Raw genomic sequence first — 57,671 nt, 5'->3', positions numbered from 1 at the left:
AAGACCCAATCCCCGATAGGCCTCAGGGACGACCAACAGCTTTACAAAACTCCATCCGTGATCCGTCAGACCATATAAACCGCCAATAACATCCCCGCTCTCCGGGTGCCGCAAAACAATCGCGAATTCGACATAGACAGTGTGCCGAGCCATCGCATTATTGTAGGTCAGCAAAGCATCGAGAATTGACGCCTTCTGCTGCGACGTAACGTTATCCTCGACGATTTCAATCCGGGGCATCTGCATGATGACGTCACGTCCTTGCGCGTATCAAGCTTTGTAAAAACTGAGTTCCGGAACCGCGTCTCAATCCACCGCCGGATACAGCAAATCAATCAAATACCGGCTGTCGAATCGCGCATCGAGCACACCGTAAGTATTGCGCCACCCGCCTGTCAGGCGCGTCTCAAGAAAGGCGTCAGCAATCTTGCCTGCCCCCATGCGGTAAAGCTCGGCGGCGGCGGCGGCGAGTGCCATTTGCTCGACCAGCAGGCGGGCGGCACCTTCGTCGCGTTCGCAGAGCGCCATGGCGGCGCGCAGCACTTCGACGGTCTTGCGGCCGGATGGGCCGAGATCGCGTTCCAGCTCGGCAAATACCATTTCGAACAGGTCCTTGCCACGTGCCAGCACGCGCAACACGTCCAGCGCCATCACGTTGCCGGAACCTTCCCAGATGGCATTGACCGGGGCCTCGCGGTAATGGCGGGCAATGGCGCGTTCTTCCACGTAGCCGCTGCCGCCGATGCATTCCATCGCTTCATAGATCAGCGGCGGCGCCATTTTGCAGACCCAGTATTTCACCACCGGCGTCATCACCCGTGCGTAAGCCGCATCCGCAGGATTATCACGGGCGCGGTCGAAGGCCTCGGCCAGCCGGAAGGACAGCGCCGTTGCCGCCGCCACATCCAGCGCCATATCGGCCAGAACGCGGGTCATGATCGGCTGATCGACCAGCTTCTTGCCAAACACCGATCGGCCCCGCACATGGTGGACAGCTTCCGCCATCGAGGCGCGCATGATGCCCGCAGAGGCCAGCGCGCAATCCAGCCGAGTCAGCGTCACCATTTCCAGGATCGTGCGGATGCCGCCGCCTTGCTCGCCCAGCAGGAAGCCAAAGGCATCGGTAAATTCGACCTCGGAGGAGGCATTAGAGCGATTGCCGATCTTGTCCTTCAGCCGTTGGAACTGCAAGCCATTGGCCGAACCGTCTTCCAGCAGGCGGGGCACCAGAAAACAGCCGACGCCTTCAGGCATTTGCGCCAGCATGACGAAACCATCGCTCATCGGTGCCGACATGAACCATTTGTGGCCGGACAGCCGGTAGATCCCCTCGCCCACCCGTGTGGCGGTGGAGATATTGGCGCGCACATCGGTGCCGCCCTGTTTCTCCGTCATGCCCATGCCAATGGTAATGGCGGATTTCTGCATGGCGGGACGGTTAGAGCTGTCATATTTGCGCGACAGAATCTTCGGCGCCCATTCCTTCTGCACCCGGGGCGAGCCCATCAGGGCGGCAACCGAGGCGCTGGTCATGGTCAGCGGGCAGAGATGGCCGCATTCCAACTGGGCGGTGAGATAGAATCGCACGGCGCGGGCCTTGTGATCCTGGCCGCGTGCATCAGCTAAATTTTCCCAGACGGAGGAATGCAGGCCGGTGGCCATGGAGCGGCGCATCAGCGCATGCCAGGCCGGATGAAACTCCACCACGTCCAGCCGCTCGCCGCGCGGCCCATGGGTGCGCAGTTCCGGCGGATTGTGGTTGGCCATGCGGGCCAGTTCCTGCGCCTCATGCGAGGTCACATAACGGCCAAGCGTATCATATTCATCGCGCAGGTTGCGGCTGAGGCCATTGGTAATATCGACCACCAGCGGATCGGTGCGAAAGGCGTTCACGCCGGACCAGGGCCTTGGCTGATTGAGTTCCAGCAATTTGTCTTCCGTACGGCTCATCCGCGTTCCAATTTTTATCTTTTCTTACAGCAATGCCGCAAATCGATCTTTGTCGATGGTCTTTAACACGTTTGCGCGTATTTGCGACAGCATGGGTCAGGTCAACCGTCCAAAACGGGGGACAACGGCTTGCACGCCTCAAGCAGGCTTGCTCCTGATCATCGCAGTCTTTATAGACCGCGCGATCCCTTCGGAGTCCCTGGTTTCGCCATGAAACCGAAAATTCTGAAGTCTTTTATTATCGTTTGTCTTTCGGAAAACCGGTTTCCATTTTTCCCTGACAAACTCTAGGAGAACATGCGCATGGTCTTCTTTCCCCATCGCCATTTGATTGGCATCAAGGGCCTTACCGAAACCGATATTACCTATCTGCTCGATAAAGCTGACGAAGCGGTAAAAATCAGCCGCCAGCGCGAAAAAAAGACCTCAACCCTGCGCGGTCTGACCCAGATCAACCTGTTTTTCGAGGCCTCCACCCGCACCCAGTCATCCTTTGAGCTGGCGGGCAAGCGGCTCGGTGCCGATGTGATGAACATGTCGGTCGGCAATTCGTCGGTCAAGAAAGGCGAAACGCTGATCGATACGGCGATGACGCTGAATGCCATGCACCCGGACGTGCTGGTCGTGCGCCATGCCTCGGCCGGTGCCGCAGCGCTTCTGTCGCAAAAGGTCGCCTGCGCGGTGATCAATGCCGGCGATGGCCAACATGAACATCCAACCCAGGCGCTGCTCGACGCGCTGACCATCCGGCGCGCCAAGGGTAAGCTGTCGCGGATCATCGTCGCAATCTGTGGCGACGTGCTGCATTCCCGCGTGGCCCGTTCCAATATTCTCCTGCTCAATGCCATGGGCGCGCGCGTCAGGGTCGTGGCCCCCGCCACGCTGCTGCCATCAGGCATTGCCGATATGAGCGTCGAAGTCTTCCACGATATGAAGGAAGGCCTGAAGGGCGCAGATGTGGTGATGATGCTGCGCTTGCAGCGCGAGCGCATGGCAGGGTCGTTTGTCCCATCGATCCGCGAATATTTCCACTTCTACGGGCTTGATGCTGAAAAGCTGAAAGCCGCCAAGGAAGACGCCCTGGTCATGCATCCCGGGCCGATGAACCGAGGAGTGGAAATCGCCTCCGATGTGGCCGATGGGCCGCAAAGCGTCATCGAAAGCCAGGTCGAGATGGGCGTCGCCGTGCGCATGGCCGTGATGGAATCGCTGCTGATCTCTGACAATAACGGCCCGCGTAGCGAAGGAGTTGGCGCATGAACAAGCCGCTTGTCTTCAACAATGCCCGCATTATCGACCCATCCCGTTCGCTGGATGAGGTTGGCAGCATTATCGTCGGTGCTGACGGCCACATTCTGGCCGCCGGTGCCGATGCCCGCAATCAGGGCGCACCAGAGGGTGCCGAGATCAGGGACTGCAAAGGACTGGTAGCGGCACCGGGTCTGGTGGATGCGCAGGTGTTTGTCGGCGAACCCGGTGGTGAGCACCGCGAAACACTGGCCTCCGCCGGCAAGGCCGCAGCGGCTGGCGGCGTCACCTCCTTCGTGATGATGCCGGATACCGATCCTGTCATCGATGACATCGCCCTGGTGGAATTCATCAAGAACGCGGCGCGGGAAAAATCGCCGGTCAATATCTATCCGGCAGCGGCCCTGACCCGTCGGCTGCGCGGCGAGGAAATGACCGAATTCGGCCTGTTGCAACAGGCGGGTGCCGTCTGCTTCACCAATGGCCGCCATGGGCTGGACGATACGCTGGTGCTGCGCCGGGCGATGACCTATGCGCGGGAATTCGGCGCGGTGATTTCGCTGGAACTGCACGAAAAATATCTCGGCAATGGCGTGATGAACGAGGGCCTGTTTGCCAGCTGGTTGGGCTTGTCTGGCGTGCCGAGAGAGGCCGAAATCATTCCGCTGGAACGCGATCTGCGCATCGCCGGACTGACGCGGGCAAAATATCATGCCGCCAAGATTTCGGTTCCAGGCTCGGTGGAGGCCATCAAGCTTGCCCGCTCACGCGGCGCAAACGTTACCTGCGGCATTTCCATCAACAATCTGTCGCTGAACGAAAACGATATCGGCGAATACCGCACCTTCTTCAAGCTGGCGCCGCCGCTGCGGACCGAGGATGATCGGGTGGCGATGGTCGAGGCCCTAGCGAGCGGCGATATCGACATCATCGTGTCGGCCCATGATCCGCAGGATGTCGATACCAAGCGCCTGCCGTTCGGCGATGCTGCCGATGGCGCGGTCGGCCTGGAAACCTTGCTGGCAGCGGCTCTCAGGCTGCATCATGCCGGTCAGGTGCCGCTGATGCGGCTGATCGATGCGATGTCCACCCGGCCTGCCGAAATTTTCGGGCTGGATGCTGGCACGTTGAAGCCGGGCGCAAAGGCCGATATCGTGCTCATCGATCTGGACGAGCCCTGGCTGGTGTCCAAGGAAGCGCTGCTGTCTCGCTCCAAGAATACACCCTTTGAAGACGCCCGCTTTTCCGGTCGCGCCGTCGCCACCTATGTGGCTGGCCGTCCGGTGTTTTCTCTGTCTTGAACCTATAGGAACCGATCATGCCCAGCCTCGATTACAGCCAGGTGACGATCACTGCCCTTATCGCCTCGCTGGCGATCGGCTATCTGCTCGGCTCCATCCCCTTCGGACTGCTGCTGACCCGGATGGCGGGCCTGGGCGACGTGCGCAATATCGGTTCCGGCAATATTGGTGCCACCAATGTTCTGCGCACTGGCAATAAGAAGCTGGCCGCAGCCACCCTGCTGCTCGACGCCCTGAAGGCAACGGCTGCGGCGCTGATCGCCCAGAAATTGTTCGGATCCGATGCGGTGCATCTGCCGGGTCTGCTTGGCGGCTTTGCCGCCTTTATCGGCCACCTGTTCCCGGTCTGGCTGGGCTTCAAGGGCGGCAAGGGCGTGGCTACCTATATCGGCACATTGCTCGGGATTTTTCCGTTGATGGTGCTGGTGTTTGCCATCGTCTGGCTGTCGATTGCTTTTCTCAGCCGCTATTCCTCGCTATCAGCATTGGTTGCAACTCTTGTCATTCCGGTTGCATTGTGGATACTCGGTCAGCCGGAAGCTGCCATGATCACGTCTGCAATGACCGTGATCACCTGGGGCAAGCACAAGGCGAATATTGAAAGACTTATTTCAGGCACCGAGAGCAAGATCGGTAAAAAAGGATAGCACACCATGTCGGCTGGCGGTTCGGGACGCTCGGGGATCGCCCTGACGGAAAAACAAAGAACCGCCTGGCTGAGGCTGATCCGCTCCGACAACGTCGGCCCAGCCACCTTTCGCGACCTTATCAACAATTTCGGCACCGCCGAACGCGCCCTGGACATGCTGCCGGAATTGTCGCAGCGCGGCGGGGCCACCCGCTCCATCCGCATTGCCACAGTGGCCGAGGCTGAACGCGAGCTCGACTTTGCCCGCAAATTCGGTGCGCGATTCGTCGGGATCGGCGAGCCGGACTATCCACCGGCGCTGCGCCAGATCGACGCGGCACCGCCGCTTCTGGCGATGAAAGGCCAGGGCAGTACCGCCATCCGCCCATCCATCGGCATTGTCGGATCGCGAAATGCCTCGATCAGCGGCGTGAAAATGGCAGCCCTGCTGGCACGCGATTGCGGCATAACCGGCTACACCATCACCTCAGGTCTGGCGCGCGGCATCGACGCGGGCGCGCATCGGGCAAGCCTGGAAACAGGCACGATGGCCGCCCTGGCCGGTGGACTCGACCGGCCCTACCCGCCTGAGAATGTCGACCTGCTGAAAGACATCTGGGATGGCAAGGGTGTGGCGATCAGCGAAATGCCGTTTGGCTGGGAGCCCCGCGCCCGTGATTTTCCAAGACGCAACCGATTGATTGCCGGAACCTCACTTGGGGTTGTGGTCATCGAAGCCGCCAGCCGCTCCGGCTCACTGATTACCGCACGGCTGGCCGCCGATTTCGGACGGCTGGTGTTTGCCGTACCGGGCTCGCCGCTCGATCCGCGCTGTCACGGTACCAATGGATTGTTGAAAAACGGCGCAACGATCACCACCGAGGCCAGGGATATTCTCGAGGCGCTATCGCCGCTCAGCAGTATTGACTTGTTTTCCCAGCCGCAGGTGGAAGAGCCTGTCTATGAAGAAAGCGAGACCTTCAACCAGCCACCCGGTGAACAGGATCGCAGTCGGATCATCGATGCACTTGGCATAACGCCGGTCGAAGTCGATGATATCATTCGCCACACGCAATTGCCACCATCTGCCGTCTATCTGGTGATGCTGGAACTGGATATTGCCGGTCGCCTGCACCGTCATCCCGGTGGCCTGGTTTCGATTGCGCCGCTGGATTAGAGCTGGCTTTCGCGCATTCGCGTATTGAAAGATTTCAAACCGATCGTTTGGCGTTTGAGATCATTCTTGGCACTTTATGGCGGCGTTGAAGATCACCAGCCTCTTCAAAGGCCATCTCGATCAGGTAGCACAGCATTTGTGCGCCTTCCTTTTCAGCGACCAGCCTCAATTCGCCCAGCATCTGGCGCACATAGGCTATGCTTTCCCGGCTATGAAGTTCCGCTGCGCCACTGCCCGTCATTACGTGTTCCCGTCGTGGAAATACAACCTGAATATGTATTATTGCTACCTATGCAACATAGGATACAGAAATGATTTATGATTGCAATACCATTTTCATAAACTTTCGGTTGTGTAAACGTGTAATGGATAAAATGCATGAGGGGACTTGACCCCGGCGCAATCCCTGTCCATGTCGAACCATCGATGCTTGAACCCTCGCCAGAATCGACGCCATATGCAACAAACGGGGCCATGTTCAGAGAAACAGAATGAATGTAGTCGTTGTCGAATCCCCAGCCAAAGCCAAGACGATCAACAAGTATCTCGGACCGGGATATAAGGTGCTCGCCTCCTTCGGCCATGTCCGCGACCTGCCTGCCAAGGACGGTTCGGTCCTGCCGGATCAGGATTTCGAAATGCTATGGGAAGTGGACACCGCCTCTGCCAAACGCATGAAGGACATTGCCGATGCGATGAAGGGGGCCGATGCTCTGTTTCTCGCAACCGACCCGGATCGTGAGGGTGAAGCGATTTCCTGGCATGTGCTGGATCTCCTCAAAAAGAAGAAGGTGATTGGCGACAAGCCGGTGAAGCGCGTGGTTTTCAACGCCATCACCAAGAAGGCCGTGCTCGACGCCATGGCTGCCCCGCGCGACATCGATGGCGATCTGGTCGATGCCTATCTGGCACGCCGTGCCATGGACTATCTGGTCGGCTTCAACCTGTCGCCCGTCCTGTGGCGCAAGCTGCCCGGTGCCCGTTCGGCAGGCCGCGTCCAATCTGTGGCCCTGCGGCTGGTTTGCGACCGGGAAAACGAGATCGAACGCTTCGTCTCGGAAGAATACTGGAACCTGTCCGCACTTCTGAAGACTCCGCGTGGCGATGAGTTCCTGGCTCGCCTGGTTTCGGCCGATGGCAAGCGCTTGCAAGCGCGCAGCGTCGGCAATGGCGACATGGCCAACCGGCTGAAAGACCTGCTCGACGGCGCGAACTATGTGGTGGAATCGATTGAGGCCAAGCCCGTCAAGCGCAACCCATCGCCGCCGTTTACAACCTCTACGTTGCAACAGGCCGCCTCCTCCAAGCTCGGCTTTTCCGCCTCGCGCACCATGCAGGTGGCCCAGAAGCTTTATGAAGGTGTCGATATTGGCGGCGAGACCGTCGGTCTGATCACCTATATGCGTACCGATGGTGTACAAATGGCACCGGAAGCCATTGAGGCTGCCCGCTCCGCGATTACCCAGCAATTCGGCCCGCGCTACATGCCGGAAAAGCCGCGCTTCTATTCCACCAAGGCGAAAAATGCCCAGGAAGCGCATGAAGCCATCCGCCCGACCGATTTTACCAGGACGCCGGATCAGGTGCGCCGCTATCTCGACGCCGACCAGCTGCGTCTTTACGATCTGGTCTGGAAGCGCGGCATTGCCAGCCAGATGGCCTCTGCCGAAATCGAGCGGACCACCGCTGAAATCCTTGCCGACAAGGCGGGCGAAAAAGCCGGTCTGCGTGCCGTTGGTTCCGTCATCCGTTTCGACGGCTTTATCGCTGCCTACACTGATCACCGCGAAGAAGGTGAAAAGAGCGAGGACGACGATGAAGATGGCCGCCTGCCGGAGATCAACGCCCGCGAGGCGCTGGCCAAGCAAAAGGTCAACGCCACCCAGCACTTCACCGAACCGCCACCGCGCTATTCGGAAGCAACCCTGATCAAGAAGATGGAAGAGCTTGGCATTGGCCGGCCCTCCACCTATGCCGCAACGCTGAAGACGCTCAGCGACCGTGAATATGTTGTTATCGACAAGCGCAAGCTGATTCCCGAAGCCAAGGGCCGTTTGGTGACGGCATTCCTGGAAAGCTTTTTCACCCGCTATGTCGAATATGATTTCACCGCCGATCTTGAAGAAAAGCTCGACAAGATTTCTGCTGGCGAGTTGAACTGGAAGGACGTGCTGCGCGAATTCTGGCAGAATTTCTTTGCCCAGATCGAGGGCACCAAGGAATTGCGTGTCACCAACGTGCTCGACGCGCTGAACGAAGCCTTGGCCCCGCTGGTCTTCCCGAAGCGCGAGGATGGCTCGGACCCCCGCATCTGCCAGGTCTGCGGCACCGGCAATCTTTCGCTGAAGCTTGGTAAATACGGCGCTTTTGTCGGCTGCTCCAACTATCCAGAATGCAACTTTACCCGCCAATTGTCCGCCGATGGCAGCACTGAAGCGGAAGCCGTCGGCAACGAGCCGAAGGCGCTGGGTGAAGATCCCGCAACCGGCGAACAGATCACGCTTCGCAGCGGCCGTTTTGGCCCCTATGTCCAGCGTGGCGATGGCAAGGAAGCCAAGCGCTCGTCGCTCCCCAAGGGCTGGTCGCCGACCGATGTGGATTTCGATAAGGCGCTGTCACTGCTGTCGCTGCCACGCGAAGTCGGCCTTCACCCTGAAACCGGCAAGATGATGACCGCAGGGCTTGGCCGCTACGGACCTTTCGTGCTGCATGATGGCACCTATGCCAATCTCGACGGTATCGAGGATGTGCTGACCATCGGCCTAAACCGTGCCGTCACCGTTCTGGCTGAAAAGCAGGCCAACCCCGGTGGCCGTGGCCGCGCAGCACCTGCCGCCCTGAAAGAAATCGGCGATCACCCCGATGGCGGTGCGATTACCGTACGCGATGGCCGCTATGGTCCCTACGTGAATTGGGGTAAGATCAACGCGACCATTCCCAAAGGCATGGACCCGCAGGCCGTAACCATGGAAGAGGCAATTGCCCTGATCGTCGAGCGCGCTGCCAAGGAAGGCAGCGGCAAGACCAAGGCGAAACCTGCTGCCAAATCCGCCAGCGCAAAGAAGGCGCCTGCGAAAAAACCGGCTGCGAAAGCCGCCAAGGCCGATGCGGATGATGACGCCGCCGACGCCAAACCAAAGAAAGCAGCTGCCAAACCGAAGGCGACGAAGCCCAAGGCAAAGCCCGCCGCGAAAACAGAGAAAGCCTGACCTTGAGCAAATCCCCGCGACCCGACACCCGCAGCCTCACCAACAGAACGCGGAAGGCGGAGCTTGCGGCGAAAAAGGCAGCGGACAAGAATGAAACGGTGATCATCCACGGGGCGGTGCCGCCCCGCGAGATCCTGATGCAGTTCATCACCGACAATCCCGACCGGGCCTCCAAGCGCGAAATTGCCAAGGCTTTCGGCCTGAAAGGCGAAGCTCGGATCGAGTTGAAGGAAGCCCTGCGGGCGCTGGAAGAAGACGGACTGGTCAACAAGAATCGCAAGTCGCTGAGCCGCCCTGGGGCATTGCCGCCAGTTACGGTTCTGGACATTACCACCCGCGACAAGGATGGCGACCTGATCGGGCGTCCCGCCGAATGGCCGGATGAATTGGGCGCTGCCCCTGCGGTCTCCATCCGCCAGTCGAGCGCTGACCGTGCCAAGGGCAAGACGCCGGTTGGCGGACTTGGCGACCGGGTTCTGGCGAAGATTTTCCCATCCAAGGACCGCGCCGGTCCAGCCTATACCGCCCGGATCATCAAAGTGATCGACAAGCGGCGCGGCGCACTGCTGGGCGTCTACCGCGAAATGGCCGGTGATACCGGTGGCAGGCTGATGCCGATCGAGCGGCGCGGCGAGGAAATGGTCATCGAGGCCGCCGATGTCGGCGACGCCCGCGACGGCGATCTGGTCGAGGTGGAAGTCGGGCGGCTCTCCAGCCGTCTGGGCCTTGCCCGCGCCAAGGTGCTGTCGGTGATCGGCTCGGTGGCCTCGGAAAAAGCGATCTCGATGATCGCCATCCACGCCCATGGCATTCCGCATATCTTCCCGCAATCGGTGCTGGACGAGGCGGATGCCGCCAAACCGGCCAGCATGGCGCATCGGGAAGATTGGCGCAGCTTGCCGCTGGTCACCATCGACCCGCATGATGCCAAGGACCATGACGACGCTGTTCATGCCGAGCCGGACCCCTCACCCGATAATCCGGGTGGCGTGATCGTCACCGTGGCGATTGCCGATGTCTCCTATTATATCCGCAGCAAATCGGCGCTGGACCGCGAGGCGCTGAAGCGTGGCAATTCGGTCTATTTTCCCGATCGGGTCGTGCCGATGCTGCCGGAGCGGATTTCCAACGATCTCTGCTCGCTGCGCGAGGGCGTTGACCGGCCAGCACTGGCCGTGCGCATGGTGTTTTCCCATGAAGGCCGTAAGGCAGGCCATACCTTCCACCGGATCATGATGAAGAGTGCGGCCAAATTATCCTACCAACAGGCGCAGGCCGCCATTGACGGCAAGCCTGACGACAAGGCCGGACCTTTGCTGGAGCCGATCCTGAAGCCACTCTGGGCCGCCTATGCGATCCTGAAGCGTGGCCGTGACCGGCGCCAGCCATTGGAACTGGACATGCCGGAGCGCAAGATCATCCTTAAAGCCGATGGCACAGTGGATCGGGTCTTCGTACCTGAACGGCTGGACGCCCATAAGCTGATCGAGGAAATGATGATCCAGGCCAATGTGGCCGCCGCCGAGACGCTGGAGAAGAAAAAACAGCCGCTGGTCTACCGCATCCACGATACGCCGACATTGGCCAAGCAGGAAGTGCTGCGCGAGTTCCTGGCCACCATCGGATTTTCGCTGGCCAAGGGCGGCAACCTGCGCTCCAATTCGTTCAATGGCATTCTCGCCAAGGCGCAGGACACGCCGCACCAGACCATCGTCAACGAAATGGTGCTGCGCTCCCAGAGCCAGGCGGTCTATAGCCCTGAAAATATCGGCCATTTCGGCTTGAACCTGCTGAAATACGCGCACTTCACCTCCCCCATCCGCCGCTACGCCGACCTGATCGTGCATCGGGCGCTGGTCGGCACGCTGGGGCTGGGCGAAGGTGGCATTACATCCGATGAAGAAGCGACGCTGGCCGATGTCGCCGCCGAAATCTCAACCTTCGAGCGCCGCGCCATGGCAGCCGAGCGCGACACGATCAACCGGCTGATTGCCCATCACCTGGCAACCCGGATCGGCGACGAATTCGATGGGCAGGTCTCCGGCGTCACCAAATCCGGTCTGTTCATCTCTCTGCCGCAATATGGCGCTGATGGCTTCATTCCGGTCTCGACGCTTGGCCGCGACTATTTCATCTATGACGAAGCACATCAGGCTTTGACCGGTGAAAAGACCGGGCTTGGCTATCAATTGGGCGACAGCGTCAGCGTCAAGCTGGTGGAAGCTGTGCCGCTTGCCGGTGCCTTGCGGTTTGAAATCCTCAGCGAAGGCAAGAAAATGCCGACTGGCATCCGTTCCTTCCACAAGGCGACGCGACGCGGTCGTCCCGGCCCCGGCAAGACACCGGGAACCAGACCACCGCGCGGCAGGCGTTGAAACCGCCCGCCGAGTTCGTATATCTGGGCTTGGTATATGAAGCCCAGATATACGAACTCGGCGCGCTTGTGCGCAAATGCCGCGATGAAATATCAACTTTCATGCCCCATCTTTGATCAAAGCCTATAGGATTTGATAGAAGTTCAGGAGGAACCGCATGTCTGTCAGCCAGTCTCCCCCCGTTATCCGCTTCGGCGGCGGCAAGGATGCGGTTCGCCCGCTTGGACGCTCCATTCTGCGCGGCCTGATGTGTACTTGTCCGGCCTGCGGCTCCGGCCGCCTGTTCAAGGCCTTCCTGAAACCGGTCGATACCTGCGCGGCCTGCGGCGAGGATCTTTCCCACCAGAGAGCCGACGATCTGCCGCCCTATATCGTCATCATGATTGTCGGCCATGTGCTGCTGGGCGGCTATATGATGACCGATCTGGTCTTCGTACTGTCGACCTGGGCGCATCTGGCGATCTGGACGCCGATTGCCGTCATCGTCTCTCTGTTGATCATCCAGCCCATCAAGGGCGGCGTGGTGGGGCTGCAATGGGCGCTGCGCATGCATGGCTTCGGAGACGAACCTGACGTGATCGAGGACTATGACGAGCGCTATCCGCCAAAGTAGCACCTCAAGCAAAACCATCAGAAACCAGTGACGTCCGACGACGATCTGACTGCGGCGGTCCGTTTTTGCCTTAAACTGGTTTCGATTTTCACCATTATGGAGTAAAGGCCGGGGACCATTGGCAGATTATGAAATTCAATAGGCCTTTGTTGGCTTGGCATGATGCCTTGCGCTGTTGTCTGTCCCCGCGCATCGCGTGCAATTTCGTCTGAGGAACTTCCATGTCTGACACCAGAGACCCTGTTACCGGACATCGGGAAGAGATCCATTGGCCTTCGCTGATTGCAGCGGTCTCATCGATTTCCGCTGTCGGCATCGCCATCGGGCTGGGATTGCCGCTGCTCAGCATCATTCTCGAAAAACGCGGCATTCCCTCCACCCTGATCGGGCTGAATTCAGCCATGGCAGGGGTTGCGGCAATGATTGCCGCGCCGATCACCACCAGGCTTGCGCACCGTTTCGGGGTAGCGCAGACGATGATCTGGGCGGTGCTGCTGGCAGCGCTAAGCTCGCTTGGCTTCTATTACGCCGAAGCCTTCTGGATGTGGTTTCCCCTGCGGCTGGTGTTTCACGGCGCCACGACGACATTGTTCATCCTGTCGGAGTTCTGGATCAATGCCGCCGCCCCGCCATCGCGGCGCGGGCTGGTGCTCGGCATTTATGCCACGGTCCTATCGGTGGGTTTTGCAGCAGGCCCCTTGCTGTTTTCGATTGTCGGCAGTGAAGGTGTCTTGCCCTTTGCCATCGGTGCGGTTGCCATCCTGATGGCAGCGGTGCCGATCTTCGTTGCCCGCAACGAAAGCCCGGCGCTGGATGAAAAGCCAGAGATGCATTTCTTCCGCTACATCTTCCTGGTGCCGACCGCCACAGCCGCCGTCTTCGTGTTCGGTGCGGTGGAAGTCGGCGGGTTGTCACTGATGCCCGTCTATGCCACCCGTATCGGCTTCACAGAGGCTCAGTCAGCCCTGCTGCTCACTGTGATGGGGGTTGGTAACATGGTGTTCCAGATCCCACTTGGCATGCTCTCCGACAAGCTTAGGGATCGCCGCTTGCTGCTCGGCGCCCTGGCGACGGTCGGGCTGATCGGATCGCTGCTGCTGCCGCTGATTTCCCATAGCTGGATGGCGATGGCCGTCATCCTCCTATTCTGGGGCGGCTGCGTCTCCGGCCTCTACACGATCGGTCTTAGTCATCTCGGTTCCCGACTCACAGGCTCAGACCTTGCCGCCGCCAATGCCGCCTTCGTTTTCTGTTATGCGGTTGGCACGGTAGCCGGACCACAAGTCGTGGGTGCAGCCATCGATATGGGCGGAAATGCCGGTTTTGCCTGGTCGATTGCCGGATTCTTTGCGTTATATGTGGTTCTTTCCGTCGCACGATTGTTTTTCAAGGGTGCGCGGGGTTGACTTTTCGGTGGCGATTTGTAGTTTCTGCCCAGATTTGCCGTGGGCCCTGAAGGTCGTCACGGCTTTGTGTTATTCATGTAAGGCAGGACGACCATGGCCAAGGCTACAACCATCAAGATCAAGCTGCTGTCGACAGCCGATACGGGTTTCTTCTACGTCACCACCAAGAACAGCCGTACGATGACGGACAAGATGACGAAGACGAAATACGACCCGATCGCTCGCAAGCATGTCGAGTTCAAGGAAACCAAGATCAAGTGATCCTGGTTCTTCGTGAGAAGCTTGAAAAGCGCGCCTCATCCGGCGCGCTTTTTTTATGTAGTTCTGAGGATGGGCCAGCGCACCACGCAGACCGACTCTGAAGGCCGAGCCAGATATTCTCCTGTGGAATAGGTGTAAGGACGCTTTAGGCGCGAGGACAGCGACCCCACGCATAGGGGCGCGGGATAGAGTGCATCGGAAACCATCCTGACCGCGAAACGCAAAACGCCGCCTCCACATAAGGAAGCGGCGTTGGAATGGGGGTCGGCGGGCATGCAATAACGGCACGAGGAACCGCTTGATAATCGCACACCTGCCGACCAACCCCACGACCCAGGAGATGCGGCGGACCTGAGCATCATGGGGTATTGGTTAAACCTGTTATTCGTCAATTTTTACTGCGTAATTCCTCAGATCCGAAGGGATCGATGGATATCTTTAAGCAGCTTATAAAAACGGCATTTATGAAGAACCATAGCGCTCGTGAAAACACAGCTTGCTATGGATGCATCGCAGTTGTCCCAACTATGCGCATATGAAAGAAAAAATCAACATTTTCTTAACCGTTGCATCTTTTCGATGTCGGCATGGTTAAATTCTGTTCATTTTCCCTTCTCGAAGAGAAATAGAATTAACACTCCAGAGAGGCAAGTATTTTCTCTGGAAAACTCTCGATATCGACGAAAAATCGTTGTTATCAACAATTCGAAAAACATAATTTTCTATTGAACCGATCTTTCTATCCAGATCAGAGTAAAAAAATCAAACTATACCCTTATTTATTTATGGTATATTTTTTCTTTTTTTAAAAGAATATAGTCATATATCGAACGCATCGACAAGCTTTTGGAAAAATCCAGACAAGCAGGGCTTTCCCTGTCAGGAGCAAATTTCTGCCAACCCGGATCCTTGAACGCGCGCATGGATATAACGGAAAATCACGGCAGATGAATTTTTTGAAGACGCGGGAGAACGGGCTCCACGTGAACCAAAACACAAAGGCGCACCGGTGCTGAAATTAGTTTAAGCCGCCGCCGACACGACCCTGTTACGGCCTTCGGTCTTGGCCTGATAGAGCGCGCGGTCAGCCTGTCTCAGCAAATGTTCCGGATTGGCAATCTCATCTCCCGTCGTGGAGATGCCAAGCGATGCTGTCACACTCAGCTCGCCGCCAGACTGCAACCGAAATGGCTTTTTCTCCACCATTTCGCGCAGGCGCTCGGCGACCGTACTGGCCATCTCCTGCGACGTATCGGGCATCACGACCACGAATTCCTCACCGCCATAGCGGCAGGCAAGATCGGCGCCGCGCACGGTGGCGCGAATACGAGCGGCAAACTCCCGCAGGACGTCATCGCCCGCCTCATGGCCGTAGGTGTCATTGACCAGCTTGAACCGATCGATATCCACCAGGCATACCGATAGCGGCTTCTTGCGCAGACTGGAGCGCTCGAACAACACTTTGATATGGGTATCGAGATAGCGCCGATTGTGAAGCCCGGTGAGATCGTCCGTCACCGCCAGTTCGATGCTTTGCTGCACGCTGTTGCGCAGCCTGTCATTATACCGCTTACGGCGTAGCTGGGTCAGCGTGCGCGCCAGCAGCTCATTGGTGTCGACGGGTCGGACGATGTAATCGTTGACGCCCAGATCCAACGCCCGCACGATCAAGTATTCCTCTCCCGGTTCGGCAATCAGCAAAATCGGAATGAAGCGGGTGCGGTCCAGCGACCGCAGCTGCGAACACAGGCGCAACGGATCGTAATCCTCCAGCGTGCCATTGACGATAACCAGGTCGAAATTACTTTCCGCCGCCTCAAACAGCGCGGCCTGGGCGTCGGACATCGCCACGACATCAGCCACAGGCTTCAACGCCTTGATGATACGCTCCTGCGAACTAGCACGGCTATCGACCAGCAAGACCTGGCCGACCTCGTCCATACGTCCATCCCCAAGATGAACGTTGCTGTCTATGCCGACTTTCTGCGCCGTCTCGGCGCGGATGCGCAGTTCATCGGAGAGCGTTTTCAGCCGCACTAGACTTTTAACCCGAGAGATCAGCTGCAGATCATTGACCGGCTTGGTCAGAAAATCGTCAGCGCCAGCCTTCAATCCCCTCACCCGGTCCGAGGGCTGGTCCAGCGCCGTGACCATGACCACGGGAATATGGGCGGTGCGCGGGCTGGATTTCAGCCGCTCACACACTTCAAAGCCATCAATGCCTGGCATCATGACATCGAGAAGAACGACGTCCACCTGGGTGCGGTCGCAGATGTCCAGCGCCTTCAATCCGTCTTCGGCTGTCAATACCTCGAAATATTCCGCCAGCAGCCGCGCTTCCAACAGCTTCACATTGGCAGGAACATCATCAACAACCAGAATACGGGCTGTCATCAGCCATCACCCCTTGAAGCAAGCCTGGCGCACATGCGCTACCGGCTCTGCATGGACATTGCGCCAACCCGACAGACTGGCGTTTCATATAGAATTCAGAACACCGAGGTCCTTCAAGCATCTGCCCAGGTCTCAACGGCGATCGCCTACTGGTTTAAGACACCCGCCCTGCTGCGCCTCAGGCGTCTCCCAGATAGGTCTTGATCGTTTCCAGGAACTTTGGCACGGAAATCGGTTTCGACACATAGGCCTCGCACCCACCTTGGCGAATACGCTCTTCATCGCCCTTCATGGCAAAGGCAGTCACCGCAATCACCGGAATGACGTGCAACTCGCTATCCTGCTTCAACCATTTGGTCACTTCCAGGCCGGAAACCTCCGGTAACTGTATGTCCATCAGGATCAGGTCGGGATGATGTTTGCGTGCCAATTCCAGCGCTTCCATGCCGTTACGGGTCTGAATGGTCGCGTAGCCCGACGCTTCGATCAGATCACGAAACAGTTTCATGTTCAGCTCGTTATCTTCAACGATCATCACCTTTTTCGGCATTTTCAATCCTTGCTTTCCCGCCCTCCATGGTGGATGACAGGCGTAACAGACATAAAGATTCATTCTTTTGTGAAATAGAATTTAGCGCGATTTGGTTGAGAAATAGGTAATTCCACGGCACATTGCGACACAAGTCAGTCAAGACAATTTAACCGTGATAAACCGGAAATAACAACCGGTTTAAGCGAGTTGGCCGGATAGAACGAGCTGCCGGACGAAACAAACGGGAATGGGCATAGACTGTGCGAGACAAAGTGACGATCAAGACGGTTTCAGCAGAGCACGCAGAACAAACGGCGGTTGCCGTGCTGGGTTGGCTGGCGAGTGAGCCGGACATGCTGGGACGGTTTTTGTCCCTGACCGGCCTGGAGCCTCAACAATTGCGCCTGGCCGTCAATGACCCGGAATTTCTGGCCGGACTTCTGGAGTTTCTCATGCAGCATGAACCGACCTTGCTGGAATTCTGCTCCGCCACACAGACCCGCCCGGAAGATGTAATTGCAGCCTATCACGTCTATGTTCGGCCTGCACTTGATTCCGGTGAAATCTGATGGGTGAGATTGTCGACTTCAACCATGTTCGCCTATCCGACCGGCCATTGCTGATCAGCGATGTCGATGACGTCGTGTTGGAATTCCTGGTGCCCTTCGAGGCCTATCTCGACAGCCTGGGCCATCGGCTCTTGCCGAAATCCTTCCGACTGCATGGCAATATCGTGTCAACCAAGGATCAGCTTGCGCTGGAAGATCAGATCGTCACGGATCTCCTGCTGACGTTTTTCGAAAAGCAGGAAGAATGGCAGACCCCGTTTGGCGATGCCGTGGCCGTGCTGCAACGGATTGGTAAGATTGCAGATATTGTCTTTCTGACCGCCATGCCGCCCGCCTTTACCGCCCAGCGGCGCCGTCTGCTGGATCGGCTGGGTCTGGATTTCCCCCTCCTGGCCACTGAAAGCCCAAAGGGGCCAGTTGTCAAAGCCCTGCATGGTGACCGGCCCCTGCCCTTCGCCTTTATGGATGACATGGCCCATAATCTCCATTCCGTCGGAGAGCATGCACCGGACTGTCTACTGGTGCAGATCGGGCCGCAGTCTGAAATTCATCGGCACGCACCGCCACCTGGCCCCCATGTATTGCGCGCCGACGATTGGCACGATGCCAGCGAGCGTGTTCTCCGCCATTTCCAGGCGCGGATCTGATCCGCTTCCGTCTTTTACTTTTTCAGGTCATGGGGATTAGCAAGGGCTCCCCTTGCAGGCACTGAAAACCCGGCTTATGGTGGCGATGTTCAACTTATGTTCTCGCCCATGTCTGCTGCGCCGTCCCTCCGTTCCGGCTTCTGTCGTGATTGCCTTTCCCTACAGGCGGAAGGCAAGCGGAGATGCACGGCTTGCGGCAGCCCTCGCCTCGTCTACCACCCGGAACTGTTCAAGCTGACATTGGCCCATATCGATTGCGACGCTTTTTATGCTTCGGTTGAAAAGCGCGACAATCCAGACCTGATCGACAAGCCATTGATCATTGGCGGTGGTAAGCGCGGTGTGGTTTCCACAGCCTGTTACGTGGCCCGCATCCATGGTGTGCGCTCGGCCATGCCGATGTTCAAGGCGTTGGAAGCCTGCCCTGACGCCGTAGTCATTCCGCCGAATATGGAAAAATACGCCCGTGTCGGTCGGCAAGTGCGAGCAATGATGGAGGAGTTGACCCCTTTGGTGCAACCCTTGTCCATCGATGAGGCCTTTCTGGAACTGAAGGGGACTGAGGCCCTGCACCACGCACCACCCGCCCTTGTGCTGGCACGGCTTGCCCGGCGTATTGAAAGCGAGATCGGCATCACCGTTTCCGTTGGCCTGTCCTATTGTAAATTCCTGGCCAAAGTAGCGTCCGACCTGCAAAAACCCCGGGGATTTTCAGTTGTCGGCGAGGCCGAAGCGCTGGAGTTTCTGGCGCCCCGCCCTGTCACCACGATCTGGGGCGTCGGCAAGGCCTTTGCCAGCACCTTGGAGAAAGACGGCATTCGTACCATCGGGCAATTGCAAACCATGGAGGAAAGCGACCTGATCCGGCGCTATGGCAGCATGGGCCAACGACTGGCACGGCTATCGAAAGGCATCGACGACCGAGATGTCCATACCAATGACCCGGCCAAAAGCGTCTCGGCTGAAACCACGTTCTTTGACGATATTTCCCGCCGGGAAGATCTTGTCCCCTATCTGCGCAAGCTCTCGGAGAAAGTCGCCTGGCGATTGAAAAAGCAGGAACTGGCTGGACACACCGTTATCTTGAAGCTGAAAAGCGCTGACTTCAAATTACGCACCCGCAATCGTCGCTTGGACGACCCCACCCAGCTCGCCGACCGGATCTTTCGCACCGGCCTGCAAATGCTGGAGAAGGAAGCCGATGGCACAAAATTTCGGCTGATCGGTATCGGCGTCAGCGATTTTGCCGATCCGAGCTTGGCCGACCCCCCGGATCTGGTCGATCCGGACGCCGCCCGACGCGCCAAGGCGGAAGCCGCCATGGACCAATTGCGGATGAAATTCGGCAAGGGCATGGTCGAAACCGGCGTCACCTTCGGCAGCAATAAAAAATAGCCACTATCAAAGCATTGCCCGTCAACTTTGTGTGAGCGGCCATGCCGGGTAAGCAATCGTTAAAGATCGACGTTTATTTTATGATTCAGGCAGCACGCGGCTGCATTCTTTGGGCGTTTTATAAAACGCACAGCGGTATAGGCGTTTACCAACTGATTTCTCGGCACATCGTTGCTCACATGATCAGGCGACCTTTTGAAGGCCCAGTTTTCCCGGTTTACATATGAGGGCACCATGATGGTCCGCACCATGTTTCGTTCAATGTTCCTATCCGCTTCCATGCTCGCGCTGAGCGCAGGCCTGTCGCAGGCCTCAGCCAGAGACGGCAGCGCATTGCAAATTATCGTGTCGAAACAGACGCAGTCTCTCACCGTTTATGATGGAGACCGGATCGTCGCCTCTTCGAAGGTTTCGACCGGTAAGGAAGGTCATACGACGCCATCAGGAATCTTCTCGATCATCCAAAAGACGAAATATCACGAATCAAACCTCTATTCGAATGCGCCCATGCCCTGGATGCAACGCATCACCTGGTCCGGCGTTGCCTTGCATGAATCGAACAGCGTACCAAACCGGCCAGCTTCGCACGGCTGCGTGCGCCTGCCCGGCCAATTTGCCCGTGAGCTCTACGGCATGACCCGGCTGGGTGCGCATGTGCTGATCAGCGATGCGCCGGTCGCGCCTGCTCCCATTGAGCATCCGTTTCTGTTCAGCCCTGCGCAACAACAGCAAGGCCCCCAGATCCTGTCCGACGCCCGCCTGCGCGGCGCGGATGGCATCAGCGGCACAGAGCCGGTAGAAGTGGCGATGGCCGATCTGCCCCGCCCCAACCCCCAGGCCGCAATTGCCAGCCAACCACCTTTGAGCCTGTTGATCACGTTCCGGGGTAAAACCGAAACCATCCATGACGCCCAACTTCTGTTGCAGGACATGGGATTTGAGACGGGCGGCCATGACGGTCATGCCGGCCCCCTGACCCGCACGGCCATCCAGGGCTTCAAACGGTGGAAAGGCCTGCCCCTGAAGGGACCGCTTATTACACCGACGTTTCTAAGCGCTCTCTATCAAAGCGCTGGCAAGCCGATGCCACCCGTTGGCCAAATCTATGTGCGGCAGGCCTTCAAGCCAGTCTTCGATGCACCTATTGTCATCGACCAGCCTGAAAAACCACTCGGCACCCATTTTTTCGCAGCCAATCTGGAAGGTGCCAATGGGACGGCCCATTGGCACGTGACCAGCCTTGAGCCGGCTCCGGCGGTCTCAAATGCGTCGATTGTCACCATTGGCAAGGCGCAGCCAACCGCCTCCTATGGATTGGATACGGTTCTTAATCGTATTCACATCCCGAACGAAATTCGCGAGCGTATCGAGACGACCATGACGACAGGCACCGTGATGACGATTACCGACCATGGGCTAAGCCCGGATACGGTCGACGGCACAGACTTCATCACCAACCTGCCGGGATAACGGCAATACCGGAAATAATCCACGTGGCTTTAGCCCGTGCAGCCGTTTTGCGACTGCACGGGCTAAAACAAATTTAAAGCATCATCATGAGCGGCGCTACAAAGAGTACCTATACCAATTCAACATCCACCACACCCGGCGCGGACCGCATCGCAGCGGCGATTTCGGGGGTGATTCGAAAACGTTGATTGAGTTCGACCTCGATTTCGCGGCGGCCATCCTCCTTGATCACCACGAAGGAGACCAGTCCGTCACCCTTGGTATTGAGATGGGCGGCGAGCGCCCGCAAGGGACTGGAATCGCGCAGATAGACACGCAACGTCTTTTGCATCTGCAAGGATTTTTCTTCGAGAGATTGCGCCGTCTGGATACGAAGACCAATGCCTTCCGGCCGTTCTTCTGCGGCAACCGTGATCACCAGTGACTTGCCCGATTCGAGCAGGTCGCGATACTGGTTCAAGCCTTCCGAAAACAACACCGCCTCGAACTGGCCAGTGGCATCCGAGAAGGTCACAATGCCCATTTTATTTCCGGTTCGTGTCTTGCGCTCCTGCTTTGAAATCACCGTCCCGGCCAGCCGACCCGCCGTCGCGCCCTGGCGCACAGCGCCGGAGAAGTCAGCGAAATTCTGCACGCGCATCTTTTCCAGCAGCGGTTTATAAGTGTCGAGCGGATGGGCCGAGAGATAGAAGCCCAGAACCTGAAACTCCCGCATCAGCTTTTCGGATGGCAGCCAGGGCGTATAGGTCGGAAACGAAATCCGCTCAGGCCCTGTGGCACCGCCAGAGCCGAACATGTCCGACTGGCCGCTGACGGCATTTTCCTGGGCGCGTTGCGCATAGCCGATAATCCGATCCATGCCAGCCAACAGTTCGGGACGGTCGCGGCCAAAACAATCGAAGGCACCGGCAAAAATCAGGCTTTCAAACACCCGGCGATTGATCTGCTTCGGGTCGATCCGCAGACAAAAATCCTCGAGATCGGCAAATGGCGTATCGGCGCGGACCGTCACGATATGCTCGACGGCTGCATCGCCGACGCCCTTCAGGGCGGCGAGCGAATAGTAAATCCTGTTCGGGCCCGTCTGGAAGTGCCGGAAAGAGGTCTGAACCGACGGTGGCACGACCTCAATACCGAGACGCCCGGCATCCTGGCGGAAATCCACCAGTTTTTCGGTATTGGCCATATCGAGCGTCATCGACGCTGCCAGAAACTCCACCGGATAATGCGCCTTCATATAGGCGGTCTGGTAGGAGACAATGGCATAGGCGGCGGCGTGGGATTTGTTGAAGCCGTAATTGGCAAACTTCGCCAGCAAGTCGAAAATGTTGTCAGCCTGGGGCTTTGAGACGCCATTTTTCACCGCGCCATCGACGAAACGGGCGCGCTGCTTGTCCATTTCCTCCTTGATCTTCTTACCCATGGCACGGCGCAGAAGATCCGCTTCACCGAGCGAATAGCCTGACAGAACCTGGGCCACCTGCATGACCTGCTCCTGATAAACGATAACCCCCTGGGTTTCCTTCAGCAGGTAATCGATGGTCGGATGGATCGATTCGATCTCCTCCTCGCCATGCTTACGGGCATTGTAGACCGGAATATTCTCCATCGGCCCCGGACGATAGAGCGCCACCAGCGCGATAATATCCTCGATACAGTCGGGGCGCATACCGATCAGCGCCTTGCGCATGCCGGCACTTTCCACCTGGAACACACCGACGGTCTCACCGCGTGACAGCATTTGATAGGTTTTTTCATCGTCCAGCGGAATGGTCGCCAGATCGATCTCGATATCGCGCAGCCGGCAGAAATCCACGGCGGTTTTCAAAACCGTCAGCGTCTTCAATCCGAGAAAGTCGAACTTGACCAGCCCGGCCTGTTCCACCCATTTCATGTTGAACTGGGTAACCGGCATATCCGAGCGCGGATCGCGGTACATCGGCACCAGCTTGGACAGCGGGCGGTCACCGATCACAATACCGGCGGCATGGGTGGAGGCATGGCGATAAAGTCCCTCGATCTTCTGGGCGATATCCAACAGACGGGCGACGACAGGCTCCTTCTCCGCCTCCTCCTGAAACTTTGGCTCTTCTTCAATGGCCTTGGACAAAGGGGTTGGATTGGCCGGATTGTTCGGCACCAGCTTACAGATTCTGTCGACCTGCCCATAGGGCATTTCCAGCACACGGCCAACGTCGCGCAAGGCTGCACGGGCCTGGAGCGATCCGAAGGTAATGATCTGCGCCACCTGCTCGCGCCCATATTTGCGCTGCACATAACGGATCACCTCTTCACGGCGATCCTGGCAGAAGTCGATGTCGAAGTCAGGCATCGAGACGCGCTCAGGATTGAGGAAGCGTTCGAACAGCAGAGAGAACCGCAGGGGATCGACATCGGTAATGGTCAAGGCATAGGCAACCAGCGAACCCGCGCCGGAACCACGGCCAGGACCCACTGGAATGTCCTGGTTTTTGGCCCATTTGATGAAGTCGGCAACGATCAGGAAGTAGCCGGGAAATTTCATACGCTCAATAACGCCGAGCTCGAAATCCAGCCGGTCTCGATATTCCTTTTCCTCATAGCCTGGAGCCATGCCGAGTTTCGCCAGACGGTCATCCAATCCCTCGATGGCCTGGCGGCGCAATTCCCCGGCTTCGGCGCGCTCAGCCTCTTCCGGATCGTCGCTCCCACCGGTAAAGCGCGGCAGTATCGGGTTACGGGTGTCGAGAACGAAAGAACAGCGGCTGGCAATCTCCACCGTGTTTTCAAGCGCTTCCGGCAGATCCTTAAACAGCGCCTGCATTTCCTTGCGGCTTTTCAGATAATGATCTGGCGTGAGACGAAACCGCCGGTCATCGGAGACGATGGCATTATGGGCAACGGCCATCAGCGCGTCATGGGCATCATAATCGTCACGGCTGGGAAAGAAGGCCTCATTGGTCGCAACCAATGGAATATCATGATCATAGGCCAGCGCGATCATTCGGCTTTCATGCACACGGTCATACCCTTGGTGGCGCTGCAATTCGAGATAAAGCCGATCACCGAACAGGGATTTCAGCGTCTGAAGCCGCGCCAGAGCCTGGGCTTGATGGCCATCCTTCACCGGCAGATCGACTGGACCACCTGCTGCACCCGTCAGGGCGATCAGGCCATCCGTGCCGATCTCTTCCAGCCAGGATGCGGTGATATGCACGGATTGATTATTGTCGCCTTGAAGATAGGCACGACTGACGAGGTCCACCAACCGCTCGTAACCCGCCGGATCGGCAGCCAGAAGAACGATGGCGGGATATTTGGCAAGAGAGCTATTGCCCCGCTTTTCCTCATTGGCGTCTTCCATGTCGATGGACAATTGGCAGCCAATGATCGGCTGCAAGCCATCGCCGAGCGCCTTCTGAGAAAACTCAAGCGCTATGAACAGGTTATTGGTATCGGTAATGGCAATGGCCGGTTGCTGGTCAGACGCAACCTTGCTCAGAATTTTCTTCAGCGGCAGCGCACCTTCCAGCAGCGAATAGGCCGAATGCACTCTCAAATGGACGAAACCTGGACCCGCATTCACTACAGCCTGTCCGCTTGCGCCCATATCACTCATTGCATCCATCCTGCTTGCTTGTCGCCGCTGTGCACTGAAGTCCGCCGGCCTAAAACTTCTCGTTAAACCGAAATCGACCCAAGGAAAAAGCAATGCAGCAGATGAAAGTGTTACCGCGTCCGATGTGCATTTGACAAAACGCACCGCGCTGTATGGAGGTTATTGTCCTAGGTTTGGCCCGCCATGTCCAGAAGACATGCAGCCTCGCCGTGACCTATCCCCTTAAAGCGACGGGTGCCTTTGGCAGACCCATCCCGGACAGGCGCACCAAGACAATACCCAGCATTTCAAAAAGCCATCGCCAGAACAGACAAGCTGGCGATAAAAACAGCCAGTGATGCGAATGCGGCGATGTCATGCAGAATGTCACTCATAGCTCACTCCTGTCTGGTTATGTATCCATTTTGTTCTCCTTTTGTTTGTTCGTCAACAGATATTTTTCCAATCATTTGTCTACCGAAATCGGTTTCCAATTTCCCCTGACAAACTCTAAGCGCCATACGAAAAACCCGCCGATCAGCTGATCGACGGGCTTTGATATCTCTGATGCAGAGGTTCTTTCCAAACCTGCGGGCAATTTTACAAATCGAAATCGACGATTCTACCATCCTGGAGGGTGACGCAGCGGTCCATCCGCCGGGCCAGTTCATGATTATGGGTCGCAATCAACGCCGCAAGTCCAGACTGGCGCACCAGCGCTTCCAGCGCGGAAAATACGTAAGCGGCAGTTTCCGGATCGAGATTACCCGTTGGCTCATCCGCCAACAGCAACAGCGGCGCATTGGCGACAGCGCGGGCAATGGCCACGCGCTGCTGTTCGCCGCCGGAAAGCTCGGCGGGCCGGTGATCACCGCGATGACCGATGCGCATATAATCAAGCAAAGCCTTGGCGCGCTTGCTGGCTTCCGGAATGCTCAGGCCCGCGATCATCTGCGGCATCATGATGTTTTCGAGTGCCGAGAACTCCGGCAACAGGTGATGGAACTGATAGACGAAGCCAATGCTGGTGCGGCGCATGGCCGTGCGGCCTTCCTCGGACAATTCATTGCAGCGGGTGCCGCCAATCAGCACGTCGCCATCGGTCGGATGTTCCAGCAGCCCGGCAATATGCAGCAGGGTGGACTTGCCCGTACCCGAAGGAGCAACGAGAGCGACAGTTTCACCTTCGTATAATTTTAGCCCGGCGCCTTTCAGAATGGAAAGCTTGGTCTCGCCCTCGCCATAGGTGCGCGAGACATCTGAAATTTCAAGAACAGGGTTGTTCGCCATGGATCCGCTGTTCCTTATTCGTAACGCAGGGCTTGCACGGGATCGAGCCGGGCCGCCCGCCATGCCGGAAAGATGGTGGCGATAAAGGATAGGGTCAGCGACATGATAATCACCGAAACCGTTTCACCGAAGCTCATATCCGCTGGCAATTTGCTGAGGAAGTAGAGTTGCGGATCAAACAACACGGTACCGGAGACCCAGGAGAAGAAATTCCTGATCGATTCGATGTTCAGACAGACCAGCACGCCCAGTCCAACGCCGGCGAACGTGCCAGCGATGCCGATGGCCGCACCTGTCATGAAGAAGATCCGAAGGATCGAGCTTGAGCTGGCGCCCATGGTTTTCAGAATGGCGATATCGCTGCTCTTGTCCTTCACCAGCATGATCAGGCCGGAGATGATGTTCAGCGCCGCGACAATAACGATCAATGTCAGGATCATGAACATCACATTGCGCTCCACCTGCAAGGCGGAGAAGAAGGTCTGGTTGCGCTGACGCCAATCGCTGATGAACACCTGCCGGCCCGCGGCGGCCTCAACCTTGGGGCGCAGCTCATCGATGTCGTCAGGATTGGTGACGAACAATTCGATGGATTGCACCACGCCTTCCGCGTTGAAATAGAGCTGAGATTCTTCAAGCGGCATGTAGATGATCGAGGAATCATATTCCGACATGCCGATCTCAAATGTACCGGAAATCTTGTAGGATTTGACCCGCGGGTTGACGCCCATTGGGGTTACATCGCCCTCTGGTGAGACCAGAGTGATGGAATCGCCCGCCTGCAAGCCGAGATCATTGGCCATGCGCGACCCGATCAGCACGCCCTGGCCGGATGTGAAGCCAACCATGTCGCCGGTCTTGATATTTGCCGCCACTTCCTTGAGCTTCAACAGGTCATCGGGGCGGATGCCGCGCACCAGCGCACCCGTGCCAGCCCCGCCCTTGCCGGAAGCCAGCGTCTGCCCCTCGACCAGCGGTAGCGCCATGGTGACGCCGGGTACCGCGGAGAATTTCTTGGCAAGATCGGCAAAGTCGGTAAAGGGACTGTCGACCGGCTGAACAATCATATGCCCGTTTATGCCGAGGATACGGGAAATCAACTCGGTCCGAAAACCGTTCATGACAGCCATGACGATGATCAGGGTCGCAACCCCCAGCATAATGCCGACAAAGGAAAAGCCGGCAATGACCGAAATCACCGCCTCTTTGCGCCGGGCGCGCAGGTAGCGCCAAGCCACCATGCGCTCGAATGCGGAAAACGGCTTTGCGGATGACGGCACTGCGGTATCGCCTGCCGCAGAGCTTCCGGTTTCACTGCTCAATCTTGCCTCCTGGCGTCGCTCAACCGGCCAGACGGTTGATGGCGGCCTCGATGGTCATGGTTTCACGCTCGCCGGTTTTACGGTTCTTCAGCTCGACTTCGCCATTGGCGACCGACCTCGGACCGACGATCACCTGGTAGGGAACGCCGATCAGATCCGCGAGCGCGAATTTCGCACCGGCGCGATCATCGGTATCGTCGAGAAGAACATCCTTGCCGGCCTTGGTCAGCGCCCCGTACACGGTGTCGCAAGCGCCATCGCAACCGGCATCCCCAGCCTTCATGTTGATGATGATGGCATCGAACGGCGCGACGGAAGCCGGCCAGATAATGCCATTTTCATCATGGGAAGCTTCGATAATGGCCGGAACAAGGCGGGTCGGCCCAATACCGTATGATCCCATGTGGACAAGATGTTCCTTACCGTCAGGTCCCTGTACCTTGGCGCCCATCGGCTCGGAATATTTGGTGCCGAAATAGAAGATATGACCGACCTCGATACCACGCGCGGAAATCTTCGCGTCATCCGGCATGGCACCGTAAGCTGCCTCATCATGCATTTCAGAGGTAGCGGCATAGTGCGACGTCCAGTCGTCGAAAATCGCCTGGAGGCCAGCAACATCATCGAAATCAGTATCGGCAGCCGGAATGGCGCGATCCAGGAAGCTCTTATGACAAAACACTTCCGATTCACCGGTATCGGCGAGAATGATGAATTCATGGCTGTGATTGCCGCCGATCGGGCCGGTATCGGCGCGCATTGGAATGGCGCGCAGACCAAGCCGGTCAAACGTCCGGAGATAGGCGGTAAACATCTTGTTATAGGAGTGAATGGCGGCTTCCTTCGTCAGATCGAAGGAATAGGCGTCTTTCATCAGAAATTCACGCGACCGCATGGTGCCGAAGCGCGGCCTGATCTCATCACGGAATTTCAATTGTATGTGATAGAGGTTCAGCGGCAGGCTCTTGTAGGATTTCACGTAGGACCGGAAGATGTCCGTGATCATTTCCTCATTGGTGGGACCGTACAGCATGGGCCGGTCCTGCCGATCCTTGATCCGCAGCATTTCCTTGCCATAGTCGTCGTAGCGACCGCTTTCCTGCCAAAGCTCCGCCGATTGCAGCGTCGGCATCAGCAACTCAACCGCCCCTGCCCGGTTCTGCTCCTGACGAATGATCGCATTGACCTTGTCCAGCACGCGCTTACCCAGCGGCAGCCAGGAATAGATGCCCTGCGACTGCTGCCGGATCATGCCGGTGCGCAGCATCAGCCGATGAGAAACGATTTCCGCTTCCTTGGGATTTTCCTTCAGGATGGGCAAAAAATAACGGGAGAGACGCATACCGACTTCCATTGGTGAGGCGAGCCGCATTTCGTGCGGAATCAGCCATATATCTGGTTTTTCTTGAAGCCTTCTAACCGTTTCGTACGCGGAAGAAAACCCGCTCCGTCCTTTTGTTCACGGCGGCGAAGGATAACAAGGCCCGTGGCCAAATCTGCCTCATGCAGAGACATCTTGAAGATAGGCGCGTTCTGGCTGGTTCATGACTGGACACCTGGTAAAAGAACCGAGATACACTTCGAAAACCGGGGCAAATCACTCACGCCTGAGCATTCGCTCATGGTCCAACCATGTCAAAATATTGACAAATCAGCAAAAATTTCCAGTTCAATTTCTTTTTTTAGAAAGCTGTAACAAAAATGCAAAAAGTTGATGACAAGTCTGCCTTGTTGAGCTAGTTTACGCTCACAAAACAGGCAGAAAGCTTAAATTTCTGCCGATTTCGCGGTTAAAGTCTTGGGAGGATCAGATCTTAGGCGCGGTCATTCGCAGCCCCTTAATTGGTGAAAGGTCACGCGACATTTCAATAACAAGGTCTTCGGGCCTTGTTTTTTTTTGCCCATACGGTGTGTCCGCTTACAGGACACACCCATTGCTTAGCGAATATCTGGGCTTAACGAATATCGAGGCTCAGCGAATATCAGGCATGACGTGCGGCAGATCGGAAAAGCTGAAGCCGAAATAGCCAGACACAAAATTCCAGCCAAAAAAGATGACGGCGGCAACAATCGTCGTTGTGCCCATCACCCGCCAGAAGCGGAAGCCTGCTGGGGCGCTGGCCACAGTGCCAGGAACGATGTCGCTTTCTTCGTCCTGCGTCCGCACTCCAAAGGGCAGGACAGCAAACAGCGTGACCCACCAGAGAATGAAATAGATCGCTCCACCGGTAACCCAGGACATCACTCTTCCTCCCCGAAATGCACCCCGAACGCAGTCTTAAGAGCGCAACCTACAGCATCGGGCCGAAAAGTGGAAACCGGTTTTCGGGAAACCCCGAGCTTATCGGCAGTGCTTTTCACACCGTGATTATTCAATCCGGCAGTGTGGGCAAACCAATCAAAGAGGGTTGCGAAGCAGGCCTTCAGCCATGGCGCGGAAAGCCTCGACCGCCTTTGGCAAGACATTTTCCGGATCGTCGCTGGCCGCAATCCAAAGTGCCGCATCAAGGGCAGCCCCGCTCAGAAGCCGTGCGGCGGCTTCCGCATCAACCGGCTTTAGAACCCCCTGAGCAATAAGGCTCTCCAAGGCCCGCCGGGTTATCTGAAGACAAGTGTTCTGGCTTGGCCATTTGGAGGGGTCACCCAACACTGCGGGCCCGTCAAGCAACACGATGCGCTGCACCTCCGGTTCCATTGCCATTTCGATATAGGCCACGCCCTCAGCCAGCAGACGCTGCCAGTCCGTCGCGGCATGAGAACCGATTTGCTGGGCGCGCGCAGCCATTTCCGAATCGATCTGGTCGACAACCGCCGCCAGCAGGCCGCGTTTGTCGCCAAAATTATGATAAAGCGCACCGCGCGTCAGCCCCGCATCGGCGGTCAACTCGTCCATGGACGCCGCCGCATATCCCTTTTCAGCAAAGGCTTTCCGTCCAGCCGCGATCAACTTGACGCGGTTTTCCTCCATGGTTTCTCGTCGGGACTTTGCCATTCAGACCTCACTTCATATACGAGATGTATGCGAATTTGACATGCAGTTCGTATATGGTTACTTTATATACGTTGCGTATACGAAATACCAACTGCAGTGTGAAGCCACGCGCAGACCCACTCACATTGTCATCCGGCAACCCAGAGAAGAGAAAAAAATGGCTGAACGCGAAGCAATCTTTCCTGCCAACCGGCATGCTCTTTACGAAAAACAGGGATATTCCGCCGCCATACGTTCCGGTGACCTTTTGTTCGTGTCAGGTGAGGTCGGCAGCCGTGACGATGGAACACCTGAGCCTGATTTCAAGCGTCAAGTCCAACTGGCTTTTGAAAATCTTAGGGCTGTCTTGGGTGCTGCGGGATGCGGTGTCGAGGATATCGTTGATGTAACGACGTTTCACACGGACCCCGAACAGCAGTTTCCAATCATAATGCCTGTCAAGCAGGAAATCTTTCACAGCGCACCCTATCCGAACTGGACGGCCGTTGGGGTCACCTGGCTTGCCGGTTTCGATTTTGAAATAAAGGTCATTGCCCGTATTCCACATATTCATTGAAACCGAACCATCAAAGGAATCAGGGATGACCTAGAGTTGCTCGAGTTCGATCAATGTCCCAGTAAAATCCTTGGGGTGCAGGAAAAGTACCGGCTTGCCATGCGCCCCGATTTTCGGTTCACCATCTCCCAAAACGCGGGCACCTTTGGAGATCAGGCGGTCTCGCGCGGCGTAAATATCATCCACCTCATAGCAGATATGGTGCATGCCACCATTGGGCGACTTTTCCAGAAAGGCTTTGATCGGGGAGTGATCGCCCAGGGGCTCCAGAAGTTCGACCTTGGTATTTGGCAGTTCGACAAAAACTACCGTCACACCATGCTCCGGCAAGGCTTGAGCAGCGGAAACCGTCGCGCCAAGCGTGTCAGCGTAAGTCTCCACCGCAGAGCCAAGATCTGGCACGGCGATGGCGATATGGTTGACCCGGCCCAGCATACGCTTCTCCCATGTCTGCGCAGATAGAGCGCCATTATCCCGAGATGAATGGCGCTCCATGTCTGTTGATAGCTGACCTATTCCGGCTCCAGAAATATCCCTTGCCAGCGGCTCCGGCAATCAGACCTTGGTCACAAAAACCGTAACCACCGGCTTCTTGCCCCAGCACTCATTGGCCGTAGAGCGCACAGCGCGACGGATGCTTTCACGCAAGGCGCCAAGATCCTTGCGCCGTGTGCGCGGAATGCTCTCGACGGCGCTCAGCACGGCGTCATAGAGAATGTCCTCCATGTCATCACCTTCCAGATCTTCCGCTGGCAGGCCATGGGCAACCACTTCCGGATCGTCGCGGAACTCGAAGCGTTCGTCCAGGAGGACGCTGACCGAGACATGGCCTGCAAAAGACAGCTTACGCCGCTCACCAATGCCCATCTGCTCGAAATCGCCCAGCAGTTTGCCATCCTTGAAGACCCGGCCATACGGCGCTTCACCGATGACTTCGGCAGGACCAGGCGCCAGCCGCAGAATGTCGCCGTTGCGCACTTTCGGCACCTGCGCAATCCCGGCTTCCAGAGCCAGTTTCTGCTGCGCCGTCAGGTGGGCCGCCTCGCCATGAACAGGGACGAGAATTTGCGGGCGCGTCCATTGGTACATCTGCAAAAGTTCGTTGCGACGTGGATGACCAGAGACATGAACCAGCGCGTCGCTATCGGTCACGATGGTTACGCCCTGCTCGATCAAACCATTCTTGATATCGTTGATCGGCTTTTCATTGCCAGGAATAGCACGAGACGAGAAAACGACCGTATCGCCTTTGGTCAGCGCCACATTGCGCATTTCATCGCGTGACAGCTTGGCAAGTGCCGCGCGCGATTCGCCCTGGCTGCCGGTCAGGATCACGACGACCTTGTCACGGGGAATGTACCCATATTCGTCCTCGGCGATAAAAGGCTGCACGCCTTCCATCAGTCCGACATCGCGCGCCACACCCACAACCCTTTTCAAGGAACTGCCCAGCAACAACACTTCACGCCCTGCTGCCTCAGCCGCCTTGGCAATCGAACGGATACGTCCGACATTGGAGGAAAACGTGGTGATCGCCACCCGTCCTTCCGCTGTCTGGATGATCTTGCGCAATCCTTCCGAGACTTCCTGTTCGGAGGGCGAAACCCCCTCGCGCATCGCGTTGGTGCTATCGCACATCACGGCCAGCACGCCCTCGTCGCCAAGAGCGCGGAACCGCGCCTCATCGGTCAACGGGCCAAGTGATGGTGCATGGTCGATCTTCCAGTCACCGGTATGGATGACATTGCCAAGTGGGGTGCGAATAATCAACGACATCGGTTCGGGAATCGAATGATTGACATCCGAAGCCTCGACAACGAAGGGACCGACATGGACCTTGTCGCCTGGCTTGAAAGGCGTTACCGGAATTTCAGCCCGGGTTCCCTCATAATTGCGCTTGGCCTCTAGCATGCCTGCGGTAAAACCCGAGGCATAGACCGGAACATTCAGGCCCGGCCAGATATCGTTCAATCCGCCATAATGATCTTCATGCGCGTGGGTGATGAAGATCGCCTTAAGCCTGTTTTTCTGCGAGAGAACGAAGCGGATATCAGGCAGCACCAGATCCACGCCTGGCAGATCGGGACCAGGGAAGGTCACGCCGCAATCCACCATGATCCATTCCCGGTTCTTCGGCGGGCCAAAGCCGTAAAGCGCCAGGTTCATGCCGATTTCACCTACGCCGCCCAGCGGCAGAAATACCAGTTCGTCTGTCTTTGTCATTCTTTCCTTGGCCCATTCGGCTCGAAAAACACATCTCCCGCCGCAACTGGCGTGATGCCTAGCGAACCCCGGTCGAGCAATAATATCCCTTTATCATCGATTCCTGAAAACACACCGGAAATCGACCGATCCGGAAGATTGACGGTTATTTTCTCGCCGATCCCACACGCGACATGCCGCCAGCGCTGCATTACGGCCTTGACGCCACGGCCCCGATCCCAGAGCGCCAAGGCATCCGCCATGGCAGCGAAAAGATGCGTGAAAAGCTCATCAGGTGTAACGGTTGCGCCATGTTCGGCGAGCGAGGCCGTAGGATACGGCGTTTCAGTGGGTTTAAAAAGAAGATTGATGCCAATGCCGATAACCAGGGCATTGCGACCATCCGGGGTCCGCTCCGCTTCCAGCAGAATGCCGGAGGTTTTGGCACGACCAATCAGCACATCATTCGGCCATTTGATTTCCAGAGGCGGCGCACCCGACGGCAATACAACGCCAATCGCATCATGCACGGCCACGGCCACGGCCAGCGGCAGCGAGGCCAAATCGGCCAAAGGCGCCGGATCGATCAATAAAAGAGAGCTATAGAGATTGCCAGGCTCCGAGGCCCAAGGCCTGCCACGACGCCCCCGGCCACCTGTCTGACGGTTGGCCGTGATCCAGAGATTTCCCGGATCACCGTCACGGGCCCTGATCAGGCATTGCTGGTTGGTGGAATCCACCTCGTCCAGCGCAATATGTCGGAAGGCGTCGAGCGCCTTCCGACGATGGGTGGAATAGTCGCTCAACGGAACAAGGTCGCTGCCGCTGCCGACGCCGCACTGCCGATCGGTCCACCGATCAACACATAGGCAATGACGAACAGACCGGACAGGCCAAAGACCACCCGCAACGTGCCAGACGTCGCGGCAAACTCGATCTTGGCATCATCGAACCACATGACCTTGACGAGGCGCAGGTAGTAGTAGGCGCCGATAACCGAGGCCAGAACGCCGATAATCGCCAGGGCATAGAGATGTGCCTCGATAGCGGCCAGGAAGACGAAATACTTCCCGAAGAAGCCAGCGAGCGGCGGAATGCCGGCCAGCGAGAACATCAGTGCCGTCAGAACGAAGGCCATGAACGGACGGGTCTGCGACAGACCAGCCAGATCATCCACTGTTTCGAGCGCCTCCCCCTCCTTGGTCCGCATCGCCATGATGCAGGCGAAGGTACCGAGGTTCATGATCAGGTAGATCAGCATATAGAGCAGAACGCCCTCGATGCCCTGCTTGGAACCAGCGGCCAGGCCGACCAGAGCGTACCCCATATGACCAATGGAGGAATAGGCCATCAGGCGCTTGATATTGCGTTGACCGATGGCGGCAACCGAACCCAAAACCATGGAGGCGATCGCAATGAACACGACGATCTGCTGCCATTCAGCGGTGATCGGCTGGAAGGCGTCGATGACGATGCGCACCAGGATCGCCATGGCGCCAACTTTTGGGGCGGCAGCAAGAAAGGCCGTGACGGGGGTCGGCGCGCCTTCGTAAACATCCGGTGTCCACATATGAAAGGGAACGGCGGAAATCTTGAAGGCGAGACCGGCGAGCACGAAGACCAGACCGAAAATAAGTCCGAGATTGGTGTGACCAGCAGCCAGGACGGCAGCGATTTTGTCGAACTCCACATTGCCGGTAAAGCCGTAGACCAGAGACATGCCGTAGAGCAACATGCCTGACGACAGGGCACCAAGCACGAAATATTTCAGGCCAGCTTCCGAAGACCGCGCGCTGTCGCGGTTCATGGCGGCGATGACGTAGAGCGCCAGAGACTGGAGTTCCAGCGACATATAAAGAGAGATCAGGCTATTGGCCGAGATCATCAACAGAATGCCCAGCGTCGCCAGCACCAACAAGACCGGAAACTCGAACTTGTCGAGATCGTTGGAGCGTGCCTGACCGACCGCCATCACCATGGTGGTGATGGAACCAATCAGGGCCAGGACCTTCATGAAACGCGCATAGCCGTCAGAGATATAGGCCCCGCCGAAGGCGACACCATCGGCGGGCATCAACAGGATCCACGCGCAGGCGGCGGCCAGAAGCGCCACAGCCAGGCCTGTCACCAACGAGGTCTTGTTGGTGAACACGCCGATCATCAGCAATACCAGCGCGCCAACCGCAAGCAGAAGCTCCGGCGTGACGAGATGCAGGCTTGCAAGGAGAGTTTCAGCATTCATGTCCAATGATCCTGTCGTCAGTTCACCAGGAGCGCAACATTTTGCGCAGCCTGCAGAGCAGCGGTGTAGTTATTCAAAAGCGCATCCACCGAGGCCGTCGTCACGTCAAAGATCGGGGCCGGATAGACACCGAACAGGATGGTGAGCGCGATCAACGGATAAAGCGTGACCTTTTCGCGGAACGACAGATCGAGAAGCGCTTTCAGGCTCTCCTTGTCCAGTGCCCCGAAAACGACCCGGCGATAGAGCCAGAGCGCGTAGGCCGCCGACAGGATAACGCCGGTGGCGGCAAACAATGCCACCCAGCTATTGGCCCGGAACGCACCAATCAGCGTCAGGAATTCGCCGATAAAGCCCGAGGTGCCAGGCAAGCCGACATTGGCCATGGTGAAAATCATGAAGGCCAGCGCGTATTTCGGCATATTGTTGGCGAGACCGCCATAGGCGGCGATTTCGCGGGTATGCATGCGGTCATAGATCACGCCGACGCAGAGAAACAGGGCGCTTGAGACAAAGCCGTGGCTGATCATCTGGAAAACTGCACCCTGCAAGCCTTGGGTATTGGCAGCAAAGATACCCATTGTCACATAGCCCATATGCGCAATGGAGGAATAGGCAATCAGCTTCTTCATATCCTCCTGCATCAGCGCCACCAACGAGGTGTAGATGATGGCAATGACCGAGAGGGCAAAGACCGCAGGTGCGAAATAGTCAGAGGCTAGCGGAAACATCGCCAGCGAAAAGCGAATGAACCCATAACCGCCGAGCTTCAGCATGATCCCTGCCAGAATGACAGAGCCAGCGGTCGGCGCCTGCACGTGGGCATCGGGAAGCCAAGTATGGACAGGCCACATCGGCATCTTCACCGCAAAGGATGCAAAGAAGGCCAGCCATAGCACCGTCTGCAAATGCGGCGGGAATTTATGAGCCAGAAGCGCCGCGATATCGGTCGTGCCAGCATCCCAGTACATCGCCATGATCGCCAGCATCATCAGCACCGAGCCGAGCAGCGTATAGAGGAAGAACTTATAGGAAGCGTAGACGCGATCCTTGCCACCCCAAACGCCGATGATGATGAACATCGGGATCAGGCCAGCTTCGAAGAACACGTAGAACAGCACGATATCGAGCGACACGAACACGCCGATCATCATCACTTCAAGGATGAGGAAGGCGATCATGTATTCCTTGATCCGCTTCTGCACTGACGTCCAGCTGGCGAGCACGCAGAACGGCATAAGGAATGCCGTCAACACCACGAACAGCATGGAAATGCCATCGACGCCGAGGTGATAGGCAATGCCGGTGCCGAGCCAGGGATGATTTTCCACCATCTGGAAGCCTGGATTGGCGTTATCGAAGCCAATCCAGACGAAAAGCGAAACAATGAAGGTCGCGACCGTGGTCAACAACGAAATGTTGAGAACGTTCCGGCGTCCGGATGTGGTGTCGCCATTCATCAGCAGCAGCAGGGCAACCCCGACCAGCGGCAGAAAGGTGACCGTTGAAAGAATTGGCCAATCGGTCATCAGATCGAACTCCCGAGCATCATCCAGGTAATAAGCGCTGCAATTCCGAGCAGCATTGCGAACGCATAGTGGTAGAGATAGCCGGATTGCAGCCGGACAACCCGCTGCGTCAGACCTGCAACCCCGGCAGCAACGCCGTTCGGGCCATAAGCATCAATGGTGGCCACATCGCCCTTCTTCCACAGGAACCGGCCAAGCGCCTTGGCGGAGCGTACGAAGAGGAAGTCATAAAGCTCGTCGAAATACCACTTGTTGAGCAGGAATTGGTAGAGAAGCCACTGGCTTTGCGCCAGCTTCTTCGGCGTTTCCGGCGACTTGATATACATGTACCAAGCGGTGACCAGGCCGACGAGCATAGCAACAAACGGGCTGAGCTTCACCCAGGTCGGAACGTGATGGACCTCGTGGAGGACTTCATTATGCGCACCGGTAAACAACGCCCCCTTCCAGAACTCGGCATAGGCTTCGCCGAAGAAGTAGTCATGGAAGATAAAGCCTGCGAACAAGGCACCAGCGGTCAGCAAGTAAAGCGGCACCAGCATGACCTGAGGCGATTCATGCACATGATGCATGACTTCGTGCGAGGCGCGCGGCTTGCCGAAGAAGGTCATGAACGCCAGGCGCCAGGAATAGAAGCTGGTGAACAGGGCGGCAATGACCAGAAGCACGAAGGCAAAGGTTGAAACACCTGTGCCAGCGGCAAAGGAGGATTCGATAATCGCATCCTTGGAGAAAAAGCCTGCCGTACCGATCATCGTTCCCGGAATGCCGACACCAGTCAGCGCCAGATTGCCGATGGTCATCGCCCAGAAGGTCACTGGGATATGTTTGCGTAAGCCCCCCATGTGACGCATGTCCTGTTCGCCATCAACGGCATGAATGACCGAACCGGCACCAAGGAACAGCAGGGCCTTAAAGAATGCGTGCGTGAACAGGTGGAAAATGGCCGCGCCATAAGCACCGACGCCAAGCGCCACGAACATGTAACCGAGCTGCGAGCAGGTCGAATAGGCAATCACCCGCTTGATGTCGTTCTGCACGAGACCGACGGTGGCCGCGAAGAACGCCGTGATCGCACCGACGATGGTGACGACCGTCAGGGCATCTGGCGACAGTTCGAAGACCGGCGACATGCGGGCAACGAGGAAGACACCGGCGGTGACCATGGTTGCCGCGTGGATCAGCGCCGAAACCGGTGTCGGCCCCTCCATCGCATCCGGCAGCCAGGTATGCAGCAGGAACTGTGCCGACTTACCCATGGCGCCCATGAACAGCAGCAGGCAGGCTGCGGTGACCGCATGGCCCTTGTCGAGATGCATACCGAACAGATTAATGACAGCGTCACCGGCAGGTGCGCCTTCAGCCGGCAGATATGTCTGAGCCGAAGCGAAGATCGTCTCGAAATTGATCGAACCGAACAGCACGAACAGCGTGGCGATGCCGAGAATAAAGCCAAAGTCGCCGACACGGTTGACGATGAAGGCTTTCATGGCAGCAGCCGTTGCAGACGGTTTCTTGAACCAGAAACCGATCAGCAGATAAGAGGCCAGACCGACGCCTTCCCAGCCGAAGAACATCTGCAGGAGATTGTCTGACGTGACCAGCATCAACATTGCGAAGGTAAACAGCGACAGATAGCTGAAGAAGCGCGGACGATGCGGATCGTGATGCATGTAGCCGATGGAATAGAGATGCACCAGCGTCGAGACGCTGTTGACCACCACCAGCATGACCGCTGTCAGCGTGTCGATCCTCAACGCCCATTCAACGTCGATGCCGCCGACCTGGATCCAGCGCAGCACGGGGACCTTGATCAATTCCGAATGACCGAACCCGACCGAGATGAACACGTACCAGGACAGGGCAGCAGTCAGCACCATGAAGCCGGTGGTGATGAATTCCGATGCCTTGGCGCCGATCTGGCGACCGAACAGGCCGGCGATGAGCGCGCCAAGCAGCGGAAGAAAGACGATTGTCTTATACAATAGCATAGCCGTATCAGCCCTTCATCATGTTGACGTCTTCAACGGCGATCGATCCGCGGTTGCGGTAGAAGACAACGAGGATAGCAAGGCCGATCGCGGCTTCCGCAGCCGCGACGGTCAGGATAAACAGCGCGAAAACCTGGCCGACGATATCATTGAGGAATGCCGAGAAGGCCACCATGTTGACGTTGACCGCTAGAAGAATGAGTTCCACCGACATCAGGATAACGATGATGTTCTTTCGGTTCAGGAAGATACCGAAGACGCCCAGCATGAACAGGATCGCGCTGACGGTGAGATAATGGGAAAGTCCGATTTCCATTGTTCGTTTCCTTGAGATCCCTTGCCTTCAGCTCAGATGCCCTGGCCGGGCTTGACCTTGACCACCTTGATGGCAGTCGCCGGTCCACGTGCAACCTGGTGTGCAATATTCTGCCGCTTGATGTGCTGGCGGTGACGCAACGTCAGCACAATCGCGCCGATCATGGCCACCAGCAGCACAAGGCCGGCAATTTGGAAGAAGAAGACATAATTGGTATAGAGCACATCGCCGAGTGCCGCCGTGTTCTGACGGTCCGCCAGCGCGGGGATCGGCATGGTGATCGCCTGCTTAGCAGCAGGCGAAATGACCGAGCCGCCAATCACGAAGATCAGTTCAGCTGCAACGATGGCACCGATCAAGGCCGCCAGGGGACCATGTTTCGAAGCCCCTGCCCTCAATTCCGTGAAGTCGATGTCCAGCATCATCACCACGAACAGGAAAAGCACTGCAACCGCGCCGACATAGACGACCAGCAGGATCATCGCCAGGAACTCGGCACCCGTCAGCATGAACAGACCAGCCGCGTTGACGAAGGTGAGGATGAGGAACAAAACCGAATGAACCGGATTGCGTGACGAAATAACCATGAACGCCGACGCAATCGCGACAAAGGCGAAAAGGTAGAAAAAGATTGCCTGAAGACCCATGATGGTGCCTTTTCATCTTCCCCAGGAGCGCGGCGCGGCCGTGTCCCATGAAATGCCAGTGGCCCGGGCCGGACCAGCCATGCATTTCGTTTCAATTTCAAACCGGGACGGACAGATCTTGCCCAACCGCCATCGGTTTCCTCAAAAGACGATCTCAGCGGTAGGGAGCATCCTGCGCAAGATTGCGCGCAATTTCCCGCTCCCACCGATCTCCATTGGCCAGAAGCTTGGCCTTGTCGAAATAGAGTTCTTCGCGTGATTCCGTCGAGAATTCGAAATTCGGACCTTCGACGATCGCATCGACCGGGCAGGCTTCCTGACAGAAGCCGCAATAGATGCATTTTACCATGTCGATATCGTAACGAACCGTGCGGCGCGTGCCATCGTTGCGGCGTGGGCCGGCTTCGATGGTAATCGCCTGGGCCGGACAGATCGCCTCGCATAATTTGCAGGCAATGCAACGTTCCTCGCCATTTGGATAGCGGCGCAACGCATGCTCGCCGCGAAAGCGCGGGCTAACGGGGCCTTTCTCAAACGGATAGTTCACGGTCGCCTTCTGCTTGAAAAAGTAACGCATCGACAGGAAAAATGCGTTGACGAACTCTTTCAGAAACAGCGAGCGGACAGCCTGGGAAACACTTGCCATCTTCAAACTCCAATTCTGCCGAAATCTGCGGGGTGAAGGCTCATGCCCAGCCCCCCAGCTTCAACACGAATGCAACAATAACCACCATGGCCAGCGACAGCGGCAGGAACACTTTCCAGCCCAGGCGCATCAACTGGTCATAACGGTAGCGCGGAACGATCGCCTTGGTGATGCCGAACATGAAGAACACCAGCGTCGCCTTGAGGATGAACCAGATAATGCCAGGCACCCAGTTGAGGACGGCAATGTCCAACGGCGGCAACCAGCCACCCAGGAACAGGATGGTGGTCAGGGCGCACATCAACACGATGGCCGCATACTCGCCCAGCATGAACATCATGTAAGGGGTCGATCCGTATTCCACCATGAAGCCGGCAACCAGTTCGGATTCAGCTTCAGGCAGGTCGAAGGGGGGACGATTGGTCTCCGCCAGCGCCGAGATGAAGAAGATCACAAACATCGGAAACAGCGATAACCAATGCCAGTCCAGCAGCGAGGACGGCATGCCCATCATCGTGCCGAGACCATGGTTCTGGGAATTGACGATGTCGGTGAGGTTCAGAGATCCAGCACACAGCAGTACCGTGACGATGACGAAGCCGATCGAAACTTCGTAGGAGACCATCTGCGCCGCAGAGCGCAGCGCACCAAGGAACGGGTATTTCGAGTTGGACGCCCAGCCCCCCATGATAATGCCGTAGACTTCCAACGAGGAAATCGCAAACACATAGAGAATGCCGACATTGATATTGGCAATCACCCAGCCCTGGTTGAGCGGAATAACCGCCCAGGTCGCCAGCGCCAGCGTCACGGCCACCAACGGCGCCAGCAGGAAAACGGCCTTATTGGCGCCAGCCGGAATGATCGGTTCCTTGAACACGAATTTCAAAAGGTCGGCGAAGGACTGGAAAAGCCCCCAGGGACCCACCACATTTGGACCACGGCGCAATTGTACCGCCGCCCAGATCTTGCGGTCTGCCAAGAGGATATAGGCAATGAACACCAGCAGGCAGACCAGCAGCAGCAGGGACTGGCCGATCATGATGGCCGCCGGCCACACATAGGTAGAAACGAAACTGTCCATGGTCCCTTGCCCTTACTCTGCCGCAGCCTTGAAATTATTGCGGGCCAATGCCGAACACTCGGCCATCACCGCAGACGCGCGTGCAATCGGGTTTGTCAAATAGAAGTCTTTGATCGGAGACGCAAACCCGGATTGGGTCATGTTCCCGCCTTTTTTTGCCAAGGCGTCGATTTCCGCCGGATTGCCTACGGCAATCTCGTCAAGCGCGGCAAAATGCGGATAGGCCTGATAAAGCTTCTGGCGCAGTTGGCCAAGCGAATCGAACGGCAGCTTTTTGCCGAGAACGTCCGAAAGCGCGCGCAGCACAGCCCAGTCCTCGCGGGCTTCGCCAGGTGCGAAACCAGCGCGGTTGCCAAGCTGGACGCGACCCTCGGTGTTTACCCAGGTACCCGACTTTTCCGTATAGGCGGCTGCCGGCAAGATAATATCGGCATTCTGGGCGCCGTTATCGCCATGCGAACCAATATAGACTGTCAGTTTCGCGGTCTTGGCCGACAGATCCAGTTCATCGGCACCAAGCAGGAAGAGAACATCCATTGCACCAGGCATTTCTGCCGCCGTCTTGCCGCCCTGCCCTGGCACGAAGCCGAGATCGAGGCCACCGACGCGCGATGCGGCGGTATGCAGAACACCGAAACCGTTCCAGCTTTCGCCGACCGCACCGACGGCAACAGCAAGCGCTGCGACCTGAGCCAGCACGGCAGCGCCGTCACCACGGGTCAAGGCGCCCTGGCCAATGATGATCAAGGGCTTGGCAGCCGCCTTCAAAGCCTCAAAGAAGCTGTTCTTGCCAGCAACCAAATCGGAAAGCGTATCAGTACCCGCACCCAGATAGCTATAATCATAACGCAGGTCGGCGTTCTCGCCGATTACGCCGATCGGGAAGCCACCACGACGCCACCGCTTGCGGATACGCGCATTCATGACCGCCGCTTCAAGGCGCGGATTGCAACCGATCAGCAACAGCGCGTCGGCATCCTCGATGCCCTCGATGGTCGAGTTGAGGATATAGGTTGAGCGCCCAAGAGCCGGATCGAGCGCCGTGCCATCCTGGCGACAATCGTAACTGGTGGAACCAAGCGAGGTTAGCAGTTCCTTCAGCGCATACATTTCCTCGACGGAGGCCAGATCGCCAGCAATCGCGCCGATCTTCGAGCCGTTGGTAGCCGAGACGGCAGTCTTGATTTCGGCGAAGGCTTCCGGCCATGTTGCTGGCTGGAGACGTCCATTGCGCCGCACGTAAGGCCGGTCCAGACGTTGAGTCTTCAATCCGTCCCAGATGAAGCGGCTCTTATCGGAAATCCACTCTTCATTGATGCTATCATTGACGCGCGGCATGACCCGCATCACTTCACGACCGCGCGTATCGACGCGAATTGCCGAACCCAGCGCATCCATCACATCGACCGATTCGGTCTTTCCCAATTCCCACGGACGGGCCGTGAAGGCGAAGGGCTTGGACGTCAGCGCACCGACCGGGCAGAGATCAACGACATTGCCCTGCAATTCCGAGGTCATCGCCTGTTCGAGATAGGTAGTGATTTCGGCATCCTCGCCACGACCAATCAGGCCGAGTTCGGCAATGCCAGCCACTTCGGTGGTGAAGCGGACGCAGCGCGTGCAGTGAATGCAACGGTTCATCACCGTCTTGACCAGCGGTCCGATATATTTGTCCTCGACGGCACGCTTGTCCTCGCCATAGCGGGAACTGTCGATACCGAAGGCCATGGCCTGGTCCTGCAAGTCGCATTCACCGCCCTGGTCACAGATTGGACAATCGAGCGGATGGTTGATGAGGAGGAACTCCATCACCCCTTCACGCGCCTTCTTGACCATTGGCGTATTGGTATAGACTTCAGGCAACTCGCCATTCGGACCACCGCGGATATCGCGGACGCCCATGGCGCAGGAGGCTGCCGGCTTTGGCGGGCCACCCTTCACCTCAACAAGGCACATACGACAATTGCCAGCTACCGAAAGCCGCTCGTGGAAACAAAAACGCGGAACTTCAGCACCCGCCTCCTCGCACGCCTGAAGCAGCGTGAAATGATCGGGAACCTCGATCTCCTTACCGTCGACTTTCAGCTTTGCCATATTCGCCTTCCTGTCTCACGTCCATCGCAGCCGCCGCTTGTTCAGTCCGGCCAGGAAAATCGCACAGGATTTTCCGCTACGCATGTCTCAGTTCTCGACCGCTCGCCTGCTTTGTATCCCATCAGTCAAGGTGGGATGCATGGCGGCAGAGCGCCCTTAATTCATCCAATAGGCCTTCGCCTATTTTTTCCGTGCCGTGCTTCATACATGAGACACAAAACACGTCGTAACACATTCTATCTCAATCACAATTCCTAAACCGACGCCGACATACCCGCCTAATCAAGCACCGGTCAGCTTGCGGGCCTGTCCGATCCAGTCATCACGCAGGATTCGACCGTCGAGACCAAGCTCCGCATCAATCCGTGTCGCATCTTCGGGCGTCCAGGTGGCGATATCATCAAGGCCATGAACACCCAGTTTACTGAGCATTTCCTGAACCTTCGGCCCGACACCGCCGATTGCCTTCAGATCAACCTTTTTGCCGGGCCGCCGGGCAGGTTTCACGGCAACAGGCCCGGCCTTCACTTCGGGTTCCGCTATAGGCGTCACAGGCGCGCCTATCGGTTTTTTGGTCGAACGCACTGCCGGGCTTTTTACCGGCTTGGCAGCCTGCGGCTTGCTCTTCGCTTTTGCGACGGGACGGCGCGCAGGTGCCACTTTGGGCAGAGCCAGAGCATCCGAAACCTGAGCCTCGACTGACTTCGGCGCCTGCGTTTCAGGCTTCAGGCTGACCTCAGACTCACCAGATGCAGGAACAGCCTCAGCCTTATCTTCCGGCACATCGTCCTTCGTCCGACGGGCAGGCTTGTCCATCATCGTCTGCATGGAACCGAGCATCACACCAGTCATCTGGGTGGCAAAACCGAAACCCAGCACCGTGGCAGCCGCAAAGGCAGCCATCGGATTGGCCATCAAAGCATGCAGTGACGATCCGGACATCTCAGCGCCGCGGCTGGTATCAGCCGACTTTGCCGATACATCCGTTCCCGTCTGTTTTGAAGCCTCAACCATTGCATCACCTTTGTTACTCGGCACCATTATAACCGGAGCCTTCGTTACTCAGCCGCTTCCATGACCGCGCCATGGTCCATGGCTTTGCGGGTATATTCATCGATCCTGGCCTCGATCTCAGGCCGGAAATTACGGATCAGACCCTGGATCGGCCAAGCAGCCGCATCGCCAAGCGCGCAGATCGTATGACCTTCAATCTGCTTGGTGACCTGGAACAGCATGTCGATTTCGCGCTTCTGGGCATTGCCCTTCACCATGCGCTCCATCACCCGCCACATCCAGCCGGTCCCTTCACGGCACGGCGTGCATTGGCCACAGCTCTCGTGCTTGAAGAACTGCGACAACCGGGCAATCGCCTTGATGATATCGGTGGACTTGTCCATGACAATAATCGCTGCCGTACCGAACGAGGATTTCACATCACGCAGCCCATCGAAATCCATCGGTACGTCAATAATATCTTCCGCCTTGACCACCGGACAGGACGCGCCGCCGGGAATGACGGCCAGAAGATTGTCCCAACCGCCGCGAATGCCGCCAGCATGCCGCTCGATCAGTTCGCGGAACGTGATCCCCATAGTTTCTTCAACCGTGCAGGGCTTGTTGACATGACCGGAGATCATAAACAGCTTGGTGCCGACATTGTTCGGGCGACCGAAGGATGAGAACCAACCCGCGCCACGGCGCAGGATGGTCGGTGCGACCGCAATCGATTCGACATTGTTGACCGTCGTCGGGCAACCATAGAGGCCCATATTGGCCGGAAACGGCGGCTTCAGGCGTGGCTGGCCCTTCTTGCCCTCAAGGCTTTCGAGCAAAGCCGTTTCCTCGCCGCAGATATAGGCCCCTGCGCCATGGTGAACGTAAATATCATAATCCCAGCCGAGCTTGTTGTTTTTGCCCAGCAATCCGTATTCGTAGCATTCGTCGATCGCAGCCTGAAGCGCTTCGCGTTCGCGCATATATTCGCCGCGCACATAGATATAGGCAGCGTGGGCGCCCATGGCGAAACCGGCAATCACGCAGCCTTCCAGCAGCGTATGCGGGTCATGGCGCATGATTTCCCGGTCCTTGCAGGTGCCGGGCTCGGATTCATCGGCGTTCACCACCAGATAATGCGGACGACCGTCGCTTTCCTTCGGCATGAAGGACCACTTCAGACCAGTCGGAAAGCCTGCGCCACCGCGACCGCGAAGACCGGAGGCCTTCATCTCATTGATGATCCAGTCGCGTCCCTTTTCCAGGATCTGCTTGGTCCCGTCCCAGTGGCCGCGGCTCATCGCGCCTTTCAGGGATTTGTCCTTCAAGCCATAGATATTGGTGAAAATGCGGTCCTTATCCTGTAACATCTCTCACCCCTTGGCCTTGTCGGCAGTGTCGCCGGAGACTTTCGCATTCTCGCTCGCTGCCGGCTTGTCGGTCGCGGGCGTCTTCAGCTTCGGATCGGTAACCGGCGTATCGGTGACCGGGCGGGCCGCGTTGGACGGCGGAACCGTTGCCGCATCCTGGCCAGATTGCCCCTCGCCCCAACGGACCGGAGTGATCTCTTCCGTCAGACTGGTCAATCCGCCTTCAGGCGCGGAAAACACCCGATCGATCTGCGGGCCAGTCTTGACCTCTGCACCCTTGCCGGCTTCGAAGGCGTCAATGATGTCCTCGAGACGCTCGGGCGTCAGGTCCTCATAGGCATCCTTGAAAATGATCACCATCGGCGCGTTGACGCAGGCACCCTGACACTCGACCTCTTCCCAGGACAGGGTCCCTGTCGCATTACGCTCCAAAGGCTCCGGATGGATCTTTTTCTTACAGATTTTCATCAGCTCTTCCGAGCCGCGCAACATGCAGGGCGTCGTGCCGCAGACCTGGATATGGGCTTTGGTGCCGACCGGCTTCAACTGGAACTGAGTATAGAAGGTCGCCACTTCGAGCACGCGGATATAGGGCATGTCGAGCTTGTCCGCGACGAATTCGATCGTCGCCTTGGTGACCCAGCCGTCCTGCTCCTGCGCCCGCATCAACAGCGGGATGACAGCGGATTGCTGACGCCCCTCCGGATATTTGCGGATGGTGGCTTCGGCCCAAACGGCATTCTCCTCGCTAAAAGCGAAGGATGCGGGCTGGAATTGATCTTCGGCTAAACGACGAACGGACATACTTCCTCACGCCTTATCTCAGTTTTTGAACAGTAGACCTTGATGCGTCGCCATGACGGCATCCCGGCCTGCGTTCAGATTGTCCTTCTCGCGGACGCTGACGAGCAATGCGGCAGAAAGCCCGATTGCCGCCTGCAGAGCAGACGGCATGGCGGGACAGTGCCGGTCGGTCCCAACGGATTGCAATGCGTAGCGCCAACCTGCAACCGACGTTGCAAGACGAGCACCACACTGCCGATCCGAAAGGATAAGCTGCATCAACGATCCACCTCACCAAACACGATGTCGAGAGACCCCAGCACCGCCGTTACGTCAGCAAGCTGGTGACCGCGCGACATGAAGTCCATGGCCTGCAGATGCACGAACCCAGGAGCGCGAATCTTGCAGCGATACGGCTTGTTTGTGCCGTCCGCCACCAGATAGACCCCGAATTCGCCCTTCGGCGCCTCGACGGCCGCATAGACTTCGCCAGCCGGAACGTGGAAGCCTTCGGTATAAAGCTTGAAGTGATGGATAAGCGCTTCCATCGAGCGCTTCATCTCACCCCGTTTCGGCGGCACGACCTTGCCATCGACAGACGAAACCGGGCCAACGCGTGCGTCGCCGAGCAAGCGATTGACGCATTGCTTCATGATCTTCACCGATTCGCGCATTTCCATCATGCGGATCAGATAGCGGTCGTAGCAGTCGCCATTCTTACCAACCGGAATGTCGAATTCCATATCGGAATAGCATTCGTAAGGCTGCGAGCGGCGCAAATCCCAGGCTGCACCCGAACCGCGAACCATCACACCGGAGAAGCCCCATTTCCAGGCATCTTCCAGGCTGACGACGCCGATATCGACATTGCGCTGCTTGAAAATCCGGTTCTCGGTCAACAGACCTTCGATATCATCGAGAACTTTCAGGAAAGGATCGCACCAGGCACCGATATCCTCGACCAGTTTCGCCGGAATATCCTGGTGAATGCCACCAGGACGGAAATAGGCAGCATGCATGCGCGCGCCAGAAGCCCGCTCATAGAACACCATCAATTTTTCGCGCTCTTCGAAGCCCCAGACCGGTGGCGTCATCGCACCGACGTCCATCGCCTGGGTGGTGACGTTCATGATATGCGACAGGATACGACCGATTTCGGAATAGAGAACCCGGATCAACTGGCCGCGGATCGGAATTTCCAGGCCGAGAAGCTTTTCCACCGCCAAGCAATAGGCGTGCTCCTGGTTCATCGGCGCGACATAGTCCAGCCGGTCGAAATAGGGCAATGCCTGCAAATAGGTCTTGGCTTCGATTAGCTTTTCGGTGCCGCGGTGCAAGAGGCCGATATGCGGATCGACACGCTCGACGATTTCGCCGTCCAGTTCCAGCACGAGACGCAAAACGCCGTGCGCGGAAGGGTGTTCGGGACCGAAATTGATCGTGAAGTTACGGACGGAATGTTCAGTCATGATATTACCTTCCGCCCTTTACTTCGCTGCTTTTTCATCGCCGGGCAGCACGTAATCCGTGCCTTCCCAAGGCGAGAGAAAGTCGAAACTACGGAATTCCTGCTTCAACTCAACCGGTTCATAAACCACCCGCTTGACCGTGTCATCATAGCGGACTTCAACAAAGCCTGTCAGCGGAAAATCCTTGCGCAACGGATGGCCTTCAAAACCGTAATCGGTCAGCAGACGACGCAGATCCGGATGTCCGGTAAACATTACGCCATAGAGATCCCAGGCCTCGCGTTCAAACCAGTCGGCACCCGGAAACAGCGGACAGATCGAAGGAACCGGCTTGTCTTCGCTGGTGGAAAGCTTGATGCGGATGCGCTGGTTCTGCTTCGGCGCCAGGAAGTGATAGACCACCTCGAAACGCTCGACGCGCTCGGGATAATCCACACCGCAGATGTCGATGATATTGATGAAGCCGCAACGGGCGTCGTCACGCAGGAAAGTCACCAGCGCGTAAATATTTTCGACGGTCGTTGTGACCGTCAGTTCACCAAAGGCAACGGTGCTCGACAAAGCGAGACCACCGCTGTTTTCGGTGATGTGGGATGCCAGCACTTGCAGGGCTTCACTCATCTTGTCGGTCCCTCGCCTTAGCGCTCGATCGTGCCGGTGCGGCGGATTTTCTTCTGAAGCAGCAGGACGCCATAGAGCAGCGCCTCTGCCGTGGGGGGACAGCCCGGCACATAGATGTCGACAGGCACAACCCGGTCACAACCCCGAACCACGGAGTAAGAGTAGTGATAGTAGCCGCCACCATTGGCGCAGGAACCCATGGAGATCACATAGCGCGGCTCCGGCATCTGGTCATAGACCTTGCGCAAGGCGGGCGCCATCTTGTTGGTCAGGGTTCCGGCAACAATCATCACGTCCGACTGGCGCGGAGATGCGCGCGGCGCAACGCCGAAGCGCTCCATGTCGTAACGCGGGCCGGACGCCTGCATCAGGCCTTCGACGGCGCAGCAGGCCAGACCAAACTGCATCCACATCAAGGAGCCGGTACGCGCCCAGGTGATCAGAGCCTGGGTTGAGGTGACCAGAAAACCCTTGTCGGCCAACTCATCATTGATCTCGCCGAAAAACGTGCTGTCATTGCCAACCGGTTTGCCGGTGGCAGGGTCCAGAATACCCTTCGGCTGTGGTGCAACCAGGGTCTGGTGATCGCTTTGGCTCACTCCCATTCCAGGGCTCCCTTCTTCCATTCATAGATAAATCCGATGGTCAACACGCCGAGAAACACCATCATCGACCAGAAACCGAACCAGCCGATTGCACCGAAGGAAATCGCCCACGGAAACAGGAAGGCAACTTCGAGATCGAAGATGATGAAGAGAATCGAAACGAGGTAGAATCGGATATCGAACTTGACGCGGGCATCGTCAAAGGCGTTGAAGCCGCATTCATAGGCCGAAAGCTTTTCCGAGTCGGGCGCCTTGAATGCCACGGCAAACGGCGTCACCAAAAGGGCAATGCCGATAACCATCGCAATTCCGACGAAAACCACGATCGGAAGGTAGGAACTGAGGAGTTCAGTCATCGTATCCATCCTTGCTTGTCAAAACGCCGGGCGACGTTCACGGCAGAATACCGACAAGCCAAAAAGACTGTTGCAACGAGCCGTTGGTTAGCGCAGCCAGCGCCCGTGCGCAAGTGCGCTTCCCGCATTTCGCACATGCACACAAAGACTTTAACACCAAGAGCGAAGGCCGGTATAGAGCACTTCGCAATTCAGACAAAATAACGACTTGGAAAGAAGAGAAATGGCGCGAGTGACGGGGCTCGAACCCGCGACCTCCGGCGTGACAGGCCGGCACTCTAACCGACTGAGCTACACCCGCGCATTGACGATGCCGTGTCAAAGGCATCTGAATGGAAAGCCATTCACTTTTAGTACCAGGATGGCGCGAGTGACGGGGCTCGAACCCGCGACCTCCGGCGTGACAGGCCGGCACTCTAACCAACTGAGCTACACCCGCAATTTCCTGGTGGGAAGCTTGCTTCCCCGCTTATCGAGCGTCATGTGCCGTTCGATGAGCGGCTAACTAAGTTGTTCGTCGGTGGGTGTCAAGCAGCATTGAAAACAAAATCGTGACAGAGTGATTTTTCCCTGTTGATGGATAAAAAACACGGGCGATTGCGCACCGACACATCGGTCGACATAAGCAGGAAGAACTCGCAGGCCAAACCGCGCTGCACTTATCCACCGCCTGCCCCACCCTGCGGCATACAGACAGTCGCGCGCTTAACAGTCCTTCTCAGCCCCAATCCAGACATCAGGCCATACGAGCCCCCCAGAAAACCCTGGCCTGTTGATAACAGAGACCCTCAAGCCCGGAACTGCGGTTTTTTTATCCAGCCGTCATCTTGCCGTCGCAAAAAAAGAAAAAAAATCAAAAAACCCTCTTGCGGTTTTTTCAACGACCGAATAGATCACAGCCACCGACGCGGCGGGCACGACCCGATGACGCGAAGGGCGATTAGCTCAGTTGGTAGAGCGCCTCGTTTACACCGAGGATGTCGGGAGTTCGAGTCTCTCATCGCCCACCATTCTTCCCTGTATATTCAATATTTTGTCTGATTTACTTGGCCAACGCGGCTTTGTTTGTCGTTTTTTGGACGAGTTTCTCCGAGCTCGGCAAAAAAAGACCCGCCGGTGATTCCGCGGGTCTTTCATTCCTATGAATTATCGATGCTTTCGGGAGGTTACTTCCGTTTGTAAGCGCCAAGGCCAGGGCGATAGGTCTTATCATCCAGGAACTGTTTCAGGCCCTCGTCACGGCCCCGGGTCTTGTCCAGCAGCAGCATTTGCTCCAGCTTGGCATAGATATAGTCGTCGGCCAGTTCCCAGGGCATGTTGCGGACGCGCTTGAACGTGTCCTTGGCGGCTTTCATTGTCACAGGATTTTTCTCGAGCAGGCTGGCGCAGAGTTTGCGGACGCGGGTTTCCAGCTCTTCCAGTGGCACCGATTCGTTGACCAGGCCCATATCGCGGGCTTTTTCGCCACCAAAGGGCTCGCCGGTCATGATGTAATACAGCGAATCACGGTGATTCATCACCTCAGCAACAGCCCGGGTCACATTGCCACCGGGCAGTATGCCCCAGTTGATTTCCGAGAGTCCGAAAGTAGCCTCATTGGCGGCAATCGCCAGATCGCAGGCCACCAGCGGATTGAAGGCTCCGCCGAAGCACCAGCCATTGACCATGGCGATGGTCGGCTTTTCGAAATAGGTCAGGCGCTGCCACCATCCGCCCGACTGCCGGCGGCTTTTGAGGGTTGCGTGGCGGGGCTTGTCGTCATTGTCACGGAAATATTGCTGAAGATCCATGCCGGCAGACCACGAGGTTCCGGCACCGCGCAGCACCAGCACACCGCAACGGTCATCGGCTTCCAGTTCCTCAAGAACTTCCGCCATGCGAATATTCAGCGCCGGGTTCATCGCATTGCGTTTTTCCGGCCGGTTGAAGGTCACGAAGGCGATTCGGTCTTCAATGTCGACCAGCACGGTGTCTGCGTCGGATTTTTCTGCAACTGTCATGGTATGTCTCCTTATGCGCCGGGCTGACCGGACGCCGGTGTCGAACTGGATGAAAGGTGAGTGTAGGATTGGCGCAAAATGTGTTTCTGCACCTTGCCGGAAGCGGAACGGGGAATGGTATCCACAAACACCACGTGTTTGGGCCGTTTGAAGCTGGCAAGCCGATCCGCGCAATGGCGTAGGATATCGTGATCACGCAGGTCGTCGATGCCAGCGACGACCAGTGCCAGGCCGACCTCGCCCCATTCGGCATGGGCAAGGCCCATGACTGCGACATCGGCAACGCCGGGATGGGCGGCAATGGCCGCTTCAACCTCAGCCGGATAAACGTTTTCACCGCCGCTGATATACATGTCCTTCAGGCGGTCAGCGAGGTAGACGACGCCGTCCTGGACCCGCGCCATATCGCCGCTGCGAAACCAGCCATCGGTGAAGGCAGCCTCGGTCAGGTCCGGTCGGTTCCAATAGCCCTCGGTGACGCTCGGTCCTCGTAGCCAGATTTCACCGATTCCGCCATCAGTGACATCGGCACCATCGAAATCAACAACCCGAGTTTCAAGCAAGGGGGCCGCAAACCCGATACTGCCTGGATGACGGGCGATGAGTTGGCGGTCGAGCGGCATATGATAGGCCGTGCCGGTTTCACTCATCCCGTAACCATTGACCAGCGCAATGCCGTCATCGAGAAAACGCTCGATCAGCACCGGCGGCAAGGGCGCGCCCCCCAGGAAGATCGCCTTCAAACCCTGCAATGCAGCCGGGCTCCAGTTCGGCGAGTTCCGCAACGTACTGGCCATTTGCGGCACGCCACAGTAATGGCTCACGCCGATTTGGGCATCCGCCATGGTGGCAATCGTGCGTTCGGCGATAAATCGGTCAGAGATGACCAGCCGGGCGCCCATGACCATCGCGGTGCGCGCCAAGGCCACCAGCCCGATCGTGTGGAAAAACGGCAGATCGCAGAGCACGACCGATTCCGGCGTCACTTCACCGACGAACGCAAAATTCAAGGCGGAGAAAAACAGATTGCGGGCATTGAGCAACACACCCTTTGGCACGCCTGTCGTCCCGGATGTGTAGAGAATCACGCAAGTTCGGTCGGCAGATGGCGAGCGGGGCGTAATCGGCGTCAGTGTCGAGGCCTTGTCCAGAAAGCCTCCCTTGCCGGTCACGACTAGGCTTTCGACCTCGAAACTGCTACCGGCTTCGGCAAATTCCACATCGTACAGCAACAGCGTCGGTTCGCAGTCGGCAAGAATCAGCGAGATTTCTCGGGCGCTCAAGCGCCAGTTCAATGGCACGAAGATCGCACCGATCCGCTGGCAGGCAAAACAAACCGCGAATTGGGCAGTGGAATTGCGCCCGAGATAGGCAATACGGGCTGGGCTGTCCTGCCCCGTCCCTGCCCTTGCGATCACATCGTCAAGAGCGGCGACGCATCGCCCGATCAGCGTATCGAATTCAGAAAATGTCAGTGATTGCCCGGTTGCCAGCTCCATGACGGCTGGCCGATCCGGACCGCTATTGGCGCGGAACCGGACCGGGTCCTCCGCTACCATGCCGGCAAACGCCGACGAATCGCGCAAACCTGCGCTACCATAGTGCGACATAGATCCTCCCTGGCCAGTTCTCCCGACGGCCATTTAGTATGTATTACATATTATATTATCTTTCTGGAGGCACAAGTGAAATCTGCGGGATGCACAGGTCAAATATGACGCTTTGCCTTTTGGGCTGATGGGTTTATCACCTGAGTGAGCCGTATCTTATCAGGATGAAGATGCTACACATCCTTGTCTTGAAGGCATTATCGAACATGGATTGAGCGCATGGACGGACCGGAACAGGCGACTGACGATTTCGAAACCCCGGAATTTTCCGGAACTGTGGCCTTCGGCGACCTGGAAAAAGTTCTTGGCTTTCATTTGCGATTGGCCAATGTCGCGGTGTTCCAGGATTTTCAGGCGACCATGTCGGGGCTGGCCTTAACTCCGAAGCAATTTGCCGTGCTGGAACTGATCGACAACAATGCTGGGGCCAGCCAGATCGATTTTGCCCAAAGCCTGCGCATGGACAAGGCGACCATGATGGCGCTGATCAACAAGCTCGAAGGCCGAGGCGCCGTCGAGCGTCGGCCCTCTCAGGTGGATCGCCGAAGACAGGAACTCTTCGTGACCGAGGAAGGCCAGCGTGTTCTGGCGGCCGCGAAAGAGCTTCGCCATGGCCATGAAGCCCGTTTTACTGAGCGGTTTTCGAAAGACGAGCTTGCCCAGCTATTGTCTTTTCTGCGGCGCATCTATCAGGATGGTCGCGCCCTGCCCAAGCCATCCACGACATCACAGACCTGATCATGATGGGTTTGATATGTCCCTCTGGCGCTGCTCGATTTTCTGTCGAGTGGCTTGCTGGTGCGTGCTGTCGATGGAAAATTGCCACATAAGAGCGATGGCGAGAAGCTTGAACAGGATCGGCAAGAAAGCATAAAGCGCAGACAGGGCCGAAAGCGCCGGCCCGCTTTGAGTGGCGTTTTCCGGCTGGAAGCCTGCCAAAGCCAACAATGGAAAGACAATGCCGGAAGAGAGCGCCAATGCCAGCTTGGTGACAAAACTCCAGGCGGCGAAGTAAAGCCCGGATCGCTGTTCTCCCGACGCCAATGTGTCCTGATCGATCACATCGGCCTGAATGGCTGGCGGCAGCGCCAGATCGAAGCCCAGCAAGACGCCGGTCACCACGCAGATGCCGAGGAACAGCCAGGCGTCTCCCGGCCCCAGCAGGCCCGCCAAGGCAAATATCGCGCAGCTGAGCAGCATGGCCCAGCACCAGGCCCTGTGCTTGCCCAGCCGCCGCGCCACGAAAACCGCAAGTGGCACGCCGGCGACCGCCGAAAGGAAATAAGCAAACAGCAAAGGTCCTTGAAGCTCCGGCGCCTCCAACCGCGCTGCCACGAAATAAAGAAACAGCGAAGCGGGGATAGCATTGGCCAGTGAATTCGCCAGGAACGCCATAGCCAGCCGCAGGAAGGCGCTATTGGCGAGCAGGAAGCTCACCCCATTCTTCAATGAAAGCCGGGTTTTCGAAAAATCCACCGGTTCCGCCACGCGCCATACCGCAATGGCACCAAAGATTGGCAATAGCACCGCCACCATAACAGCAATCGCATTCAGGTCCGGCTGGGCGCCTGCCGTGGATGCCTGCCCCAGGAAAGGCCGCGAGATGGCGAGAAGCGTGCCGAGTAACGTCGTACCCTCACGCCAGGCCGAAAGCCTGACCCGGCCATCGTAGGAGGTCTCGAGTTCGGCACCCCAGGCGGTATAAGGCAGGCTTGTCCAGGTACTGCCAATCGACAGAAGACAGCCCCAAACCACCAGATGCGCAAGTCCTGCCCCATCCGGTGGGTTGAACAGCATGAAAGCGGAGAGCGCCGTCAGCGGCAGCGACAACAGAAAGAACAGGCGGCGGCGACCATACCGACCGGGAATGCGGTCTGCGAGCCAACCGATCAGCGGATCGGTGATCGCATCCAGACAGCGAATGGCCAGCAAAGCGGCCCCAATGGCCGACAGAGCAATACCGAACCGCCCGGCATAGACGGACGGAACGATGATATACAGCGGCAGAGCAATGGCTGCCAAAGGCAGGGCCGGAAGCGCATAAAATAGCAAAGTCAGGTTCGACAGTGGCTTCATGAGGTGTGCGACACTCTCGAACGGGCCACCTCGAATTTATGGCTCGCTGCCCTGCTGTTACGGCAGCGCACGGAACAGAAGCGCACCTCCTCCCAGCAACGCGCCCACTTTTTACGCCACGCGAAAGGCCTCTGACAGGCCACGCAGAGCTTGGTCGGGAGGTCGGCTTTCTTCGTGATCACGGGCGCCTCTCTGATGGACCATTGGCAGCTCGTTTACGGCAGCCATTTTGTATTGAACTCAATGCTATTTCGAAGCAGCGACCATCTTGGATCAGTGAAACGGCAACGAGATGCCTCCTTCCTGCAAAAAGACAAAAAACCCGGCGTGAGAGCCGGGTTTTCGGTAGAACTGGTAGGTTTTCCGCAAGCAGGATCAGCTGTTAACAGCATCCTTCAGGCCCTTGCCGGCCGTGAACTTCGGAACGTTACGGGCCGGAATATCAACTTCCGCGCCAGTCGAAGGATTGCGGCCCTTCGAGGCTTCGCGATGGGAAACCGTGAAGGCGCCAAAACCGGCGAGGCGAATGTCGCCACCATTCTTCAATTCCGCCTGGACGGTGTCGAAGACGGCGTCCACGGCGGAAGCTGCGTCGGCCTTGCTGAGACCGGCCTTATCGGCAACTGCGTTTACGAGTTCGGACTTGTTCATGTTTCCACCCTTTCTGTATGACATGAATATCAAAGCGGCGAAGATGCTAACGCATCCCCGCATCGAGGAACCGCGACCACCGCAAAGCGCCAGGCGCCCGAGAGGATCACAAAGGAATACCGACCGCCATTTTCGATGGCCTCCGGCATGACTCAAAAATTCCAAGTCGGGCGGACAATACTCATGCCCATGCCCGTCGCAAGCCAAAAGCACCGCAATCGCCTGAAAAACAAGGCTTCTGGTGATGTTTGCACAAAAAAGGCTGGCCCGAAGGCCAGCCTTTTCGAAGTTTTTCCGCCAATTGGGCAGGATCGTGGCAAAGACGGCTCAGTGCGCCACGGTTGCGCCTGAATCGTCGACACCTTCGACAGTGCCAACGGCAGGCGTTTCCACCGTGCCATCCCACTCGATCGGCTCCGGTATGCGCACCAGCGCATGAGCAATCACCTCACCCATCCGGGCGACCGGAACGATCTCAAGATTGTTCTTCACGTTATCTGGAATATCCGCCAGGTCCTTAGCGTTTTCTTCCGGGATCAGAACCTTCTTGATGCCGCCGCGAAGGGCTGCCAGCAGCTTTTCCTTCAAGCCACCAATCGGCAAGACGCGACCGCGCAGGGTGATTTCACCCGTCATCGCCACATCCTTGTTGACCGGAATGCCCGTCATGATCGAGACGATTGCGGTTGCCATTGCCACGCCAGCCGAGGGGCCGTCCTTAGGCGTCGCACCTTCCGGCACGTGGACGTGAATGTCCGACTTGTCGAAGCGCGGTGGTTCGATGCCGAAATCGACGGCCCGCGAGCGGACATAGGATGCCGCCGCCGAAATCGATTCCTTCATCACTTCCTTCAGATTGCCGGTGACCGTCATGCGGCCCTTACCCGGCATCATTACGCCTTCGATGGTCAACAGTTCGCCGCCGACTTCGGTCCAGGCAAGACCGGTGACGATGCCGACCTGATCTTCGCCCTCGGCTTCGCCATGACGATAGCGCGGCACGCCGAGATAATCGTTGATGCTGGCTGCCGTGACGGTCACAGAGGTCGACTTACCCTTGATGATTTCGGTCACAGCCTTGCGGGCGACCTTCATCAATTCACGCTCGAGGCTACGCACGCCTGCCTCGCGGGTATATTGCTGGATGATCGAGACAATCGCATCATCCGACAGCGAGAACTCTTCCGGGCGAAGCGCATGGTCCTTGATCGCCTTTGGCAGAAGATGCCGCTTGGCAATCTGGAGCTTTTCATCCTCGGTGTAACCGGCAATCCGGATGATCTCCATGCGGTCCATCAGCGGGCCGGGAATGTTCAGCGTATTCGCGGTCGTGATGAACATCACGTTGGACAGATCGTATTCGACCTCCAGGTAATGGTCCATGAAGGTTGCGTTCTGTTCCGGATCCAGCACCTCGAGCAGCGCCGATGAGGGATCACCACGGAAATCCTGGCCCATCTTGTCGATTTCGTCG

Annotated in this window: 51 protein-coding genes and 3 tRNA genes (2 of these 54 only partly in view); 16 read left to right on the top strand and 38 right to left on the bottom strand. The window is 57.4% G+C overall.

The annotated features are described in order from the left end of the window. Window positions 1–246, bottom strand: partial view of a GNAT family N-acetyltransferase gene (locus ASB66_RS11685; RefSeq protein ID WP_060715739.1) — the 5' portion only. The gene continues 183 nt to the left of window position 1, outside the view; the window shows 246 of its 429 coding nt (coding positions 1–246); it begins with the start codon at window positions 244–246; its stop codon lies beyond the left edge, outside the window. Between the two features lie 60 nt (window positions 247–306). Next, complete coding sequence (locus ASB66_RS11680) at window positions 307–1,950, bottom strand: acyl-CoA dehydrogenase family protein (RefSeq protein WP_015915688.1); 1,644 nt, start codon at window positions 1,948–1,950, stop codon at window positions 307–309. A 303-nt stretch (window positions 1,951–2,253) separates the two neighbouring features. On the opposite strand from ASB66_RS11680, the gene ASB66_RS11670 reads away from it, so the two are divergent. Genes ASB66_RS11670 through dprA form a run of 4 tightly spaced genes read left to right on the top strand, consistent with a single transcriptional unit; the run spans window position 2,254 to window position 6,304 of the window. Further along, the gene (locus ASB66_RS11670) at window positions 2,254–3,210 is read left to right on the top strand and encodes an aspartate carbamoyltransferase catalytic subunit (protein WP_060715742.1); all 957 of its coding nucleotides are present in this window, start codon (window positions 2,254–2,256) and stop codon (window positions 3,208–3,210) included. After that, window positions 3,207–4,499, top strand: coding sequence for a dihydroorotase (locus ASB66_RS11665; RefSeq protein WP_060715743.1), 1,293 nt, complete (start codon window positions 3,207–3,209; stop codon window positions 4,497–4,499). Before ASB66_RS11670 ends, ASB66_RS11665 begins: the two co-directional genes overlap by 4 nt. Window positions 4,500–4,516: 17 nt before the next feature. Next, window positions 4,517–5,146, top strand: coding sequence for a glycerol-3-phosphate 1-O-acyltransferase PlsY (plsY, locus tag ASB66_RS11660; RefSeq protein WP_060715744.1), 630 nt, complete (start codon window positions 4,517–4,519; stop codon window positions 5,144–5,146). 6 nt (window positions 5,147–5,152) lie between these two features. After that, entirely contained in the window at window positions 5,153–6,304 is a 1,152-nt protein-coding gene (gene dprA, locus ASB66_RS11655; protein WP_060715745.1) for a DNA-processing protein DprA, read from the top strand. A 34-nt stretch (window positions 6,305–6,338) separates the two neighbouring features. Here dprA and ASB66_RS11650 read toward each other — a convergent pair whose 3' ends face one another. Beyond that, a complete protein-coding gene (locus ASB66_RS11650) occupies window positions 6,339–6,545 on the bottom strand; it encodes a hypothetical protein (RefSeq protein ID WP_060715746.1) in 207 nt (68 codons plus the stop codon). A gap of 250 nt (window positions 6,546–6,795) precedes the next feature. Between ASB66_RS11650 and topA the strand changes: the two genes are divergently transcribed. The 5 genes from topA (at window position 6,796) to rpmG (ending at window position 14,168) form a co-directional block, all read left to right on the top strand. Then, a complete protein-coding gene (topA, locus tag ASB66_RS11645) occupies window positions 6,796–9,513 on the top strand; it encodes a type I DNA topoisomerase (protein ID WP_060715747.1) in 2,718 nt (905 codons plus the stop codon). Window positions 9,514–9,650: 137 nt separating this feature from the next. Continuing rightward, window positions 9,651–11,888, top strand: a complete 2,238-nt coding sequence (gene rnr / locus ASB66_RS11640; RefSeq protein WP_234612792.1) for a ribonuclease R — start codon at window positions 9,651–9,653, stop codon at window positions 11,886–11,888. Window positions 11,889–12,045: 157 nt separating this feature from the next. Continuing rightward, the gene (locus ASB66_RS11635; RefSeq protein ID WP_060715749.1) at window positions 12,046–12,501 is read left to right on the top strand and encodes a DUF983 domain-containing protein; all 456 of its coding nucleotides are present in this window, start codon (window positions 12,046–12,048) and stop codon (window positions 12,499–12,501) included. Between the two features lie 221 nt (window positions 12,502–12,722). After that, the gene (locus ASB66_RS11630; protein ID WP_060715750.1) at window positions 12,723–13,907 is read left to right on the top strand and encodes an MFS transporter; all 1,185 of its coding nucleotides are present in this window, start codon (window positions 12,723–12,725) and stop codon (window positions 13,905–13,907) included. A 93-nt stretch (window positions 13,908–14,000) separates the two neighbouring features. Next, window positions 14,001–14,168, top strand: a complete 168-nt coding sequence (gene rpmG, locus ASB66_RS11625; protein ID WP_015915679.1) for a 50S ribosomal protein L33 — start codon at window positions 14,001–14,003, stop codon at window positions 14,166–14,168. A 1,023-nt stretch (window positions 14,169–15,191) separates the two neighbouring features. Here rpmG and ASB66_RS11620 read toward each other — a convergent pair. Both ASB66_RS11620 and ASB66_RS11615 read right to left on the bottom strand, forming a co-directional pair. Further along, the gene (locus ASB66_RS11620; protein ID WP_060715751.1) at window positions 15,192–16,562 is read right to left on the bottom strand and encodes a PleD family two-component system response regulator; all 1,371 of its coding nucleotides are present in this window, start codon (window positions 16,560–16,562) and stop codon (window positions 15,192–15,194) included. 178 nt (window positions 16,563–16,740) lie between these two features. After that, the gene (locus ASB66_RS11615; RefSeq protein ID WP_015915677.1) at window positions 16,741–17,112 is read right to left on the bottom strand and encodes a response regulator; all 372 of its coding nucleotides are present in this window, start codon (window positions 17,110–17,112) and stop codon (window positions 16,741–16,743) included. A 254-nt stretch (window positions 17,113–17,366) separates the two neighbouring features. Between ASB66_RS11615 and ASB66_RS11610 the strand changes: the two genes are divergently transcribed. The 4 genes from ASB66_RS11610 (at window position 17,367) to ASB66_RS11595 (ending at window position 21,175) form a co-directional block, all read left to right on the top strand. Further along, window positions 17,367–17,663, top strand: coding sequence for a DUF3572 domain-containing protein (locus tag ASB66_RS11610; RefSeq protein ID WP_268879124.1), 297 nt, complete (start codon window positions 17,367–17,369; stop codon window positions 17,661–17,663). Next, the gene (locus tag ASB66_RS11605) at window positions 17,663–18,310 is read left to right on the top strand and encodes a hypothetical protein (RefSeq protein ID WP_060715753.1); all 648 of its coding nucleotides are present in this window, start codon (window positions 17,663–17,665) and stop codon (window positions 18,308–18,310) included. Before ASB66_RS11610 ends, ASB66_RS11605 begins: the two co-directional genes overlap by 1 nt. A 108-nt stretch (window positions 18,311–18,418) precedes the next feature. After that, entirely contained in the window at window positions 18,419–19,705 is a 1,287-nt protein-coding gene (locus ASB66_RS11600) for a DNA polymerase IV (protein WP_060716014.1), read from the top strand. A 234-nt stretch (window positions 19,706–19,939) separates the two neighbouring features. Further along, entirely contained in the window at window positions 19,940–21,175 is a 1,236-nt protein-coding gene (locus tag ASB66_RS11595; protein WP_060715754.1) for a L,D-transpeptidase family protein, read from the top strand. 109 nt (window positions 21,176–21,284) lie between these two features. On the opposite strand, the gene dnaE is transcribed toward ASB66_RS11595, so the two are convergent. From dnaE to ASB66_RS11565, 6 genes are all read right to left on the bottom strand, one after another. Next, complete coding sequence (gene dnaE / locus ASB66_RS11590; protein WP_060715755.1) at window positions 21,285–24,773, bottom strand: DNA polymerase III subunit alpha; 3,489 nt, start codon at window positions 24,771–24,773, stop codon at window positions 21,285–21,287. 579 nt (window positions 24,774–25,352) lie between these two features. After that, window positions 25,353–26,042 (bottom strand): ABC transporter ATP-binding protein, encoded by a 690-nt coding sequence (locus ASB66_RS11585; RefSeq protein WP_060715756.1) that lies wholly within the window; start codon window positions 26,040–26,042, stop codon window positions 25,353–25,355. A gap of 14 nt (window positions 26,043–26,056) precedes the next feature. Further along, the gene (locus tag ASB66_RS11580; RefSeq protein ID WP_015915670.1) at window positions 26,057–27,364 is read right to left on the bottom strand and encodes a lipoprotein-releasing ABC transporter permease subunit; all 1,308 of its coding nucleotides are present in this window, start codon (window positions 27,362–27,364) and stop codon (window positions 26,057–26,059) included. A gap of 19 nt (window positions 27,365–27,383) precedes the next feature. Continuing rightward, a complete protein-coding gene (gene proS / locus ASB66_RS11575; protein ID WP_060716015.1) occupies window positions 27,384–28,706 on the bottom strand; it encodes a proline--tRNA ligase in 1,323 nt (440 codons plus the stop codon). 630 nt (window positions 28,707–29,336) lie between these two features. Further along, entirely contained in the window at window positions 29,337–29,606 is a 270-nt protein-coding gene (locus ASB66_RS11570) for a DUF1467 family protein (RefSeq protein ID WP_060715757.1), read from the bottom strand. A gap of 156 nt (window positions 29,607–29,762) precedes the next feature. After that, window positions 29,763–30,356 carry a TetR/AcrR family transcriptional regulator gene (locus tag ASB66_RS11565; protein ID WP_060715758.1) on the bottom strand — a complete coding sequence of 198 codons (594 nt, stop codon included), beginning with the start codon at window positions 30,354–30,356 and terminating at the stop codon, window positions 29,763–29,765. Between the two features lie 157 nt (window positions 30,357–30,513). Between ASB66_RS11565 and ASB66_RS11560 the strand changes: the two genes are divergently transcribed. Continuing rightward, the gene (locus ASB66_RS11560; RefSeq protein WP_060715759.1) at window positions 30,514–30,912 is read left to right on the top strand and encodes a RidA family protein; all 399 of its coding nucleotides are present in this window, start codon (window positions 30,514–30,516) and stop codon (window positions 30,910–30,912) included. A 30-nt stretch (window positions 30,913–30,942) separates the two neighbouring features. Here ASB66_RS11560 and mce read toward each other — a convergent pair whose 3' ends face one another. From mce to ASB66_RS11455, 21 genes are all read right to left on the bottom strand, one after another. After that, the gene (mce, locus tag ASB66_RS11555) at window positions 30,943–31,347 is read right to left on the bottom strand and encodes a methylmalonyl-CoA epimerase (protein ID WP_060715760.1); all 405 of its coding nucleotides are present in this window, start codon (window positions 31,345–31,347) and stop codon (window positions 30,943–30,945) included. A gap of 120 nt (window positions 31,348–31,467) precedes the next feature. Further along, the gene (locus ASB66_RS11550; RefSeq protein ID WP_015915664.1) at window positions 31,468–33,135 is read right to left on the bottom strand and encodes a ribonuclease J; all 1,668 of its coding nucleotides are present in this window, start codon (window positions 33,133–33,135) and stop codon (window positions 31,468–31,470) included. Then, on the bottom strand, window positions 33,132–33,920 hold the full coding sequence (locus ASB66_RS11545) for a biotin--[acetyl-CoA-carboxylase] ligase (protein WP_060715761.1): 789 nt from the start codon (window positions 33,918–33,920) through the stop codon (window positions 33,132–33,134). The genes ASB66_RS11550 and ASB66_RS11545 overlap by 4 nt, the downstream gene beginning before the upstream one ends. Beyond that, a complete protein-coding gene (gene nuoN / locus ASB66_RS11540; protein WP_060715762.1) occupies window positions 33,917–35,356 on the bottom strand; it encodes an NADH-quinone oxidoreductase subunit NuoN in 1,440 nt (479 codons plus the stop codon). The genes ASB66_RS11545 and nuoN overlap by 4 nt, the downstream gene beginning before the upstream one ends. A 17-nt stretch (window positions 35,357–35,373) precedes the next feature. Beyond that, window positions 35,374–36,885 carry an NADH-quinone oxidoreductase subunit M gene (locus ASB66_RS11535; protein WP_060715763.1) on the bottom strand — a complete coding sequence of 504 codons (1,512 nt, stop codon included), beginning with the start codon at window positions 36,883–36,885 and terminating at the stop codon, window positions 35,374–35,376. After that, a complete protein-coding gene (gene nuoL / locus ASB66_RS11530) occupies window positions 36,885–38,876 on the bottom strand; it encodes an NADH-quinone oxidoreductase subunit L (protein WP_060715764.1) in 1,992 nt (663 codons plus the stop codon). The genes ASB66_RS11535 and nuoL overlap by 1 nt, the downstream gene beginning before the upstream one ends. 7 nt (window positions 38,877–38,883) lie before the next feature. After that, a complete protein-coding gene (gene nuoK / locus ASB66_RS11525) occupies window positions 38,884–39,192 on the bottom strand; it encodes an NADH-quinone oxidoreductase subunit NuoK (RefSeq protein WP_060715765.1) in 309 nt (102 codons plus the stop codon). 32 nt (window positions 39,193–39,224) lie between these two features. Then, complete coding sequence (locus ASB66_RS11520; protein WP_060715766.1) at window positions 39,225–39,839, bottom strand: NADH-quinone oxidoreductase subunit J; 615 nt, start codon at window positions 39,837–39,839, stop codon at window positions 39,225–39,227. A gap of 154 nt (window positions 39,840–39,993) precedes the next feature. Then, the gene (gene nuoI, locus ASB66_RS11515; protein ID WP_015915657.1) at window positions 39,994–40,485 is read right to left on the bottom strand and encodes an NADH-quinone oxidoreductase subunit NuoI; all 492 of its coding nucleotides are present in this window, start codon (window positions 40,483–40,485) and stop codon (window positions 39,994–39,996) included. A 40-nt stretch (window positions 40,486–40,525) separates the two neighbouring features. Then, on the bottom strand, window positions 40,526–41,569 hold the full coding sequence (gene nuoH, locus ASB66_RS11510) for an NADH-quinone oxidoreductase subunit NuoH (RefSeq protein ID WP_060715767.1): 1,044 nt from the start codon (window positions 41,567–41,569) through the stop codon (window positions 40,526–40,528). Window positions 41,570–41,581: 12 nt separating this feature from the next. After that, window positions 41,582–43,663, bottom strand: a complete 2,082-nt coding sequence (gene nuoG / locus ASB66_RS11505; RefSeq protein WP_060715768.1) for an NADH-quinone oxidoreductase subunit NuoG — start codon at window positions 43,661–43,663, stop codon at window positions 41,582–41,584. 282 nt (window positions 43,664–43,945) lie between these two features. Continuing rightward, a complete protein-coding gene (locus ASB66_RS11500; protein WP_147274036.1) occupies window positions 43,946–44,677 on the bottom strand; it encodes a 5' DNA nuclease in 732 nt (243 codons plus the stop codon). 44 nt (window positions 44,678–44,721) lie between these two features. Then, window positions 44,722–46,026, bottom strand: a complete 1,305-nt coding sequence (nuoF, locus tag ASB66_RS11495; RefSeq protein WP_060715770.1) for an NADH-quinone oxidoreductase subunit NuoF — start codon at window positions 46,024–46,026, stop codon at window positions 44,722–44,724. A gap of 3 nt (window positions 46,027–46,029) precedes the next feature. Then, window positions 46,030–46,830: an NADH-quinone oxidoreductase subunit NuoE gene (gene nuoE / locus ASB66_RS11490; RefSeq protein ID WP_060715771.1), complete on the bottom strand. Its 801-nt coding sequence runs from the start codon at window positions 46,828–46,830 to the stop codon at window positions 46,030–46,032. A gap of 18 nt (window positions 46,831–46,848) precedes the next feature. After that, window positions 46,849–47,088, bottom strand: coding sequence for a hypothetical protein (locus ASB66_RS11485; RefSeq protein WP_060715772.1), 240 nt, complete (start codon window positions 47,086–47,088; stop codon window positions 46,849–46,851). Next, on the bottom strand, window positions 47,088–48,278 hold the full coding sequence (locus tag ASB66_RS11480; protein WP_060715773.1) for an NADH-quinone oxidoreductase subunit D: 1,191 nt from the start codon (window positions 48,276–48,278) through the stop codon (window positions 47,088–47,090). The genes ASB66_RS11485 and ASB66_RS11480 overlap by 1 nt, the downstream gene beginning before the upstream one ends. Window positions 48,279–48,296: 18 nt before the next feature. Then, on the bottom strand, window positions 48,297–48,899 hold the full coding sequence (locus ASB66_RS11475; protein WP_060715774.1) for an NADH-quinone oxidoreductase subunit C: 603 nt from the start codon (window positions 48,897–48,899) through the stop codon (window positions 48,297–48,299). Window positions 48,900–48,916: 17 nt separating this feature from the next. Beyond that, a complete protein-coding gene (locus ASB66_RS11470; protein ID WP_015915649.1) occupies window positions 48,917–49,504 on the bottom strand; it encodes a NuoB/complex I 20 kDa subunit family protein in 588 nt (195 codons plus the stop codon). Continuing rightward, entirely contained in the window at window positions 49,495–49,860 is a 366-nt protein-coding gene (locus ASB66_RS11465; RefSeq protein WP_060716016.1) for an NADH-quinone oxidoreductase subunit A, read from the bottom strand. The genes ASB66_RS11470 and ASB66_RS11465 overlap by 10 nt, the downstream gene beginning before the upstream one ends. A gap of 224 nt (window positions 49,861–50,084) precedes the next feature. After that, window positions 50,085–50,161, bottom strand: a tRNA-Asp gene (locus ASB66_RS11460). 61 nt (window positions 50,162–50,222) lie between these two features. Then, window positions 50,223–50,299: transfer RNA gene (locus ASB66_RS11455), tRNA-Asp, on the bottom strand. Window positions 50,300–50,794: 495 nt separating this feature from the next. Between ASB66_RS11455 and ASB66_RS11450 the strand changes: the two genes are divergently transcribed. After that, window positions 50,795–50,870, top strand: a tRNA-Val gene (locus ASB66_RS11450). A gap of 156 nt (window positions 50,871–51,026) precedes the next feature. On the opposite strand, the gene ASB66_RS11445 is transcribed toward ASB66_RS11450, so the two are convergent. Both ASB66_RS11445 and ASB66_RS11440 read right to left on the bottom strand, forming a co-directional pair. Next, a complete protein-coding gene (locus tag ASB66_RS11445; protein WP_015915645.1) occupies window positions 51,027–51,860 on the bottom strand; it encodes a p-hydroxycinnamoyl CoA hydratase/lyase in 834 nt (277 codons plus the stop codon). Between the two features lie 11 nt (window positions 51,861–51,871). Continuing rightward, window positions 51,872–53,470, bottom strand: a complete 1,599-nt coding sequence (locus tag ASB66_RS11440) for an AMP-binding protein (RefSeq protein WP_060715775.1) — start codon at window positions 53,468–53,470, stop codon at window positions 51,872–51,874. A 219-nt stretch (window positions 53,471–53,689) separates the two neighbouring features. Here ASB66_RS11440 and ASB66_RS11435 point away from each other — a divergent pair, with 219 nt between their 5' ends. Further along, entirely contained in the window at window positions 53,690–54,208 is a 519-nt protein-coding gene (locus ASB66_RS11435; RefSeq protein ID WP_060715776.1) for a MarR family winged helix-turn-helix transcriptional regulator, read from the top strand. Here ASB66_RS11435 and ASB66_RS11430 read toward each other — a convergent pair whose 3' ends face one another. The 4 genes from ASB66_RS11430 to lon form a co-directional block, all read right to left on the bottom strand. Then, window positions 54,209–55,546 carry an MFS transporter gene (locus ASB66_RS11430; protein WP_060715777.1) on the bottom strand — a complete coding sequence of 446 codons (1,338 nt, stop codon included), beginning with the start codon at window positions 55,544–55,546 and terminating at the stop codon, window positions 54,209–54,211. Continuing rightward, entirely contained in the window at window positions 55,543–55,728 is a 186-nt protein-coding gene (locus ASB66_RS11425; RefSeq protein ID WP_411910047.1) for a DUF2256 domain-containing protein, read from the bottom strand. The genes ASB66_RS11430 and ASB66_RS11425 overlap by 4 nt, the downstream gene beginning before the upstream one ends. A 193-nt stretch (window positions 55,729–55,921) precedes the next feature. Next, window positions 55,922–56,221, bottom strand: coding sequence for a DNA-binding protein HupB (gene hupB / locus ASB66_RS11420; protein ID WP_470207171.1), 300 nt, complete (start codon window positions 56,219–56,221; stop codon window positions 55,922–55,924). A 303-nt stretch (window positions 56,222–56,524) separates the two neighbouring features. Next, a protein-coding gene (gene lon, locus ASB66_RS11415) for an endopeptidase La (protein WP_060715778.1) crosses the window boundary here: on the bottom strand, window positions 56,525–57,671 show its final stretch. 1,274 nt of this gene lie beyond the right edge of the window; only the last 1,147 of its 2,421 coding nucleotides appear in the window; the start codon falls outside the window, past its right edge — the gene reads right to left on this strand; the stop codon is at window positions 56,525–56,527.

Source organism: Gillisella vitis (genome assembly GCF_001541345.2).
GTDB lineage: Bacteria > Pseudomonadota > Alphaproteobacteria > Rhizobiales > Rhizobiaceae > Allorhizobium > Allorhizobium vitis.
Note: the sequence above shows the minus strand (reverse complement) of the source record. Positions and strands in the feature narration are given on the sequence as shown.

What these genes read in the sequence shown, in the direction of transcription:
- ASB66_RS11680 (WP_015915688.1), bottom strand. Translation starts at nt 1,950, where the DNA reads ATGAGCCGTACGGAAGACAAATTGCTGGAACTCAATCAGCCAAGGCCC.
- ASB66_RS11670 (WP_060715742.1), top strand. Translation starts at nt 2,254, where the DNA reads ATGGTCTTCTTTCCCCATCGCCATTTGATTGGCATCAAGGGCCTTACC.
- ASB66_RS11665 (WP_060715743.1), top strand. Translation starts at nt 3,207, where the DNA reads ATGAACAAGCCGCTTGTCTTCAACAATGCCCGCATTATCGACCCATCC.
- plsY (WP_060715744.1), top strand. Translation starts at nt 4,517, where the DNA reads ATGCCCAGCCTCGATTACAGCCAGGTGACGATCACTGCCCTTATCGCC.
- dprA (WP_060715745.1), top strand. Translation starts at nt 5,153, where the DNA reads ATGTCGGCTGGCGGTTCGGGACGCTCGGGGATCGCCCTGACGGAAAAA.
- ASB66_RS11650 (WP_060715746.1), bottom strand. Translation starts at nt 6,545, where the DNA reads ATGACGGGCAGTGGCGCAGCGGAACTTCATAGCCGGGAAAGCATAGCC.
- topA (WP_060715747.1), top strand. Translation starts at nt 6,796, where the DNA reads ATGAATGTAGTCGTTGTCGAATCCCCAGCCAAAGCCAAGACGATCAAC.
- rnr (WP_234612792.1), top strand. Translation starts at nt 9,651, where the DNA reads ATGCAGTTCATCACCGACAATCCCGACCGGGCCTCCAAGCGCGAAATT.
- ASB66_RS11635 (WP_060715749.1), top strand. Translation starts at nt 12,046, where the DNA reads ATGTCTGTCAGCCAGTCTCCCCCCGTTATCCGCTTCGGCGGCGGCAAG.
- ASB66_RS11630 (WP_060715750.1), top strand. Translation starts at nt 12,723, where the DNA reads ATGTCTGACACCAGAGACCCTGTTACCGGACATCGGGAAGAGATCCAT.
- rpmG (WP_015915679.1), top strand. Translation starts at nt 14,001, where the DNA reads ATGGCCAAGGCTACAACCATCAAGATCAAGCTGCTGTCGACAGCCGAT.
- ASB66_RS11620 (WP_060715751.1), bottom strand. Translation starts at nt 16,562, where the DNA reads ATGACAGCCCGTATTCTGGTTGTTGATGATGTTCCTGCCAATGTGAAG.
- ASB66_RS11615 (WP_015915677.1), bottom strand. Translation starts at nt 17,112, where the DNA reads ATGCCGAAAAAGGTGATGATCGTTGAAGATAACGAGCTGAACATGAAA.
- ASB66_RS11605 (WP_060715753.1), top strand. Translation starts at nt 17,663, where the DNA reads ATGGGTGAGATTGTCGACTTCAACCATGTTCGCCTATCCGACCGGCCA.
- ASB66_RS11600 (WP_060716014.1), top strand. Translation starts at nt 18,419, where the DNA reads ATGTCTGCTGCGCCGTCCCTCCGTTCCGGCTTCTGTCGTGATTGCCTT.
- ASB66_RS11595 (WP_060715754.1), top strand. Translation starts at nt 19,940, where the DNA reads ATGATGGTCCGCACCATGTTTCGTTCAATGTTCCTATCCGCTTCCATG.
- dnaE (WP_060715755.1), bottom strand. Translation starts at nt 24,773, where the DNA reads ATGAGTGATATGGGCGCAAGCGGACAGGCTGTAGTGAATGCGGGTCCA.
- ASB66_RS11585 (WP_060715756.1), bottom strand. Translation starts at nt 26,042, where the DNA reads ATGGCGAACAACCCTGTTCTTGAAATTTCAGATGTCTCGCGCACCTAT.
- proS (WP_060716015.1), bottom strand. Translation starts at nt 28,706, where the DNA reads ATGCGTCTCTCCCGTTATTTTTTGCCCATCCTGAAGGAAAATCCCAAG.
- ASB66_RS11570 (WP_060715757.1), bottom strand. Translation starts at nt 29,606, where the DNA reads ATGTCCTGGGTTACCGGTGGAGCGATCTATTTCATTCTCTGGTGGGTC.
- ASB66_RS11565 (WP_060715758.1), bottom strand. Translation starts at nt 30,356, where the DNA reads ATGGCAAAGTCCCGACGAGAAACCATGGAGGAAAACCGCGTCAAGTTG.
- ASB66_RS11560 (WP_060715759.1), top strand. Translation starts at nt 30,514, where the DNA reads ATGGCTGAACGCGAAGCAATCTTTCCTGCCAACCGGCATGCTCTTTAC.
- mce (WP_060715760.1), bottom strand. Translation starts at nt 31,347, where the DNA reads ATGCTGGGCCGGGTCAACCATATCGCCATCGCCGTGCCAGATCTTGGC.
- ASB66_RS11550 (WP_015915664.1), bottom strand. Translation starts at nt 33,135, where the DNA reads ATGACAAAGACAGACGAACTGGTATTTCTGCCGCTGGGCGGCGTAGGT.
- nuoN (WP_060715762.1), bottom strand. Translation starts at nt 35,356, where the DNA reads ATGAATGCTGAAACTCTCCTTGCAAGCCTGCATCTCGTCACGCCGGAG.
- ASB66_RS11535 (WP_060715763.1), bottom strand. Translation starts at nt 36,885, where the DNA reads ATGACCGATTGGCCAATTCTTTCAACGGTCACCTTTCTGCCGCTGGTC.
- nuoL (WP_060715764.1), bottom strand. Translation starts at nt 38,876, where the DNA reads ATGCTATTGTATAAGACAATCGTCTTTCTTCCGCTGCTTGGCGCGCTC.
- nuoK (WP_060715765.1), bottom strand. Translation starts at nt 39,192, where the DNA reads ATGGAAATCGGACTTTCCCATTATCTCACCGTCAGCGCGATCCTGTTC.
- ASB66_RS11520 (WP_060715766.1), bottom strand. Translation starts at nt 39,839, where the DNA reads ATGGGTCTTCAGGCAATCTTTTTCTACCTTTTCGCCTTTGTCGCGATT.
- nuoI (WP_015915657.1), bottom strand. Translation starts at nt 40,485, where the DNA reads ATGGCAAGTGTTTCCCAGGCTGTCCGCTCGCTGTTTCTGAAAGAGTTC.
- nuoH (WP_060715767.1), bottom strand. Translation starts at nt 41,569, where the DNA reads ATGGACAGTTTCGTTTCTACCTATGTGTGGCCGGCGGCCATCATGATC.
- nuoG (WP_060715768.1), bottom strand. Translation starts at nt 43,663, where the DNA reads ATGGCAAAGCTGAAAGTCGACGGTAAGGAGATCGAGGTTCCCGATCAT.
- ASB66_RS11500 (WP_147274036.1), bottom strand. Translation starts at nt 44,677, where the DNA reads ATGGTTGAGGCTTCAAAACAGACGGGAACGGATGTATCGGCAAAGTCG.
- nuoF (WP_060715770.1), bottom strand. Translation starts at nt 46,026, where the DNA reads ATGTTACAGGATAAGGACCGCATTTTCACCAATATCTATGGCTTGAAG.
- nuoE (WP_060715771.1), bottom strand. Translation starts at nt 46,830, where the DNA reads ATGTCCGTTCGTCGTTTAGCCGAAGATCAATTCCAGCCCGCATCCTTC.
- ASB66_RS11485 (WP_060715772.1), bottom strand. Translation starts at nt 47,088, where the DNA reads ATGCAGCTTATCCTTTCGGATCGGCAGTGTGGTGCTCGTCTTGCAACG.
- ASB66_RS11480 (WP_060715773.1), bottom strand. Translation starts at nt 48,278, where the DNA reads ATGACTGAACATTCCGTCCGTAACTTCACGATCAATTTCGGTCCCGAA.
- ASB66_RS11475 (WP_060715774.1), bottom strand. Translation starts at nt 48,899, where the DNA reads ATGAGTGAAGCCCTGCAAGTGCTGGCATCCCACATCACCGAAAACAGC.
- ASB66_RS11470 (WP_015915649.1), bottom strand. Translation starts at nt 49,504, where the DNA reads ATGGGAGTGAGCCAAAGCGATCACCAGACCCTGGTTGCACCACAGCCG.
- ASB66_RS11465 (WP_060716016.1), bottom strand. Translation starts at nt 49,860, where the DNA reads ATGACTGAACTCCTCAGTTCCTACCTTCCGATCGTGGTTTTCGTCGGA.
- ASB66_RS11445 (WP_015915645.1), bottom strand. Translation starts at nt 51,860, where the DNA reads ATGACAGTTGCAGAAAAATCCGACGCAGACACCGTGCTGGTCGACATT.
- ASB66_RS11440 (WP_060715775.1), bottom strand. Translation starts at nt 53,470, where the DNA reads ATGTCGCACTATGGTAGCGCAGGTTTGCGCGATTCGTCGGCGTTTGCC.
- ASB66_RS11435 (WP_060715776.1), top strand. Translation starts at nt 53,690, where the DNA reads ATGGACGGACCGGAACAGGCGACTGACGATTTCGAAACCCCGGAATTT.
- ASB66_RS11430 (WP_060715777.1), bottom strand. Translation starts at nt 55,546, where the DNA reads ATGAAGCCACTGTCGAACCTGACTTTGCTATTTTATGCGCTTCCGGCC.
- hupB (WP_470207171.1), bottom strand. Translation starts at nt 56,221, where the DNA reads ATGTCATACAGAAAGGGTGGAAACATGAACAAGTCCGAACTCGTAAAC.